The organism is Paramesorhizobium leguminum, assembly GCF_003217235.1.
In the GTDB taxonomy this organism is placed as follows: Bacteria; Pseudomonadota; Alphaproteobacteria; order Rhizobiales; family Rhizobiaceae; genus Paramesorhizobium; species Paramesorhizobium leguminum.
Genome location: NZ_QJTF01000001.1, coordinates 1 through 57,671, shown reverse-complemented (window position 1 = coordinate 57,671; position 57,671 = coordinate 1). Strand labels below are relative to the sequence as shown.

45 protein-coding genes, 2 tRNA genes, 2 pseudogenes and 1 riboswitch (1 of these 50 running past the window's edge) are annotated in these 57,671 nt (G+C 60.6%); of the genes and pseudogenes, 20 read left to right on the top strand and 29 right to left on the bottom strand.

Annotation, left to right across the window (positions count from 1 at the left end; genetic code table 11):
• Window positions 1-820 carry the 5' portion of a DMT family transporter gene (locus C7477_RS00260; protein WP_245411673.1) on the bottom strand. 95 nt of this gene lie to the left of the window's left edge, so only the first 820 of its 915 coding nucleotides appear in the window; its start codon is at window positions 818-820; its stop codon lies beyond the left edge, outside the window.
• A 151-nt stretch (window positions 821-971) separates the two neighbouring features.
• Between C7477_RS00260 and xseA the strand changes: the two genes are divergently transcribed.
• Entirely contained in the window at window positions 972-2,540 is a 1,569-nt protein-coding gene (gene xseA, locus C7477_RS00255; protein WP_110747400.1) for an exodeoxyribonuclease VII large subunit, read from the top strand.
• Between the two features lie 243 nt (window positions 2,541-2,783).
• On the opposite strand, the gene C7477_RS00250 is transcribed toward xseA, so the two are convergent.
• From C7477_RS00250 to C7477_RS00225, 6 genes are all read right to left on the bottom strand, one after another.
• Window positions 2,784-3,611: a DUF1460 domain-containing protein gene (locus C7477_RS00250; protein ID WP_110747397.1), complete on the bottom strand. Its 828-nt coding sequence runs from the start codon at window positions 3,609-3,611 to the stop codon at window positions 2,784-2,786.
• A gap of 106 nt (window positions 3,612-3,717) precedes the next feature.
• Window positions 3,718-4,551: an SMP-30/gluconolactonase/LRE family protein gene (locus C7477_RS00245; protein WP_110747394.1), complete on the bottom strand. Its 834-nt coding sequence runs from the start codon at window positions 4,549-4,551 to the stop codon at window positions 3,718-3,720.
• Between the two features lie 228 nt (window positions 4,552-4,779).
• A complete protein-coding gene (locus C7477_RS00240; protein WP_110747391.1) occupies window positions 4,780-5,850 on the bottom strand; it encodes an ABC transporter ATP-binding protein in 1,071 nt (356 codons plus the stop codon).
• A 12-nt stretch (window positions 5,851-5,862) separates the two neighbouring features.
• On the bottom strand, window positions 5,863-6,711 hold the full coding sequence (locus tag C7477_RS00235) for a carbohydrate ABC transporter permease (protein WP_110747388.1): 849 nt from the start codon (window positions 6,709-6,711) through the stop codon (window positions 5,863-5,865).
• The gene (locus C7477_RS00230) at window positions 6,704-7,639 is read right to left on the bottom strand and encodes a carbohydrate ABC transporter permease (protein ID WP_110747385.1); all 936 of its coding nucleotides are present in this window, start codon (window positions 7,637-7,639) and stop codon (window positions 6,704-6,706) included. Before C7477_RS00230 ends, C7477_RS00235 begins: the two co-directional genes overlap by 8 nt.
• A gap of 214 nt (window positions 7,640-7,853) precedes the next feature.
• Window positions 7,854-9,176 (bottom strand): ABC transporter substrate-binding protein, encoded by a 1,323-nt coding sequence (locus C7477_RS00225; protein ID WP_110747382.1) that lies wholly within the window; start codon window positions 9,174-9,176, stop codon window positions 7,854-7,856.
• 206 nt (window positions 9,177-9,382) lie between these two features.
• Between C7477_RS00225 and C7477_RS00220 the strand changes: the two genes are divergently transcribed.
• From C7477_RS00220 to ggt, 4 genes are all read left to right on the top strand, one after another.
• Window positions 9,383-10,591 carry an ROK family transcriptional regulator gene (locus C7477_RS00220; protein WP_110747379.1) on the top strand — a complete coding sequence of 403 codons (1,209 nt, stop codon included), beginning with the start codon at window positions 9,383-9,385 and terminating at the stop codon, window positions 10,589-10,591.
• Between the two features lie 37 nt (window positions 10,592-10,628).
• A complete protein-coding gene (locus tag C7477_RS00215; RefSeq protein WP_110747376.1) occupies window positions 10,629-11,729 on the top strand; it encodes a Gfo/Idh/MocA family protein in 1,101 nt (366 codons plus the stop codon).
• Window positions 11,730-11,941: 212 nt separating this feature from the next.
• Entirely contained in the window at window positions 11,942-12,583 is a 642-nt protein-coding gene (locus tag C7477_RS00210; protein ID WP_110747373.1) for a ThuA domain-containing protein, read from the top strand.
• Window positions 12,584-12,665: 82 nt separating this feature from the next.
• The gene (ggt, locus tag C7477_RS00205) at window positions 12,666-14,417 is read left to right on the top strand and encodes a gamma-glutamyltransferase (RefSeq protein WP_110747370.1); all 1,752 of its coding nucleotides are present in this window, start codon (window positions 12,666-12,668) and stop codon (window positions 14,415-14,417) included.
• A 202-nt stretch (window positions 14,418-14,619) separates the two neighbouring features.
• Here ggt and C7477_RS00200 read toward each other — a convergent pair whose 3' ends face one another.
• From C7477_RS00200 to C7477_RS00170, 7 genes are all read right to left on the bottom strand, one after another.
• On the bottom strand, window positions 14,620-16,266 hold the full coding sequence (locus tag C7477_RS00200; RefSeq protein WP_110747367.1) for an ABC transporter ATP-binding protein: 1,647 nt from the start codon (window positions 16,264-16,266) through the stop codon (window positions 14,620-14,622).
• A complete protein-coding gene (locus C7477_RS00195; protein WP_110747363.1) occupies window positions 16,263-17,186 on the bottom strand; it encodes an ABC transporter permease in 924 nt (307 codons plus the stop codon). Before C7477_RS00195 ends, C7477_RS00200 begins: the two co-directional genes overlap by 4 nt.
• 4 nt (window positions 17,187-17,190) lie before the next feature.
• Complete coding sequence (locus C7477_RS00190) at window positions 17,191-18,105, bottom strand: ABC transporter permease (RefSeq protein WP_110747360.1); 915 nt, start codon at window positions 18,103-18,105, stop codon at window positions 17,191-17,193.
• Window positions 18,106-18,335: 230 nt separating this feature from the next.
• A complete protein-coding gene (locus C7477_RS00185; RefSeq protein WP_110747357.1) occupies window positions 18,336-19,847 on the bottom strand; it encodes an ABC transporter substrate-binding protein in 1,512 nt (503 codons plus the stop codon).
• A 66-nt stretch (window positions 19,848-19,913) separates the two neighbouring features.
• Window positions 19,914-20,837 carry a 5-dehydro-4-deoxyglucarate dehydratase gene (gene kdgD / locus C7477_RS00180; RefSeq protein WP_110747354.1) on the bottom strand — a complete coding sequence of 308 codons (924 nt, stop codon included), beginning with the start codon at window positions 20,835-20,837 and terminating at the stop codon, window positions 19,914-19,916.
• Between the two features lie 75 nt (window positions 20,838-20,912).
• Window positions 20,913-21,638, bottom strand: coding sequence for a FadR/GntR family transcriptional regulator (locus C7477_RS00175; RefSeq protein ID WP_110747351.1), 726 nt, complete (start codon window positions 21,636-21,638; stop codon window positions 20,913-20,915).
• A 134-nt stretch (window positions 21,639-21,772) separates the two neighbouring features.
• Window positions 21,773-21,849: transfer RNA gene (locus C7477_RS00170), tRNA-His, on the bottom strand.
• A 334-nt stretch (window positions 21,850-22,183) separates the two neighbouring features.
• Between C7477_RS00170 and C7477_RS00165 the strand changes: the two genes are divergently transcribed.
• Window positions 22,184-25,678, top strand: coding sequence for a histidine kinase dimerization/phospho-acceptor domain-containing protein (locus C7477_RS00165; RefSeq protein WP_110747348.1), 3,495 nt, complete (start codon window positions 22,184-22,186; stop codon window positions 25,676-25,678).
• 415 nt (window positions 25,679-26,093) lie between these two features.
• The gene (locus C7477_RS00160; RefSeq protein WP_110747345.1) at window positions 26,094-27,989 is read left to right on the top strand and encodes an AsmA family protein; all 1,896 of its coding nucleotides are present in this window, start codon (window positions 26,094-26,096) and stop codon (window positions 27,987-27,989) included.
• A gap of 107 nt (window positions 27,990-28,096) precedes the next feature.
• Here the strand turns inward: C7477_RS00160 and C7477_RS00155 are convergent, their stop codons facing one another.
• The 4 genes from C7477_RS00155 to C7477_RS00140 form a co-directional block, all read right to left on the bottom strand.
• On the bottom strand, window positions 28,097-28,918 hold the full coding sequence (locus C7477_RS00155) for an ABC transporter permease (RefSeq protein ID WP_110747342.1): 822 nt from the start codon (window positions 28,916-28,918) through the stop codon (window positions 28,097-28,099).
• A 183-nt stretch (window positions 28,919-29,101) separates the two neighbouring features.
• Window positions 29,102-30,013: an ABC transporter permease subunit gene (locus C7477_RS00150; protein ID WP_110747339.1), complete on the bottom strand. Its 912-nt coding sequence runs from the start codon at window positions 30,011-30,013 to the stop codon at window positions 29,102-29,104.
• A 14-nt stretch (window positions 30,014-30,027) separates the two neighbouring features.
• Window positions 30,028-31,173, bottom strand: a complete 1,146-nt coding sequence (locus tag C7477_RS00145; protein WP_110747336.1) for an ABC transporter ATP-binding protein — start codon at window positions 31,171-31,173, stop codon at window positions 30,028-30,030.
• Between the two features lie 224 nt (window positions 31,174-31,397).
• Window positions 31,398-32,492 carry a polyamine ABC transporter substrate-binding protein gene (locus C7477_RS00140; RefSeq protein WP_110747333.1) on the bottom strand — a complete coding sequence of 365 codons (1,095 nt, stop codon included), beginning with the start codon at window positions 32,490-32,492 and terminating at the stop codon, window positions 31,398-31,400.
• Window positions 32,493-32,956: 464 nt separating this feature from the next.
• Here C7477_RS00140 and C7477_RS00135 point away from each other — a divergent pair, with 464 nt between their 5' ends.
• Window positions 32,957-33,826 carry a LysR family transcriptional regulator gene (locus C7477_RS00135; RefSeq protein ID WP_110747330.1) on the top strand — a complete coding sequence of 290 codons (870 nt, stop codon included), beginning with the start codon at window positions 32,957-32,959 and terminating at the stop codon, window positions 33,824-33,826.
• Between the two features lie 234 nt (window positions 33,827-34,060).
• Here the strand turns inward: C7477_RS00135 and C7477_RS00125 are convergent, their stop codons facing one another.
• On the bottom strand, window positions 34,061-35,476 hold the full coding sequence (locus C7477_RS00125; RefSeq protein WP_110747325.1) for a helix-turn-helix domain-containing protein: 1,416 nt from the start codon (window positions 35,474-35,476) through the stop codon (window positions 34,061-34,063).
• A 403-nt stretch (window positions 35,477-35,879) separates the two neighbouring features.
• On the opposite strand from C7477_RS00125, the gene aceA reads away from it, so the two are divergent.
• The 9 genes from aceA (at window position 35,880) to edd (ending at window position 45,553) form a co-directional block, all read left to right on the top strand.
• Window positions 35,880-37,169 carry an isocitrate lyase gene (aceA, locus tag C7477_RS00120; protein WP_110747322.1) on the top strand — a complete coding sequence of 430 codons (1,290 nt, stop codon included), beginning with the start codon at window positions 35,880-35,882 and terminating at the stop codon, window positions 37,167-37,169.
• A gap of 12 nt (window positions 37,170-37,181) precedes the next feature.
• Window positions 37,182-37,424: an SMc00767 family acetate metabolism repressor gene (locus C7477_RS00115; RefSeq protein WP_110747319.1), complete on the top strand. Its 243-nt coding sequence runs from the start codon at window positions 37,182-37,184 to the stop codon at window positions 37,422-37,424.
• Between the two features lie 112 nt (window positions 37,425-37,536).
• On the top strand, window positions 37,537-37,959 hold the full coding sequence (locus C7477_RS00110; RefSeq protein ID WP_110747316.1) for a DUF2267 domain-containing protein: 423 nt from the start codon (window positions 37,537-37,539) through the stop codon (window positions 37,957-37,959).
• 123 nt (window positions 37,960-38,082) lie between these two features.
• Window positions 38,083-39,507, top strand: a complete 1,425-nt coding sequence (locus tag C7477_RS00105) for a glutamine synthetase family protein (RefSeq protein ID WP_110747313.1) — start codon at window positions 38,083-38,085, stop codon at window positions 39,505-39,507.
• Between the two features lie 64 nt (window positions 39,508-39,571).
• Complete coding sequence (locus tag C7477_RS00100) at window positions 39,572-39,934, top strand: four helix bundle protein (protein ID WP_110747310.1); 363 nt, start codon at window positions 39,572-39,574, stop codon at window positions 39,932-39,934.
• Window positions 39,935-39,985: 51 nt separating this feature from the next.
• Entirely contained in the window at window positions 39,986-41,272 is a 1,287-nt protein-coding gene (locus C7477_RS00095; protein ID WP_110747306.1) for an NAD(P)/FAD-dependent oxidoreductase, read from the top strand.
• A gap of 120 nt (window positions 41,273-41,392) precedes the next feature.
• The gene (gene zwf, locus C7477_RS00090) at window positions 41,393-42,868 is read left to right on the top strand and encodes a glucose-6-phosphate dehydrogenase (RefSeq protein WP_110747302.1); all 1,476 of its coding nucleotides are present in this window, start codon (window positions 41,393-41,395) and stop codon (window positions 42,866-42,868) included.
• An 11-nt stretch (window positions 42,869-42,879) separates the two neighbouring features.
• Window positions 42,880-43,575, top strand: coding sequence for a 6-phosphogluconolactonase (gene pgl / locus C7477_RS00085; RefSeq protein ID WP_110748075.1), 696 nt, complete (start codon window positions 42,880-42,882; stop codon window positions 43,573-43,575).
• Between the two features lie 163 nt (window positions 43,576-43,738).
• A complete protein-coding gene (gene edd / locus C7477_RS00080; protein WP_110747299.1) occupies window positions 43,739-45,553 on the top strand; it encodes a phosphogluconate dehydratase in 1,815 nt (604 codons plus the stop codon).
• Window positions 45,554-45,773: 220 nt separating this feature from the next.
• Here edd and folD read toward each other — a convergent pair whose 3' ends face one another.
• Both folD and C7477_RS00065 read right to left on the bottom strand, forming a co-directional pair.
• Window positions 45,774-46,673, bottom strand: coding sequence for a bifunctional methylenetetrahydrofolate dehydrogenase/methenyltetrahydrofolate cyclohydrolase FolD (folD, locus tag C7477_RS00070; protein WP_110747295.1), 900 nt, complete (start codon window positions 46,671-46,673; stop codon window positions 45,774-45,776).
• Between the two features lie 341 nt (window positions 46,674-47,014).
• Window positions 47,015-48,829, bottom strand: a pseudogene (locus C7477_RS00065) (GumC family protein); the annotation flags it as partial.
• A gap of 227 nt (window positions 48,830-49,056) precedes the next feature.
• Between C7477_RS00065 and C7477_RS00055 the strand changes: the two are divergent.
• Window positions 49,057-50,307 carry a lipopolysaccharide biosynthesis protein gene (locus tag C7477_RS00055; RefSeq protein ID WP_110747289.1) on the top strand — a complete coding sequence of 417 codons (1,251 nt, stop codon included), beginning with the start codon at window positions 49,057-49,059 and terminating at the stop codon, window positions 50,305-50,307.
• On the opposite strand, the gene C7477_RS00050 is transcribed toward C7477_RS00055, so the two are convergent.
• From C7477_RS00050 to C7477_RS00030, 5 genes are all read right to left on the bottom strand, one after another.
• On the bottom strand, window positions 50,308-51,171 hold the full coding sequence (locus C7477_RS00050; protein WP_110747286.1) for a DUF6492 family protein: 864 nt from the start codon (window positions 51,169-51,171) through the stop codon (window positions 50,308-50,310).
• Window positions 51,168-51,995 carry a WecB/TagA/CpsF family glycosyltransferase gene (locus C7477_RS00045; RefSeq protein WP_110747284.1) on the bottom strand — a complete coding sequence of 276 codons (828 nt, stop codon included), beginning with the start codon at window positions 51,993-51,995 and terminating at the stop codon, window positions 51,168-51,170. Before C7477_RS00045 ends, C7477_RS00050 begins: the two co-directional genes overlap by 4 nt.
• Window positions 51,992-53,173: a glycosyltransferase family 4 protein gene (locus tag C7477_RS00040; RefSeq protein WP_110747281.1), complete on the bottom strand. Its 1,182-nt coding sequence runs from the start codon at window positions 53,171-53,173 to the stop codon at window positions 51,992-51,994. Before C7477_RS00040 ends, C7477_RS00045 begins: the two co-directional genes overlap by 4 nt.
• A gap of 282 nt (window positions 53,174-53,455) precedes the next feature.
• Window positions 53,456-53,848, bottom strand: coding sequence for a Co2+/Mg2+ efflux protein ApaG (gene apaG / locus C7477_RS00035; RefSeq protein ID WP_110747277.1), 393 nt, complete (start codon window positions 53,846-53,848; stop codon window positions 53,456-53,458).
• Between the two features lie 79 nt (window positions 53,849-53,927).
• Window positions 53,928-55,121 (bottom strand): O-succinylhomoserine sulfhydrylase, encoded by a 1,194-nt coding sequence (locus tag C7477_RS00030; RefSeq protein ID WP_110747273.1) that lies wholly within the window; start codon window positions 55,119-55,121, stop codon window positions 53,928-53,930.
• A 76-nt stretch (window positions 55,122-55,197) separates the two neighbouring features.
• A riboswitch (SAM riboswitch) is annotated at window positions 55,198-55,277 on the bottom strand.
• 242 nt (window positions 55,278-55,519) lie between these two features.
• On the opposite strand from C7477_RS00030, the gene C7477_RS00025 reads away from it, so the two are divergent.
• Window positions 55,520-56,611 carry a 2'-deoxycytidine 5'-triphosphate deaminase gene (locus C7477_RS00025; protein ID WP_110747270.1) on the top strand — a complete coding sequence of 364 codons (1,092 nt, stop codon included), beginning with the start codon at window positions 55,520-55,522 and terminating at the stop codon, window positions 56,609-56,611.
• A gap of 59 nt (window positions 56,612-56,670) precedes the next feature.
• Window positions 56,671-56,744, top strand: a tRNA-Gly gene (locus tag C7477_RS00020).
• A gap of 16 nt (window positions 56,745-56,760) precedes the next feature.
• Here C7477_RS00020 and C7477_RS00015 read toward each other — a convergent pair.
• The 3 genes and pseudogenes from C7477_RS00015 to C7477_RS19105 all read right to left on the bottom strand — a co-directional run.
• Window positions 56,761-57,141 (bottom strand): helix-turn-helix domain-containing protein, encoded by a 381-nt coding sequence (locus tag C7477_RS00015; RefSeq protein ID WP_110747267.1) that lies wholly within the window; start codon window positions 57,139-57,141, stop codon window positions 56,761-56,763.
• Window positions 57,141-57,437, bottom strand: a complete 297-nt coding sequence (locus C7477_RS00010; RefSeq protein ID WP_110747264.1) for a type II toxin-antitoxin system HigB family toxin — start codon at window positions 57,435-57,437, stop codon at window positions 57,141-57,143. The genes C7477_RS00015 and C7477_RS00010 overlap by 1 nt, the downstream gene beginning before the upstream one ends.
• A gap of 134 nt (window positions 57,438-57,571) precedes the next feature.
• Window positions 57,572-57,671, bottom strand: a pseudogene (locus C7477_RS19105) (IS481 family transposase); the annotation flags it as partial.

The window sequence follows — 57,671 nt, the reverse complement described above, 5'->3', positions numbered from 1 at the left end:
TCGAGACTACAAGCGCAAAGACGGGAAACATCACCGTTGCATAGCCGGCTCGGGCGGAGCCGATGCGGCCGAGAAGCGTGAGGTAGGCGAAGAAGGCCAGCACCGTCGAGACGACCGCGAGGAAGACCAGCGAGACGAGATATTCGCCGGTCCATGCGATGGTGAAATGCTTGCCGAAAACGAGCGCGAGGAAGCCGGCCCAGAGCGTGCCGTAGACCATTCCCCAGCCATTCATCGAGATCAGCGGCAGGCCGCGCTTCTGGAGCCGCGCGGAAACCAGATTGCCCGTGCAGAACGAGAGCGTTCCGGCGACGCAGAGACCGAGGCCTATCAGCGTCTTGCCGGTGAAGCCATGCGCCTGCATTTCCGGCAGGAACATCAGCGCGATGCCGCCGAAGCCCATCAACCCGCCGATCAGCGTTCGCGACGATGGCGGCTCGCGCATGACCACGGTGGAAAGCACGAGATTGACGATGGAGGCGAGCGAGAAGACGACGGAGAGAAGGCCGCTCACCAGATATTGCGCGCCATAATAGAAGAGCAGGAAATTCGACGAAAAGAGCAGGATTCCGAGCGCGGCGAAGCCAAGATGATCGTGCAGGGGAAATTTCAAGCGCTGTTTCGATACCGCCGCCCAGGCGAACATGATGATTGTCGCAATGAGGAAGCGCCAGACGATGTTGACCTCGTTGGCGACCCCGCTTCCGGCCTGCAGAGCCAGCGCATACCAGGAAAGGCTCCAGGCAAAGACCGTCATCGCATAGAGCCCATAATCGAAAGGCTCGAATGCGCGGTCCTGAGGGCGGGTGGCTTGTTTCAAAACGGATGAATCTGCTGTGGTATCTGTAGGCATATGCCCATATCGCGCGGCCAATCCATCAGGTCCATTGAATTCACGTGAAGTTTACATCAAGTTTCGTGATATTGGTTCCCCTATTGACCTTCAGGGTCGCGAAAGTCCCTATAAAGACATGAATACCACTCCTGATTCCCCCTCGAATGTCGCCGAATACACCGTTTCCGAGATTTCCGGCGCCCTGAAGCGCACCGTCGAGGATGCGTTCGGCCATGTGCGTGTGCGCGGCGAAATCTCCGGCTATCGCGGGCCGCATTCGTCGGGACACGCCTATTTCTCGCTCAAGGACGACAAGGCGCGGATCGAGGCGGTGATCTGGCGCGGCAGCATGAGCCGGCTGCGCTTCCAGCCCGAGGAAGGCATGGAGGTGATCGCCACCGGCAAGCTCACCACCTATCCGGGCTCGTCGAAATACCAGATCGTCATCGAGCAGATGGAGCCGGCGGGCGCCGGCGCGCTGATGGCGCTGCTGGAAGAACGCAAGCGCCGGCTTGCCGCTGAAGGACTGTTCGACACGGCGGCTAAAAAGCCGCTGCCATTCATGCCGCGCATCATCGGCGTCGTCACCTCGCCCACCGGCGCTGTCATCCGCGACATCATCCATCGAATCACGGACCGTTTTCCGGTGCATGTCATCGTCTGGCCCGTGCGGGTGCAGGGTGAGACCTCAGGGCCGGAAGTGGCGGCTGCCGTCAGTGGCTTCAATGCGCTTGGCGAGGGCAGCCCCTTCCCTCGCCCGCATGTATTGATCGTCGCGCGCGGCGGCGGGAGCCTTGAGGATTTGTGGGGCTTCAATGATGAAATCGTCGTGCGGGCGGTGGCCGCTTCCGGCATTCCCATCATCTCGGCGGTGGGGCATGAAACCGACTGGACGCTGATCGACCATGCCGCCGACAGGCGCGCGCCGACGCCGACGGGCGCCGCCGAAATGGCGGTTCCGGTGAAAGCCGATCTGCTGGCGGCGGTGGCGTCGCTTAGCGCCCGGCACATGGGCGGCATGTCACGCCATCTCGCGCAGCGGCGGCAGACGCATCGCGCGCTTTCCCGCGCCCTGCCCTCCGCCGACCAGCTTCTCGCATTGCCGCGCCGCCGGTTCGATGAGGCAGCCGCCCGTCTGGGACGAGCGTTGCAGGCGAACACGCAGAAGAAGCGGGCAGGCTTTGACGGCCATGCGCGGCAATTGTCGCCACGCCTCCTGCAACGGCGCATCGCTGAACAGCGCCGCCATACACAGAAGACCGCTGCCCGCCTGCCTGGTTGCCTGAAAGCCTATTTGCGCGAACAGCGCAGCCATTTTGCCCGCGCCGCCGGGCGGTTGTCACCGGAGCCGATCCGGCGTCATGGCGAACGGGCGCAGCATATGCTTGTCCAGTTCGACCGCAGGCGCGAACGGGCGGTTGGCCTCATATTCGAGAGGCATAAGCGGAGAAGCAGCGAGCTTGAACGCCTGATGCGGACGCTCTCCTACGAGAGCATATTGGAACGCGGCTTCGCCATCGTGTTCGATGCGGCGGGAAATCCGGTGAAACTGGCGGCCTCGGTCCATTCCGGCGAAGCGCTGACGCTGCGCTTTCGTGATGGCGACGCGCAGGCGGTGGCAACGGGGGGCGGCAAGCCGACAGGTGGCAGTTCGTCGAAATCAAAGAGCACCAAGACAGGCGGCGGTCAGGGATCGTTATTTTAGAGCTTTCACGCAGTAATGGAAACGCCGGCGGGACAGCGCCCCCCTCTGGCTTGCCAGCCATCTCCCCCGCAAGGGGGGAGATTACGCTTTCATAATGTTCGGCACCAATCGCAGACGCCGCAGGATAAGTGTCGAAAATCGCGTCAGCCAATCTCCCCCCTTGCGGGGGAGATGTCCGGCAGGACAGAGGGGGGCGCCTCGCGATTCACTAAACAGAATCGCTTTAGATGTTTAGTCCTGCCCTCACCGGGGACGATAAACAACAATACCCGGCGTATGCGCCACATATGCCAGAAAATGCGAGTCCACCACTTTCATATTTGCCTTGCGAGACGAGGCGTTGCGGAACATGGGGCCGTCTTTCGTCCGGATAAAAATCCCTACATGCGTCACATCCAGCCCGGACTCTTTCGCATAAATGCCGATGTAATCGCCGGTGCGAAGATGTCGTAGCAGCGCGTGATTAACATATTTCCGAGGGATGTAGGTGACGGTGCGCTTCACGTCGGGAAGGCCGTAGAGATAGCTGCCGGAAGATGATTTCCGGTTCAAAACCTTGGCCACAGACAGGGCGTGGGGGCTGATTTTGGCCGTTATGTCCCGCGCCAGCGCCGGGGCTCTGTAAGCCCAGTCGCTGAAGAAGTGCTTTCTTTTGAGGAAGGCGACCTGCCCGCCGATATAGCGGGTATGGCTCAGGTTTTTTATGAAGCCTTCCTCGCTCGTCGCGCGCCGCAGCGCTTCGACATAATCAAGATATGTAAAACAATCCAAGGCTCCGAAATCGGCCACCAGCCGCTCCGGCGTCGTTGCCGAACCGATCAACCGATGGGCCACATAGGGCGCGCCAAGAAACTGGCGAGAGATAAGCCCGATCTTCGCTCCCCTCGATAGGCTAGGATGGGCTTTCGTGAGAGCAAGAATAGTTTTGAGCTTGTCGATGGTATAGGCGTCTATATCCGCAGATTTTCTCTGTCCGGCGGATATATAGCTCATCGGCTGGCTGTCACGGTGCTCAGTGCAGCCTATCGGGATGAACAACAACAAACAAACCAAGGCTATATTCTTAAGCATCTGCTTCGTTATTCCCGTGAACAATCGGGAATATACAATCCTAAAATGTCAAGAATTGGTTATGCAACCTTTCTGTGGAGGCGTTATTGCGACTGGATGCGATAGATCAGGAGAAGGTGCCACGCAGGAGATATCCGGACGGATCAGTTTCGTCGTCAGGCGCCATTCGGCGTGTCGTCACATAGAGCGTGGGCGGATTTTTCCGATCCATGACGATCTTGGTCGGATGGCTCACGGGAACGGGAAGCGGCTCCAGTGCCTCCCCGGTCGGCGCGAACCGCAGGAGTTGCGACCCTTCAACGGCGGCTATCCAGTAGACGCCGTCATCGTCAACGAATGCCCCGTCCGGTCGCCCTTCCAGCGCATGGGTTGTCGCAAAGGTTCGACGGTTGACGGGAGTGCCGGTGAGGACATCGTAATCGCAAACCCAGATTGTCTGAACGGAGGGATGGGAATCGGAAAAATACATCCGGTTTCGTGACTGATCAAAGGCAAGCCCGTTCGGTATCCAGAGGTCTTCGAAAATCCGGCGATAGGTAAAGTCCGGCTCGATGCAGAAGATCGCGCCCGCGGGCCGTGCTGCGGCAAGATGCATGGTGCCGGTCCAGAAGCGACCCGCGGCATCCGAAGCGCCATCGTTGAAGCGCACATCGTCACGGCTTTCCGGCGAACAGGCATGTTCGAACCGGCCAGAAACAGGATCGAAGAGGAAGATGCCGGAGACAAGGCCGACCACCAGCATCCCATCCGCCCGCACGGCAATACATCCTGGTGTCTCCGGCGTGTTCCAGGCATCGGTGCGTCCGGTTACAGCATCGGTGCGCAACAGCCGGCATCCGGGGATATCGACCCACCAGATACAATTGCCGCTTTCCGACCACACCGGGCCCTCGCCGTATTGAACCCAGAGGTCGGAGAAGATTTCGAAAGAGACCGTCATTTCTTATCAGCCTTCGGCGCCGCCGTATCTTATGGCGGTTCACTGTTTGATTGAACCGGTACTGATCGTCGGCGCAGCCTTCACCCTCGCCCTTCGAGGCTCGCTTCGCTCACACCTCAGGATGAGGGTGAAGGACGCCGGCGCTTCAATAGCCCTCATCCTGAGGTGTGAAATGGAGCGAAGCGAAATGTAGCCTCGAAGGACGAGGGCGCGTGGCGCCGATTCCCTCTACAACGCCACCCCAGTCGAGCCATCGAACACATAAACCTTCTCCCCATCGGCGACGGCTTCGAAATGTGCGCCGTGGCGGGCCGGATGGTCGCCGTCTACAACGGCGGTAACATGGCTGCCTGCGAATTCGAAGAGGACATGCGTCTGAGCGCCGGTCGGCTCCACCAGCAGCGTCCGGCCGGAGACGATGCTGCCGGCGCCGGTTGGGGCGAAATGCTCCGGGCGCAGGCCGATTTTTACCGGCTGGCCGGGCCGGACCTTGCGCTGTGGCGCGATGCGGATGGCGGAGCCGTCGCCGAGGCGGACGGCGGGCTGGCCGTTATCGGCATCGACGATGCCGTCCAGAATGTTCATCGCGGGCGAGCCGATGAAGCCCGCCACGAACAGATTGGCCGGCTGGCGGTAGAGTTCCAGCGGCGTTCCCACCTGCTCGATATTGCCCTGGTTGAGCACCACGATGCGGTCGGCGAGCGTCATCGCCTCGATCTGGTCGTGGGTGACATAGATCGAGGTCGTGCCCACCTTCTGGTGCAGGGACTTGATCTCGGTGCGCATCTGCACCCGCAGCTTGGCGTCGAGGTTGGAGAGCGGCTCATCGAACAGGAAAACCGCCGGATCGCGGACGATGGCGCGGCCCATGGCGACACGCTGGCGCTGGCCGCCGGAGAGCTGGCTCGGCTTGCGGTCGAGCAGGTCGGTCAGCGCCAGCATCCGCGCGGCCTCGCTCACCCGCCTTTCGATCTCCGGCTTGGCGATGCCTGAGAGTTTCAGGTTGAAGCCCATGTTCTCCGCGACCGTCATATGCGGATAGAGCGCGTAGGACTGGAACACCATGGCGATGTTGCGCTCGCGCGGGGTGAGCGGATTGACCACTTTGCCCGCGATCATCACCTCGCCATCGGTGATTTCCTCAAGGCCCGCGATCATGCGCAGGAGTGTGGATTTTCCGCAGCCTGAGGGGCCGACCAGCGCGATGAATTCGCCGTCCTCGATCGTCAGCGAAACGCCGTGGATCACCTCCAGCGTGCCGTAGTTCTTGCGGATGTCGTTCAGTTCGACGGATGCCATGGTGTTAACTCCTCACCCCTTCACCGCGCCGGCCGTCAGGCCCGCGATGATGTGCTTCTGGGCTAGAAAAAAGACGATGATGGTCGGCAGGATCGTCAGCGTGATGAAGGCAAGCACGAGCTGCCATTGCGTGCCGAATTCGCCGCGATAGACCATGATGCCGAGCGGCCAGGGATATTTGGTCTCGCTGTTCAGCATGATCAGCGGCACGATGTAGCTGTTCCAGCTGTTGACGAAGGAAATGATGCTGACAGTGGCGATGATTGGTCGCGAAAGCGGCAGCGAGATGTGCCAGAAAAAGCGGATATAGCCGCAACCGTCGACGAACGCCGCCTGGAACAACTCCTCCGGCAAATTGCGGAAATAATTGCGGAAGAGCAAGATGCTCATGCCGAGGCCGAAGGCGACCTGCGGCAGGATCACGCCCCAATAGGTATCGAGGAGGCCCAGATCGCGGATGCGGATGAAGAGCGGCAGGATGGCGGTCGCCGCCGGAAACATCAGCCCGATCAGGAAATAATTGAGCAGCTGGTTGGCGCCGAAGAATTTCACATGCGCCAGCGTGAAGGCGGCCATCGCCGATGCCACCACGGTCAGGAACACCGTCATGACTGCGATGAACAGAGAATTGACCATCTGCCGCCAGTAGCGGTCGCCGAACAGGATATCGAGATAGTTCGACCAGTGCCACTCACGCGGCAGGCCGAAGGGATTGACACGCAGTTCGCCCAGCGACTTGAAGCCGCCGAGCGCCGTGGCGACGAGCGGGACCAGCACCAGCGCGGCAACCAGCGACAGCGAGACATAAAGATAGATGCGGGTGCCCGCGCTCATGCGGATGGATGTACTGGTATCAGTCATGGCGCATGAAAATCCGTTTGTAGCCGAAGGCGAGCGTGACGCAGATGACGAAGAGCACCACGCCGACGGCGCTGCCCAAGCCCACCTGCATGCGCATCACGCCATAGGTGTAGAGGAAGGTGACCATGGTCTGCGTCGCATTCAGCGGGCCGCCGCCGGTGAGCGGCATGATGAGGTCGAAGAGTTGCAGCGAGCCGATGATGGCGAAGAAGACGGAAATGCGCACGGTGGAGCCCAAGAGCGGCAGCGTCACATAGCGGAATTTCTGCCAGCCCCTGGCGCCGTCGATTTCGGCGGCTTCCAGCACATTTTTGTCCACCGCCTGCAGCCCGGCGATGAAGAGCATCATGTGGAAGCCGAAATATTTCCAGATGATCACGGCGAGAACGGCGTAGATCGCGAGGTTCTTGTCCGCCAGCACATAGGGCGTGGCGACGCCGAAGAAGCCGGCGATTGCGGCGAAAAGCCCGTAATCGCCGTCATAGACGAAGCGCCAGATGAGACCCGCCGCGACATCGGCCAGCACATAGGGCAGGAAGAAGATCAGCCGGAAGGTGACCGCACCCTTGATCTTGTGCGCCAGCATCGTGGCAAGCCAGATCGCCAGCGGGATCTGCAACAGCAGCGATGCAAGGATGATGAGGCCGTTGTTGATCAGCGCGGTGGAGAAGGCCGCGTTGTTGAACAGCACCTGGAAATTGCGCAAGCCGATGAAATGTTCGGGGCTTCCATAGCCGTTCCACCGGTAAAGACTATACCATGCCGCCTCGCCCATCGGCAGGATGACGAAGAGGGTGAAGAGCAGGAGCGCCGGGGGAAGGAAGAGGATGAGGACGGGTAGACGGCCGCGCACGGTGGGGCTTTTGTAGCGGGTTTTGGCTGTGGGTACGGCTGATGGCGCCGTCATGGTCGCGGTTGCGTGGGTCATGCTGGTGGTCTCCGTTGCGGGAGCTGGAGGGACCCCCCTCTGGCCTGCCGGCCATCTCCCCCTCAAGGGGGGAGATTGGCTGACATCACTCTCCGCCTTCATTCTGCAAGGTTTGCGATTGGTGCCACGCATCGATGAAGGCTAATCTCCCCCCTTGAGGGGGAGATGGCTGGCAAGCCAGAGGGGGGTATCGGCCCGCCTACGTCTCCGGCTATTACTCCAGCCCCAGCGCGTCCTGGATCATGCGCGACCCCTCCTCCGGCGACATCTGCCCGGTGAGGATTTCGACCGAGACATCATTGACCACGCGGCCAACCGCCGGCCCCAGATCCTGGTCGAAATAATTCTGGTGCCATGTGGAGGCGGCGAGTTGGTCGGCGGCGGCGCGCATCAGCGGGTCGGTGATGGCCTCCTCGGCGCCCGTGGCGACCGGAATGAGCATCCCGGCCTTCGCCTGTATCCGCTCGTTTTCCCGGTTGGTCAGGTAGCGCAGGAAATCGACCGCTTGCGGCGGTGCTTTCTTGGTCACGGCCCAGCCATTGAGACCCCCCAGCGTATCGGTGGGCTTGCCCTTGCCACCCTCGACCATGGGAAAGGCGAAGCGGCCGAGATTCTCCCTCGCAAGACCCTTGCCATCGGCGGCATGGGTGCGCTGGTCGTCCTCGGTGTTCTCGAAGGAGAGGATCATCGCCGCCCCCCCATCGCCGAAGATGCCCAATGTCTGCGACCAGTTGGCGCCGAGATAGCCGCCCTGGAAGGGCTCCAGCTTCCCAAGATCCGCAAGCTGGCTGCCCGCCTTGATGATCGCAGGGTCCATAAAACCCTCGCCTTCCTTGTTCTTGGCGGCTTCGAACACCTCCTGCCCGCCATTGCGCATGACGAGATAGCTCCAGTAGAAATGCAGCGGCCATTTATCGCCGCCACCGCCGGCAATCGGCGTCACGCCCGCTGCTTTCAGTTTCTTGACGGCATCGAGGAAATTGTCCCAGCTCTTGATGTCCTCGGCCTTCACGCCGGCTTTTTCGAAAAGCGCCTTGTTATAGAAGAAGCTGACCGTTCCCAGCTTGTAGGGAACCGCAAAAATCTTGTCGCCGAAGGTAAAACCCTTCACGGCGGCCGGATTGTAGCTCTTCACCCAGGCGCCATTGTCGGCGCTCATCGCGCCGGTCAGATCCATCAGCGCCCCGGTTTCGGATTGCTGTTTCAGCACGCCGCCGCCCCAGGAATAGAAGAAGTCCGGCGCGTCGTCGGATTGCAGAAGCGTCGGCAGCTTGGCCTTGAACGCCTCGTTTTCCAGAAATTGCAGCTGGATATCCACGCCCGGATGCTCGGCTTCGTATTTTCTGGCGATGTCTTCCCAGACCTGGACATAAGCCGGCACGGTTTCCAGATGCAGCCATTTGACTACGGTCTGGGCGGCACTGGCGCCAGTGCTCAAGAGAAATGCCATGCCGGTCGCGGCGGCAAGGGCGGACAGATGTTTGACGGTGAACGAATGTCTGGCGCGAAGGGGCGCCTCCCCATAGGTATGGTTCATTGCAGTCTCCTCCCGGGGAAGGTCCTCACCAATTTTTCCCCAATGCGGATTAATTCATCCGACGTTTGCGCAGATGTCAACGGAGATTCGGAATTTTCGGCTGATCTGCTTGACAGGCGGCTGATATTGCCGGTTATTTAATTCGCGATCCGGCGTAATTCTGAGTCGGCTGCATTGGATAATTTACGAGTACTGCCTGCCAGATCATGAAGACAGCCGACCCCGAACTCATGCGAGCGATCAATCGCTTCAACGTGCTGGATACGATCCGCCGGCATGGGCCGATCTCGCGGGTGGAAATCAGCGAGCGCTCCGAGCTTTCCACCACTACCGTCTCGGCAATCACGGGCGCGCTGCTCGATGACGGGCTGATCCTGACGCGGCATGAAGGTGACCTTCGCAATGCCGCGTCGCGCGGTCGCCCCCGCGTCATGCTGGAGCTGAACCCCAATGCCGCGCGTGTCGTGGGCGCCAAGATCGCGGCGCATTGCATGGTCTTCGCCGTCACCGATTTTCGCGGCGAGGTGCTGTCGCAATTGACGCTGCCGATCCGGGTCAACCGCCAGTCGATATCAGTCATCGCCGATTTGATTGAGGATGGCGTGCGCCGCTGCGTGGTCGATGCGGGGCTTGTCCTTGGCGATGTCGATTCCATCTGCATCGGCCTGCCCGGCGTCATAGAGCACCGCACCGGCCTTGTCCGCTCCAGCCCGATCTTCCGCGAGACGGACGTGGATTTCGCCAACGAGATGACGAGCCGGCTCAATGTGCCGACCATTGTGGAAAGCGACGCGCATGCGATTGCGCTTGCTCACCACTGGTTCGGCAAGGCGCGGGATCTCGATGACATGGTGCTCGTCTCGTTGGAGCAGACGCTGGGCCTCGGCGTGCTGCACCACGGCCAGCTCTTTCGCGGCGCCGGCGGCCTCAGCCACAATCTCGGTGACCTGGTGCTCGGCATCGGGCCGCAGGATATCGTGCGGCTTTCGGCGCTTGCCGGGGAAAACGCCATCCTTGGCAACCAGCCGGATGGCGGCGGGCGGTTTGCCGAGGCGATGCGGCTTGGGCGCGGCATGGCGATGGCCCAGACACTTATTGCCGCCGACGACAATACGCTACTCGCCGCCGCTACACGCGCGGGAGAAGCGGTCGGGCTTGCGGTCGCCAATATCGTCACGCTGTTCGGGCCGCCGCGCGTCATCATCGTCGGGTCCAGCCTGTCGCTGGGACCGGTCTTTCTCGACAGCCTGCGCGATGCCTACCGGCGCGCCATCCCGTCCTCGATACAGGCCGTTGCGGAACTCGTCTTCGACGAATCCGCCGACGAGACATGGGCGCAAGGGGCGGCCGTGGTGGCACTCTGCGAACTCTACGAATCTCCATGGGGGACGACCGGGCCGGCGCCGGCCCTGTAACGAGCGCTAAACAATTATTCTCAGGAGGAGGAAACTGATGGAAAGACTTGGCATTGGCATCATCGGCTGCGGCAATATTTCGTCGGCCTATCTGAAGGCGATGGCCTCCTTCCCCATTCTCGATATCAGAGGCATCGCCGATTTGAACCGCGGCCTCGCCGATCAGCGCGCGGCGGAATTCAACGTTCCCGCCCGCGAGATAAGCGAGCTTCTGGCCGACCCGGCAATCGAGATTATCGTCAACCTGACTGTTCCGAAAGCGCATGTGGCGGTGGCGATGCAGGCGCTGGAGGCCGGCAAGCACACCTATTCGGAAAAGCCGCTCGGCATCGATTTCGCGGAAGGCAAGAAACTCGCCGACTTCGCCGCCGCCCGCAATTTGCGCATCGGCGCGGCGCCCGATACGTTCCTCGGCGGCTCGCACCAGACGGCGCGGGAGATCATCGATTCCGGGGCGCTCGGGCAGCCGGTGGGGGGTACCGCAACCTTCATGTGCCCCGGCCACGAACGCTGGCACCCCAACCCGGATTTCTACTATGAAATCGGCGGGGGGCCTATGTTGGACATGGGGCCTTATTACATCACCGATCTGGTCAATCTGCTGGGGCCGGTCGCACAGGTCGCGGGCTTTGCCGTCGCCCCCCGCAAGGAGCGCGTGATCACCAGCGAGCCCCGCAATGGCGAGCGCATACCGGTGCATGTGCCGACCCATGTCGCCGGTGTGATGGCGTTTAGGAACGGCGCGGTGGTGCAGATCGGCATGAGCTTCGATGTCGCCGGGCATAAGCATGTGCCGCTGGAAATCTACGGTACCGAAGGTACGCTAATCGTGCCGGACCCGAACCATTTTGGCGGGCAGGTCGAATTCCTTAGGAAGGGCGGCGCTTTCGAGCCGCGCGAGACGACGGAGCCCTATGCCGACGGCAATTACCGCTCGCTAGGCGTCGCCGACATGGCCCATGCCATCCGCTCGAACAGACCGCACCGGGCAAATGGCAGCCTCGCTTTGCATGTGCTGGAGGTGATGGAAGCGTTTCATAAAGCTGCCGAAACCGGCACGACGGTTCATATCACGACGGAGACGGAACGGCCCGCGCCGCTGTCCGAGTCGCTCATCGATGACCGTATTGGACGATGATGTATCGATTTGCTAGAGCCCTTCACCTCGTGGTTCGAGGCTCATTCCGCTTCGCTCCAATCGCACCTCACCATGAGGTGAAGGGGCGCAGGCGTTCCCGTAGCCCTCATCCTGAGGTGCTCGTGAAGCGAAGCGGAACGAGCCTCGAAGGACGAGGGCGCTTGGCGCTTCCAACAAAGACAGAACGCTCGTAATTTCAGGAGGAGAATACCATGCGTGAAGCACTTATCGTCTGGGGCGGGTGGAGCGGGCACGAGCCGCAGGAATGCGCCCATATCATCCGCGACATGCTGCAGGAGGATGGATTCAAGGTCTATCTGGAGCATTCGACCGAGGCCTTCGCCGACCCGTCGATCCATGATCTCTCGCTGATCGTGCCGATCATGACCATGTCGAAGATCGAGAAGGAGGAGGTGAAAAACCTCTCTGCGGCGGTCGAGAACGGCGTCGGCATCGCCGGCTATCATGGCGGCGCGGGGGATGCTTTTCGCGACAGCGTGGAATACCAGTTCATCATCGGGGGGCAATGGGTGGCGCACCCCGGCAACATCATCGATTACACCGTCAACATTACGCGGCCCGACGATCCGCTGATGGAGGGGATCAGCGATTTTCCCTACAAGTCGGAGCAGTATTACATGCATGTCGACCCCTCGAACGAGGTGCTGGCGACGACGCGATTCAAGGGCGACCATGCCTCATGGATCGACGGCGTGGTGATGCCGGTCGTCTGGAAGCGGAAGCACGGCAAGGGGCGCGTGTTCTATTCCGCGCTCGGCCATGTGGCGAGCGAGTTCGACGTTCCGCAAATGCGGACGATTTTCCAGCGCGGCGCCAACTGGGCGGCGCGATAAAAGGCAACTTTGGGAATTGACGGAACCTGTCATTTGAGTTTGGCTGGTGCGCTTGGAGTCGGTCAATAACGGAGGGTGCGGCATGCGAGTTTTTACGGGCATTGGTCTGGCATTGGCGTTTTCGGCAGGCTCATCGATGGCGCAGCAGGCATCGGATACGGTCGCGCCGGAACGGGCAACCGGGTTCGTGGCGGCCAAACGTGTCGAGGCGAAGAATTTCATGGTCGCCGCCGCCAATCCGCTGGCAACCGAAGCGGGACGTGATGTGCTCGCCAAGGGCGGCAATGCGATCGACGCGATGGTTGCGGTGCAGACGGTGCTCGGCCTTGTCGAGCCGCAGAGTTCCGGCCTCGGCGGCGGCTCCTTCCTCGTCTATTACGATGCCGCTTCGAAAAAGCTCACGACGTTCGACGGCCGCGAAACGGCGCCTATGGAGGCTACGCCGAAACTCTTCCTCGATGCCCAGGGTCAGCCGCTGAAATTCATGGATGCGGTGGTGGGCGGTCGTTCGGTGGGTACGCCCGGCACGGTGCGGCTGCTGGACGACGTCCACAAACGATATGGCAAGGCAGACTGGCAAACCCTTTTCGAGCGCGCGGAGCAACTTGCCTCCGACGGCTTTCAGGTTTCTCCGCGTCTCGCCTCGCTGATATCAGCCGAAGGCGACAAGCTGAAAAAATACGAAGGCCCGCGCGGCTATTTCTTCGATGCGTCCGGCGCGCCGCTGAAGGCGGGCGCTGTCCTGAAGAATCCGGACTACGCCGCAACCTTGAAGGCGATCGCCACAGGCGGCGCCAATGTATTCTATCGCGGCCCGATCGCCGAGACGATCGTCAAGACGGTGCGCGAGGCTGCCGGTAATCCGGGCGCGCTCTCGCTGTCAGACCTGGCCAACTACCGCGTCACGGAGCGAGAGCCCGTTTGCGCCGCGTATCGCGCCCTCGATATCTGCGGCATGGGGCCGCCATCCTCCGGGGCGGTGGCGGTCGGCCAGATCCTCGGCATGGTCGAGAACTTCGATATCAAGGCGCTCGGACCTCAAAACGCCGAAAGCTGGCGGATCATCGGCGATGCGCAGCGCCTCGCCTTCGCGGATCGCGAGCGTTATCTCGCCGATCCGGCTTATTTGCCCGTGCCCGTCAAGGGCCTTCTCAGCAAGGATTATCTCGGAACGCGCGCCGCCCTCCTCGACGGGACGAAAGCGCTTGCGAGTAATGCCGTGAAGGCCGGGACGCCGGAATGGGACCATGCGCAGCTCCTTGGCCGAGACGCGGCCATCGAGCTTCCCTCCACCAGTCATTTCGTCATCGTCGACGGGCAAGGCAATGTCGTCTCGATGACGACGACGATCGAGAACGGCTTCGGCTCCCGTCTGATGACGGCCGGGTTCCTGCTCAACAACGAGCTCACCGATTTCTCCTTCAAGACACATGATGGCGATCTGCCGATCGCCAACCGCGTCGAGCCGGGCAAACGGCCCCGGTCCTCCATGGCCCCGACGATCGTCATGAAAGACGGCAAACCGCTGCTCGCGATCGGCTCACCGGGGGGAAGCCAGATCATCGGCTACGTCGCCCAGGCATTGATCGCCTATATCGATTGGGGGATGCCGGTCGAGCGGATCGTCGCGCAGCCGCACCTCATCAATCGCTTCGGGCCATACGATATCGAAGCCGGAACCGACGCGGAAAAGCTTGCGTATCCCCTGAAGGCGCTCGGCTACGAGGTGAAGATGGCGGAAATGAACTCAGGCTTGCACGCGATCGAGATCACGCCCAACGGTCTGGCCGGCAGCGCCGATCCCCGACGAGAGGGCACGGCGCTTGGGGAATAAGCCGGCGGTCACGCCCAATGGGGGAGGGCAATCGCATATGGCGTGGCTTGCCCCTCACCCTTACCCTCTCCCCGTAAAGACGGGGAGAGGGAGACGCCAGCGTTGCCACTTCTTCCTTCTCCCCGCGTGCGGGGAGAAGGTGCCGGTAGGCGGATGAGGGGCTTTTCAGTGCCATATGCGATTGCCCTGCGCCAATGGGGGATCAGGCCCCGGCAGCCACCCATTTCGGAACCGGCGTCGCTTCGAGCAGGCTGCGCGTATAGGGATGTGACGGGTTTCCGAATATGGCCGATGTCGTGCCATCCTCGACAATTTCGCCCTGCTTCATCACGATAATTCGATCAGCGAAGTGCCGGACAATCGGCAGATCATGGGTGATGAAGATATAGGAAAGCCCAAGGCGGGTTCTGAGGTCGGCCAGCAAATCGATGACTTGCGCCTGAATCGATACGTCGAGCGCCGAAACGGCTTCGTCGCAGACGATCAGTTCCGGTTCGCTGGCGAGTGCGCGGGCGATGGCGATTCTTTGCCGTTGGCCGCCGGAAAACTGGTGCGGATAGCGGTCCGCGTGTTCAGGCTTGAGGCCGACAAGTTCCAGAAGCTCGACCACCCGATCCTTCCATTTGGCTTTGGGGAGGATGTCGCCGTGGATGGCCCACGGCTCCGATATGATCGTATGCACGCTCATGCGCGGGTTCATCGAGCCGTACGGGTCCTGAAACACCATCTGGACCTTGCGGCGGAAGGCAAGCAGGCGGGCTTGATTCATGGAGAAAATGTCTTCTCCTGCGAATATCGCCTTGCCGCTCGTCGGTTCGGCCAGCCGCAGCAGCATCCGCGCCACGCTCGACTTGCCCGAACCGGACTCGCCGACGATGCCGAGCGTCTCGCCCTTTTTAACCTCGAAATTCACGTCGTTTACGGCGAGGAATGACTGCCTTTTTCCAAACATCCCGGAGGAAAAGAAATATTCCTTGGTGAGGCCCTCAACTTTCAGCACGGTTTCTTCCGATGATGTCGTCGACCGTTTGTTGCTGTTCTCCGCCGCGTCGCCATGCGGCAAGGCGGAGATCAGCTTTTTGGTATAGGCGTGGCTTGGCGCGGTGAAGACGTCTTTTGCGGCACCAGCCTCGACGATTTCGCCGCGGTTCATAACGATGACACGATCAGCCATCGAGGCGGCGACTTCCAGATCGTGGGTGATCAGGATGAGCGCCATGCCGGTTTCGTTCTGGAGATCGCGCAGCAGATCGAGGATTTGCGCCTGGACGCTCACGTCGAGCGCCGTCGTCGGTTCATCCGCGATCAGGAGATCCGGTTTCAGCGCGATCGCCATGGCGATCATCACGCGCTGCCGCTGGCCGCCGGAGAATTGGTGCGGATACTGGTCGATCCGCGTCTCTGGGTTCGGAATGCCTACCCGCCGCAGGAGGGAGATAGCCTGTTCACGCGCGGCCTTGCCGCTGGCGACGCCATGGCATTCGAAAATTTCGATGATCTGGCGCCCGACCGTATAGACCGGGTTGAGATAGGCCAGCGGGTCCTGGAAGATCATCGCGATCTTCCGCCCATTGATCAGCCGGCGCGGCTCACCGCGCAGGTTACCGATGGCAACGCCGTCGAAGGTGATACGTCCGCTGACGATGTCGCCCGGCGGCTGGTCGATCAAATCCATGACGGTGCTGGTGCTGACGCTCTTTCCAGAGCCGCTTTCGCCCAGGATGACAAGCGTTTCACCGCGGCTCACCTCAAAGGACACCGCATTGACCGCCCGCACGGGGGCATCATCCGAAAGAAATTCGACCGTCAGATTTTCGACCGTCAGGAGGGGGGAGGTGAACCGGCTCATCGGGGCGTCTTTCTCAGGCTCTGCAGGCGCCAGCGTTGTTGCGGGTCGGCAAAAGTTCTCGCCCAGCTGGACAGGAGGTTGAGGGATAGCGTCGTGAGCAAAATGACAAGGCCCGGCCAGAAGGAGATCCACCACGCATTGGCAAGATAGCCGCGACCGTTGGCGACCATGGCGCCCCAGGTGAAATCCGGCGGCTGGATGCCGAGTCCGAGGAAGCTCAATGACGATTCGGCGAGAATCACCGTGGCGAAATCGAGCGCCGCTATCGTCAGCAATGTTGGCAAAACGAGAGGGGCGATGTGGCGCAACACGATGCGGAAGGACCCGGCGCCCATGGATTTGGCGGCGCTCACGAACATGCGCTCGCGCAACTCCAGCACTTCCGCGCGGGTGGTGCGCAGGTAAATTGGCATGCGGGTGCAGGCCAGCACGATCACCAGATTGGTGATGCTGGGGCCGAGGGTATAGAGCACGATCAGGGCGAGAAGCAGCGACGGAAAGCTCATGACGATATCAGCCAGACGCTGGATGACCTGGCTGTACCAGCGCTCGCTATAGCCGGCGATCAAGCCCAGGATGCCACCGGTCAGCATCGAGCACAGGACCGCGACAAAGGCGATGCCCAGCGTATTCTGGGCGCCGACAACGAGCCGCGCGATGATCGGACGTCCGAGCGTGTCCGCGCCGAGGAAATAGACCCAGCCATGCTGGAACGAGAAAGGCGCGAGGTTGCGCTGCCTCAGCCCCAGCTTGGCTGCGAGATCGCCGATCAGAGGCGGCCCGGCAATCGTCGCGATGGCGAGAGCCAGGAGAAAGATCGCGGCGAACAAGGCGAGCTTGTCGCGCTTGAGGCATCTCCACATTATCAGGAGTTTTCCGGCGGGGGGAGGAGCGGCGATGTCGCTGGTGATGACGGTCATGGGCTTAATACCGGATTCTTGGATCGAGCACCGCGTAGAGAAGATCGATGCAGATATTCAGGATGAAGATCGCGGTGGCGGTGACCAGGATGGTTGATTGGACGACGGCGAAATCGCGCTGGATGATGGCGTCGATCATCAGCTTGCCGATACCCGGCCAGCCGAAGACGGATTCCACGATAACCGCGCCGTTGACGAGACCCGCCGTCAGGTCGCCGGCGACGGTGATGACGGGCAGAAGCGAATTGCGGAGCGCGTGGCCGAAGACAATCTCCTTGCGATGAAGCCCCTTGGCCCGCGCCGTCTTGATATAAGGTGCCGACAGGGCGCCCAGCATGGTGCCGCGCACGACCTGCACCAGAAGCCCGAACGGCCGAAGCGCCAGCACGAAAATCGGCATGATCCAATAGGAGATGCCGCCGGTGCCGGATGTCGGCAGCAGATCGAAGCTGACGGCGAAGACGAGGATGCCGACAATGGCGATCCAGAAATCCGGAGCGCTTGCCCCGGTCAGGGACACGAGACTGACTGTGCGGTCGAAGAGCCCGCCCGGCCTCGTTGCCGCAATCGAGCCTGCCACCAGAGCCAACGTGAAGGCGAGAGCCATGGCGACGAAGGCGAGCTTCAACGTCTGCGGAAAGGCTTCGAGCGCTATCTCCATCGCCGACCTGTTCTGGCGGACGGACTGGCCGAAATCGAGATTGATGAGATCGCGCAGATAATCAAGGAACTGCCAGTGAATGGGCTGGTCGAAACCATGCAGCTTGGCAAAGGCCTGCCTTGCCTCAAGGGTGGAGTCGAGCGGCAGGAACAGGGACGACGGATCGCCGGTCAACCGCGTCAGGAAAAAGACGAGCGCAAGCAAGCCGATGACGGAGATGACGCTGTGCGACGCGCGCTTGCCGATATAGCTGAGCATGGGATGCCTTGTGGACTGCTAATAGGAATACTCTTTGTAACGCTGGCGGAAGGGCACTCCCTTGTCTCGCCGTCATTCTCGGGCTTGTCCCGAGAATCTGCCGACGAGGAAAAGAAAAGCAATTCCGCCCCAGACTGATCAGAGCGCAGTAGATTCTCGGGACAAGCCCGAGAATGACGACCGGGGGGAGCGCGGGCATGTTGCCCGCGCCCGATACCAATCAGCCAACGTCAGTTCTTCAACTGAATATTAGCCAGTGGGATTTCACTGTTGGTGGTGATGTCGGGGCGCCAGTCCAGACGCTTGCCGACCCTCGTATAGCCGATCATGTGATACATCGGGATATCGGACACCACATCGTTTCTCGCCTTGGCGAAAATCGTCTGGAAGGCTTTGGTCCGGTCCTCGCCGCTTGCGGCAAGGGCGGTGTCGACTTCCGTATCGAGCGCCGGGTCGGATACGGTCGAATATTGCCCCGTGGAGCGGTAGAAGATCGGGATGGTGAAGGCAGCGTCGCCCTTGTTGTTGTCGTGCTGCATTTGCAGCAAGGTGGCGCCCCGCTCTTCCGGATAGGGCTTCTGGAGATAGCGTATCCAGTCGGCCACATCGAGCATGGTCAGCTTGACGTTGAGGCCGGCCTCCTGCCACATGGCGGTCATGGCTTCCATGGCCTCGCCGCCATTGGGGTAAATTCCATTGCGGCCGATCAGAGTGATCTCGGTCTCGACCGGAACGCCCGCGGCTTTCGCCTCGGCGACCAGCGCCGCGGCCTTGGCCGGATCGGATTCCCAGGGCTTCAGGGTTTCATCGTGGCCGTTGATGCCCGGCACTACCATCTGCGAGGCGCGCTTCACATCATTGCCGAATAATTGGGTCAGCCCTTCCCAATCGATAGCCAGATTGAGTGCCTTGCGGATACGCGGATCGTTGAGCGGCGGCTTGGCCGTATCGATGCGGATGGCGGTCGTTTCCGAGTTCAGATAGGCGAAATCGGTTTCCGGATTGGCTGCATCCTGAATGGCGATCGAGGGGGTCAGGTCGGCTTCGCCGGTTTCGACCATCGCGGCGCGGATGGAGGATTCCGAGCGCCAGACATAGCTCGCCTTCTCGATTGCCGGCTTGGCGCCCCAGTAGCCATCGAAGCGCTCAAGCGCCACCGATTGCGTGTCGAAGGATGCCAGCTTGAACGGGCCGGTTCCGACAGGGTTATTGACCGGCTTATCGACAGGCGTATCGGGAGAAACGACCATGACCACGCTGAGCAGCGTCGGCATGATCGGCTCCGGGCGGTCAGACTTGACGTCGAGGGTCAGGGCATCGACGGGCGTCGCCTCGATCTTCCTGTCGCCGAATTTCGCCATGTTGTTGCAGGTCATCGTCCCGCCGGCCATGCGCTTGATGGAGAAAGCAACGGCTTCCGCCGTCAGGTCCTTGCCATCCTGGAACTTGACGCCTGGCCTGATCTTGATCCGCCATGTGTTGTCATCGACCCGGTTCCATTCCGTTGCCAGTTTCGGCTGCGGCAAGCCGGTCTTGGCGTCGATGACCGTCAATGCTTCCGTGACGTTCTGGCTCAGGATCTGCCCGACATTGGTGATGATCGTGCCGCAGGGCTCCAGATTCGCCGGCTGCTCCGGCAGAACGATCTTGATGGCTTTCGAGGCGTCCTGTGCATATGCCGCGCCCGACACCGAGGCCATCAGCGCCGCGGCGAAGATGGTAATTTTGCTCGTCTTTCCCATGTTCTCTCCTCCCATTGATAGATGATCGAGTGGCAGTCAAGCCGCCACTCGCAATGCTATAAATCTTTAAGCCGCAGCCTTTTCGCTGACCTCGACTCTCTCGATCAGCCGGGCCAGCATGGCCTTCTCCTCCGGCTTCAAATTGGTCAGCGGCGGGCGCACCGGTCCCGGCGTCCGTCCGATCAGTTCCACACCGGCCTTGATGATGGAGACCGGATAACCGACCTCACGATCGCGGATGGCCGCGAAATCGTAGAAGAAGGTTTCAAGAATGCTCGCCATCGTCTGGCGGTCATCCGCGCGCATGGCCCTGTAGAAACGCTGCGCCAGCTCAGGCACGAAGTTGAAGACCGCCGACGAATAGGTGGTGACGCCGACCGCGTTGAACGCCTCGGCATAAAGCTCATGCGTCGGCATTCCGCCGATATAGCAAAGGCGGTCGCCAAGCTTGGAGGTGACATGGCGCACCAGCTCGACCTTGCCCGTTCCATCCTTGAAGCCGATGAGGTTGGGGCAGGCATCGGCAAGGCGGGCGACCGTATCGGCGTTGGCGACGGAATTGGCGCGGTTGTAGATGATGACGCCGAGGCCGGTGGAATCGCAAACCGCCTTCACATGCTGGTAGATGCCTTCCTGCGGCGCGCCGATCAGATAATGCGGCAGCAGAAGAAGCCCGTCCGCTCCGGCCTTTTCAGCGCGGCGAGCGACGTCCTTGGCGATCTCGATGCCGTAGCCGCAGCCCGAAATGATCGGCACGTCGCCGGATACGTCCTTGGCGGCTTTGGTGACTTCCGCCACTTCTTCCGGCGAAAGCGAGAAGAACTCTCCGGTGCCACCGGCAGCAAAAAGCGCAGCGGCGTCGAAGCCGGACAGCCAGCCGACATGCTCGCGATAGCTATCCAGATTGAGGCGCAGATCTTCGCCGAAATGCGTGACGGGGAAGGACAGCAGGCCAGAGGAAAGGCGCGATTTGATTTCTTCGGGGGACACTTCAGCTCCTGTAGTACGATGTCTTTGAGACAAGTCATATGATGACTAGAGCGAGGGTGTCAATGTCTGAATCGATCAACCCGGCTTGCGGATGGCGAGGCCCCGGTAACGCTTGATGCCACCCAGCAAATGCCGCCGCATGGCATCGCGGGCCTGTTCGGGGTCGCGGGCGAGAATGGCATCCACGACCTCGCTGTGTTCCGCCAGCAGGATGCTGTCCCTGTTAGGCAAGGGATCGACCCCGCCCATCACTTTGCGGAATTTCACGCGGGGGATGATGCGCCGGCCGATATGCTCCAGAAATGTCTTGAAACGGAGATTGTTGGTGGCTGTGGCTATCGCCATATGAAACTGAAAATCGGCCTCGTCCGTGGGCCTGCCATCAGCAACCAACCTTGCGAATGTATCGAGCTGGGCCTGTATCTCGGCCTCTTGCGCCGGAGAACTTCGCAGAGCCGCCAGCCCGGCAGCCTCCACTTCTATGCCGATGCGCAACTCCAATTCCTCGATGATATCGGAAATCTTGTCGGTCGCATTCGTGAACAGATGCAGCGTTTCCGGCGTTTGCCTGGGAGCAAGCACGAAGACGCCGACGCCGTGGCGCGATTCCAGGAGACCGTCGGCCCGAAGCGTTGCTATCGCCTCACGAATGACGGTGCGACTCACGCCGAACCGCTCCACCAGCACGGGTTCCGTCGGCAGCTTGTCCGCCGGTGCGTAATCGCCACCCTCGATCTGCTCGCGAAGCCGCTCGGCGACTTTCCAGGCCAATGTTCTTTTGGCGCGGATCCCATTGGTCATATGACATCTCCGTTTCAGGAGACGTATATATGAGATATGAAGACGAAAACAGAAGCAATCCAATCATCATATGATTTGATTGTTCATTCCGGCAGGAAAATAGGCCGATGGGAAAATAGGCAAAATATTGGAAATGGTACGGTCGGTGGGGATCGAACCTACGACCTCAGGAGCCACAATCCTGCGCTCTAACCAACTGAGCTACGACCGCGCACCAAATCACAGGGCGGAGCGGATGGCTCCGGCGCCCGATAGGGGTCACATACGGAGAATCGGAACGATTTGCAAGCCTTTACCTTTGCTTTCGCCGCATGATCTTACCTGGAAGTCGCAACTTTTCAGGATCATGCTCCGGCCATTTCCATGCTCAATAATTTTCAATTATTTTTGGGCGCCTGGGGACATTAACTAATGTGCCAGAAAAACCATTGCGGACGAGCGGCTTTTATGGACGAATGCAACGGTTCCGCCGTATTAACGGGATATTAAGTAAAAAAAGCGCGGGTTTCAGAGCGCTGGCGTAAAGGGTTATCGAGAGTCGGATAATGGCGGGAACCTATCCCTTTATCGATATAGCCGTCCTGGACGGCATTCGCGAGCGCTTCCTTCGTGGCGACGCTCTTCTCGTGGTTTCTCCTGACCTCTCGACCGTCATCTGGGCGAACGGGCCTGGCGCGGTGATGTTCGGGTTCGACCGGATCGACGATATATTAAACGGCGATCCGGACTTTCCGGCGCATGTCAAACGCCAGATCATGGCGCTCGACGGCTCGCAAGCGCGGACCACGCGAACCGTCTCCGTGCGTTTCGCCTCGCATCTTATAACCTTGCAAATTCTCGATATCGCACTGCCGGACGGCACGCCGGCGCGCGTTCTTGCCGCTGCCGGGCCATCCGCCGATATCGAAAGCACGATCCAGGGCCTCGGTGACGAGGATACCCATGTTGCGCTGCTTGACGAGGCTGGAGCGATTCTTGCCCGGTCCGCCCATTTCGCAGCGCTCGGCATCTTGGCCACAACGCTGAGCGATCTCACCATAGAGGTGCGCGACGAGGAAAGCCGCATGGTGAAGCGGCGTGTGCGCGCCGGAATGCGCAGCGTACCGGCCGGCATCGCCCGGCTTGCAGACGATCCGTCTCGCCATCTGTTGTTCGTTATCGCCGAAGGACAAGCGGAGCAGCCGGTAGCCGCAGTCGCGGAAACGGTGAGCGCCGACGCGGAAATTCCTTCGCCTGAAATTGTTGGCGGTCCTTTCGCCGAAGAGAAAAAGGAAGGGGCAGAAGCGCCTGCGTCCGCTCCGACCAATGCCTTGCGGGACGCTCTCATTCGGGAGGGCTTGCTTCGACAGGATCAGGGTGCTGAGAAAGAAGCGCCTCTCGCCGAAGAGACGGCGGTGGTGGAAACGCCTGATCTACCCGCTTCCGAGCCCCTTCCAACGCTTCATTCCGAACCTGCCGAAGAGGAACAGGAAGAAGGCGAATACGAGGCGCAACCAGAAGCCGGCCCAGAAGCCGGCAATGAGGAGCAAACCGTGATTGCCCCGGTCGGTGAGACGACTGAGGACCACGCGCAGGCCGCCGGCTTCGTCCAGGCCCCCGAGGCTGCCCCTGCCCGTTTCGTCTGGAAGGTGGACGCGGATACGGTGTTCAACGAGATATCGCCGGAATTCGCCGCCGCCGTCGGTCCGCAGGCCGCCGATATCATCGGACGTCGCTTCTGCGATGTCGCGCGCGTTTTCGGTTTCGACGAGGATGGAACGATAGCGGCGCTGCTGGAAGGCCGCGACACGTGGTCCGGGCGCACGGTGCTTTGGCCGATCGAGGGTACGTCGCTTCGCGCGCCCATCGATCTCGCCGCCCTCCCCGTTTATTCACGCGAGCGGACATTCCAGGGCTTTCGCGGCTTCGGCGTGGTGCACATCGGCGAGACCGTGGCCGATCCGGAGGCGATCGGCCTGGCGCTTGTCGCAGGCGCAGCCGCGCCTACGGAAACGGTGGAAGAACCTGAGCCTCAAGACGAACCAGACGCCCAAGAAATCGCCCCGCCCGTTAGCCCACCCGTTAGCATTGTCGATCTCGGCGAGAAGCTTGCGCAGAAGCAGGATGTTTCCGCATCGGAACCGGCAAAGCCCGATCCCTTCCAGGGAGAAGCGCCGGCGTTGCAATTGACGCCCACCACCGGGCGGCGCGTTCATGACAAGATCATCCGGCTGGAAGAACATCGCGCCCCCCGCCCCGAAAGCACCGGCCTGACGCAGACAGAACGCAATGCCTTTCGCGAAATTGCCGACCGGCTGCGGAAAGGCGGCATTCTTCCTGCCCGGAACGAGGCGCCGGTCCAGCCACAGGCAGCCGACACGCCCGCGCCTGCCGCAGAGCAACCCTCGGAGGCGAGCCACCTTGCCCAACGTGACGAAGTAGCGGAGCCGCCCACAGGTTTGCCCCTTGAGAGGGAAGAGGCGGAAACGCTTGCCCCTCCCCCTTCCGATCCCGAGATTGCCGAAGAGCAAGCTGCGACAGACATCGAGGAAGATGATGCCTCGATCATCGCGCGGCTGCCTTTGCCTGTGCTCGTCCATTCCGGCGATACCGTGCATTATGCCAATCAGGCGCTGCTCGATTTGACGGGCCATGAAACGACCGGGGCGCTTATCGACGCGGGCGGCCTTGCTGCGCTTTTCGCGGAACGCGAGGTAGGCGAGGACGGCAGGCCCGGCGCCATGATGCTCCGTCGCGCCGATGGCAATGAGCGGGCGGTGGAAGCGCATCTGCAGGCGATTTCATGGAAGGGCGGCCGGGCTCTGATGTTGAGCCTGATGCCGCAGCCCGACGCACCCAAGCCTGCCGAGACGACGCCGGTCGATGAGATACCCCTCACGACGGAAGAACGGCGCGCGCTCGAAACCCGCATCGGAGAACTGACAAGCATTCTCGACACGGCGACGGATGGCGTGGTCATCATCGGACCCGATGGCCTGATCCGCTCGATGAACCATTCGGCGGAGGCCCTCTTTGGCTATGAGCCGGGGCAGATCAAGGGAAAATCCTTTTCCGTGCTCTTCGCCATCGAGAGCCAGCGCGCGGCGCTGGATTATCTCGACGGGCTGGCGGAAAACGGCGTGGCGAGCGTGCTCAACGATGGGCGCGAGGTTATAGGCCGCGAGGCGCAAGGCCGCTTCATCCCGATGTTCATGACAATCGGCAAGCTGGCGGCTTCCAACAGCTATTGCGCGGTGCTGCGCGACATCACGCAGTGGAAGCGGGCCGAGGAAGAACTGACCAACGCGCGGCGCGAGGCGGAGCGGGCTTCCAGCCAGAAAACGGACTTCCTGGCGCGCATCAGCCATGAGATCCGTACGCCGCTCAACGCCATCATCGGCTTTTCGGAATTGATGGCGGATGAAAAATTCGGCCCTGTCGGCAATGAGCGCTACCGCGATTACCTACGCGACATCAACCGCTCGGGCAATCATGTGCTGGCGCTGGTCAACGATCTGCTCGACATCTCCAAGATCGAGGCGGGCGGCCTGGATATGGACTTCGAAGCGGTTTCGCTCAACGACGCCATCGCCGAAGCTGTGGCGATCATGCAGCCGCAGGCGAACCGCGAGCGTGTGATCATCCGTTCCAGCTTTCCGGCGAACCTGCCGGAAATCGTCGCCGATGTGCGCTCGATCAAGCAGATCGCGCTCAATCTTCTGTCGAATGCCGTGCGCTTCACGGCGCCGGGCGGACAGGTGATTGTCTCGACCAGCTACGAGGCGAATGGCGGCGTGGTCATAAGGGTGCGCGATACCGGCATAGGCATGAGCGACGCGGAAATCGAGCAGGCTCTCAAGCCCTTCAAACAGGTGAACGCGCAGAAGCACAATCCATCGGACGGCCATGCGGACTGGCGCCAGAACGGAACCGGCCTTGGACTTCCGCTGACCAAGGCGATGGTCGAAGCCAACAGGGCAGTCTTCTCCATCGAATCTACGCCGGGCAACGGCACCATGGTGGAAGTCTCCTTCCCCTCGACGCGGGTGCTGGCGGATTAGTGAGCAGTGAGCAGTGAGCGAAAAATATAGGTTTTCTCTTGTTCACTATCTCACTGTTCCCCATCTCACTAAAAAAAAGCGCCGGACAAGCCGGCGCAATTAGGAGCTGTACAACAGAGAAAGAGGCACAAAAGCATGAGGCGCAAACCCGCGCTGGGCAATCACCCTTACCAGTGTGTTAATGCCTTTATCGCGCGCTGTTCCTTAATAATATCCTAACAGAATGCAGAAATTTTTTATTACCGGCACAGGGATCGACGGACGGTTTATTGATAAAAGCCAGATGAAACCCTGAATTGCCATATGGCTCGGTTAAACGTATAATGAGTGGCTTATTTAATTTCGTCGGATGATCCTGTGCGAAAAATCTGAAACTCTTGGGACAAGGGTCATGCTCAGACGTAAACGACGCACAATGTCCTGGCCTCGATTGATACGCATCATACTGGCGATTATCGTCCTTGGCTTCGCCGCCGTCGTGGCGGGTATTCTAGCGCTTCCCTCCATCGTCTCGACCGATGCAATCCGCGTCCGGCTGGCACAAGATCTCAGCGCCTGGACCGGTTATAGCGTGGAACTGCGCCAGCCGCCGCATCTGACGGTCTTCCCGGTCTTTCAGGCATCGCTGAGCGGCGTCACCTTGAGCAAGGTCGGGCAAAGCGGCCAACCGCCATTCATGAGCGCCGACCGCATCGATGTGGAACTTTCACCCATCGATGCTCTTCTCGGGCATATATCATTCTCGGAAACGCGCCTCATCCACCCCCGCTTCCGGCTGAATGAGCCGGTGACGGACCTGCCGCAGCTTTTCTCGGCGGCGACCAATTCCCAAGGCCGGCTCGGCATGGTGATCCGCGAGGCCAAGAAGCTCGTGGCCAGCAATCCGAGCGATCCGAAGGTTGACCAGCTCGTATCGCAACCCTTCGGCCGCATCGTTATCGAAAACGGGTCGCTCGCCTATCGCCGCTTCGGATCGCCGCTGGAAGAACAGGTCACCGACATCAACGGCACGCTCGATTGGCCGCAGACGTCGAGCCCGGCAAGCTTCCACGGCCAAGCCAATTGGCGCGGAGAGGCGACGGAAATCAATTTCACCGCCAATCAGCCGCTGATTCTGCTTGCAGGAGGCTTGAGCGATCTCACGGCGGAGATAACCTCCAAGCCGCTGACGCTTACCTTCGACGGCAAGGCGAACATCTCGCAGAGCATGTTCTTCGAAGGCGCGTTGACGGCCAAATCTCCCTCATTGAGCGAGACGATGCGCTGGGCTGGCCTGCCATCGTCGGGGGAAAGCTCGTTGATCGGAGCGGTGGAACTGGCGGCAAACATGACGCTCACGCCGGTGCGGGCGAAATTCAGCGATGTCTCGCTCACGACCGACAAGCAATCCGCCACGGGCGCGATCGAGATCGGGCTTGATCAGCCGACGCCCGCCGTTACCGGAACGCTCGCCTTCCAGTCGCTTGACCTGCGCTCGCTGGTCTCCGCTTTCATTCCGCTGCAGGCAACCGGCAGCGACGACAAAATCAACACGAGCTTCATCAACCAGCTCAACCTTGACCTGCGCCTTTCCGCCCAGAACGCCACCGTGGGCGCGCTCAACCTCGCCAATCTCGCCGCAGCGATACAAGTGAGCGACGGGCGGGCGATTTTCGACATCGGCGATGCCAAGGCCTTCAACGGGTCGCTGCAGGCCAATGTCCAGATCACCCAAGGAGCGAACGGCGCCAATGGCGAGTTGCGCTTCAATGGAACCGATGTGGACAGCGCCGCGCTCGTTTCCGCGTTCGGCATGCAGCCGTTCCTGACCGGCAAAGGGATGGTGTCGCTTAACCTGAAGAGCCCGCTCGACCGGTGGTCTTCGCTCCTTGACAACGCCAGCGGCACCGTATCACTCGATCTTGGCCAAGGGCAGATGCAAGGTTTCGATTTCGGCGATTTCACGAACAAGGCGCGCACCCAGCGCTTCTTCGCTCTAGAGCGCAAGCAGGACGCATCGCTCGGCTTCAATCGCTTGAGCGTGAAGGCAGCAATTGCCGAAGGGGTGGCAACGCTGGAAAATGCGCAGGTTCAGACGGGCAATGGCGTCCTGACGCTTGCCGGCATCGTGCCCTTCCTCGACAAGAGTCTGGCGCTTTCGGGCGAAATCGCATTCCCTGCGGCACAGGCGCAGCCGCAGACCCCGCCCGAGGGGCAGAACCAAACGCAGCCCCCAGCGGCGCCCCCTCAAGCCCCGCCAGCGCAGCCGCCGATCAACTTCTTCGTCGGCGGCTCATGGGACAGGCCGTTTATTTCGCCGATGGGGAAATAGGGCAGTAGGGCAGTAGGGCAGTAGGCAATAGGGCAGTAAAAAAGAAAGCTCTTTGTCTGCGTGAATACAATAGCGACAAAAACATATTGCCCTACTGCCTTACTGCCCTACTGCCCCCGAAAAGCCGCCTGCTCATCCCGCATCCTCTGCACCTCGCGCCGCTTGTTGACGAGCGACACGATGATGACACCCGTTGCGACGATGGCGATGAGGATTGTGCAGATGGCGTTGATCTCAGGCGTTACGCCAAGGCGCACCTGGCTGTAGATTTTCATCGGCAAGGTGGTCGCGCCGGGGCCGGAGGTGAAGCTTGCGATGACAAGATCGTCCAGTGAAAGCGTGAAGGCGAGCATCCAGCCGGAGATGATGGCGGGCAGGATGACGGGCAGCGTGACATGCAGGAACGTGGTGACGGGCGGCGCGCCCAAGTCCATCGCCGCTTCCTCGAGCGAGCGGTCGAAGGTGACGAGCCTCGATTGCACCACCACCGCGACGAAGCACATGGAGAAGGTGATGTGGGCCAATGTCACCGTCCAGAAGCCTCGGTCGAAGCCGATCGCTACGAAAAGCAGAAGCAGGGAGAGACCGGTGATGACTTCCGGCATGACCAGCGGCGCATAGATCATGCCGGAGAAAAGCAGGCGCCCGCGAAAGCGGGTGTAGCGCGTGAGAGCGATGGCCGCGAGCGTTCCCAGCACCGTCGCCACCGTTGCCGAAAGCAGGGCAACGCGGGCGGTAACCCATGCGGCATCCATCAGCGCGCGATTATGGAAAAGCTCGACATACCATTTCGTCGAGAACCCGGCCCAGACGGTGACGAGGCGGGATTCGTTGAAGGAATAGATCACCAGCAGCACGATGGGCAGATAGAGAAACGCAAAGCCCAGCACGACCGAGGCGATGTTGAAACGCGACCAGGTGTGGTTCATTGCTCGCTCCTAGCGCCCTCGCCCTTCGAGGCTCGCTTTGCTCGCACCTCAGGATGAGGGCTACTCAAGCGCCGCTCCCCTTCACCCTCATGGTGAGGTGCGAGCGAAGCGAGCCTCGAACCACGAGGGTGAAGGGTGACATTGAAGGAATTATCCATCCCAGTTTTTCTCATCAAATCCACACTACCTCCCCTCTTCCTGCGCGCGCGCCTGCGCCCGCTGAAACAGCACGATCGGCACGATCAGAATCACGAGCAGCACCACGGCGACGGCCGAGGAGACCGGCCAGTCGCGGTTGGAGAAGAACTCGCTCCACAGCGTCTTGCCGATCATCAGCGTCTGCGATCCGCCCAGAAGGTCGGGAATGACGAATTCACCCATCGCCGGGATGAAAACGAGGAAGCAGCCCGCGATCACGCCGGGGATCGAAAGCGGGAAGGTGATCTTCCAGAAAGCGGCGAATGGCGGCGAACCCAGATCCTGCGCGGCCTCGATCAGCGAATGATCCATCTTTTCCAGGGCCGAATAGATCGGCAGCACCATGAAGGGCAGGTAGGAATAGACGATGCCGATGAAGACGGCGGTGTTGGTGTTCAAAATATTGAGCGGCGTGTCGATGACATGCGCCCACATCAGGAACTGGTTGAGCAGTCCTTCCGGCTTGAGGATGGCGATCCAGGCATAGACGCGGATGAGGAAGCTCGTCCAGAATGGCAGGATCACCAGCATCAGCAATGTCGGGCGCAAGGTTAGGGGCGCGCGCGCCATGCCAAGGCTAAGCGGATAGGCGATCAGGAGCGTCAGCACCGTCGAGACGGCGGCGATGAAGAAGCTCGACAGATAGGCCTTGTAATAGAGCGGATCATCCAGCAGCCAAAGATAATTGGCGAAGGAAAGTTCCTTCAGCTTGTCCCAATTCGCCGCGATCCCGTCAGCCAGATTGAAGACCGGCGTATAGGGCGGAATCGCGATCGCCGTTTGCGACAGCGAAATCTTGAAAACGATGAAGAACGGGATGAGAAAGAGGATCAAAAGCCAGAGATAGGGCACGATGATGACGAGCCGCCCGGCAATGGCTGCGATGAGCTTCTGCATGGCCGCATTCCCCCTCATGCCGTCAGCACCAGTCCGGCGTCGGTATCGAAGGAGACCCAGACGCGCTCATCATAGGTCAGCGGGTTTTCCGTCTTGCGCACGGCGTTGAGGCTCGCCGCCTTGATCAAGGTTCCGTTGTCGAGCCGGACGTGGAACACCGTCATGTCGCCGAAATAGGCGATGTCCCACAACTCGCCCTCGACCGCGTTGAACGACGCATCCTGCGGCTTTTCCCTGTTGATGCGGATCTTCTCCGGCCGCACCGCGAACCACACCTTTTGGCCGGGAGCAAGCGCCTTGCCCGTCTCGGCGCGGATGGTAAGGCCTTGTGCGGCGGCGGTGATCTCCGCCTCGCCATTGGCGACCTTCTCGACCGTGCCGTCCAGAATATTCACATTGCCGATGAAATCCGCGACGAATTTGGAAGCGGGCGCCTCATAGACTTCCGCCGGCGTCGCCACCTGCATGATGCGGCCATGGTCCATCACCGCAATGCGGTCGGCCATGGTCATTGCCTCCTCCTGATCGTGGGTGACGACCATGAAGGTGAGGCCGAGCTTGACTTGCAAATCCATCAGCTCGAACTGCGTTTCCTCGCGCAGCTTCTTGTCGAGCGCGCCGAGCGGCTCATCCAGCAGCAGCACTTTCGGGCGCTTGGCCACGGCGCGGGCGAGCGCCACGCGCTGGCGCTGACCGCCGGACAATTGATGCGGCTTGCGCTTGGCGAATTTTTCCAGCTTGACGAGCTTCAGCATCTCGCCGACGCGCGCGTCGATTTCCGATTTCGCCATGCCGTCCTGTTTGAGGCCGAAGGCGATGTTGCCCTCCACCGTCATATGCGGAAACAGCGCGTAGGATTGGAACATCATGTTGACCGGGCGGCGGTAAGGCGGAATGCCACGCAAATCCTGACCATCGAGCAGGATACGGCCCGATGTCGGCTCCTCGAAGCCTGCCAGCATGCGCATGAGCGTGGTCTTGCCGCAACCGGATGCGCCCAGCAGCGCGAAGAATTCGCGGTTGAAGACATCGAGCGATAGATCATCGACGGCAGTGAAATCGCCGAAGATCTTGGTGACTTTCTCGAACGTTATGTAGGGCTTCGCGGCCGGATCATTCCAAGGCGCGAACTTGCGGCGAAAACTTCCAAAGGATTCCATCCGGCTCCCCACTTAATTCAGTATGTGATAGCGCCCTTATAGGGTGTTTTTGAAGGGTGTGTGACGTTTGCGCCCTCCCCCTTGCGGGGAGGGTGGCCCGAAGGGCCGGGTGGGGGTGGTGACGTTTGTGCCTCTGCTGGAGACCGTTGGCTCAAACGTCACCACCCCCATCCGCCCGCTCCGCGGGCACCTTCCCCGCAAGGGGGAAGGAGGGCGCGAGTCCCTCACTGCCCCGTCACAATCTTCGTCCACGCCCGCGTCGCCAGACGCTGCGTCTTTGTATCATAGGGCAGCGGCACGAAGAGCTTTTCCATCGTCGCGGCGTCGGGATAAATCTCGGGATTGTCGATGATCCCCTTGTCGAGCAGCGGCTGCGAGGCCTTGTTGCCATTGGCGTAGAAGACGAAGTTGGACGCCTTGGCGATGACCTCCGGGCGCATGATGTAATTCAGGAACTCATGCGCCTCCGCCACATGCTTGGCATCGGCGGGAATCGCCATCTGGTCGAACCACATCTGCGCGCCTTCCTTGGGGATAGCATAACCGATGTCGACGCCCTGCCCCGCCTCCTTGGCGCGGTCGCGTGCCTGGAAGATATCGCCGGAGTAGCCGACCGCCATGCAGATATCGCCATTGGCGAGCGCGTTGATATATTCGGACGAGTGGAACTTGCGGATGTTGGGCCGGACTTTCGCCCACAGCTCTTCCGCCTTGGCGAAGTTTTCCGCGCTTGGCGAATTGGGATCGAAGCCAAGGTAGTTCAGCGCCGGGCGCAACATCTCGCTGGCGGAATCGAGCACATGGATGCCGCAATCCTTCAGCTTGGCCGATTTTTCGGGATCGAACAGCACATCCCAGGAATCGATCTTGTCGACCCCGAGCGCCGCCTTCACCTTGGCCTTGTTGTAGCCGATGCCGGTGGTGCCCCACATGTAATTGATGGAATATTCATTGCCCGGATCGTAGGCGGCGGTGCGCTTCTCGATCACATCCCACATATTCTTGATGTTCGGCAGCTTCGCCTTGTCGAGCTTCTGGAAAACGGCCGCCGGGATCTGCCGTCCAAGGAACTCGCCCGAGGGCACGACGACATCATAGCCGGAACCTCCGGCCAGCAGCTTGGTCTCAAGAATCTCGTTGGAATCGAAGACGTCATAGACGACCTTGATGCCGGTTTCCTTGGTGAAATCGGCCAGGATGGATTCGTCGATATAATCCGACCAGTTATAGACATTGACCACCCGCTCCTGCGCGGGCGCCGGCATCACAGCCGCCGCCACAGCAAGACAGGTCGTCACGAAAAGCGATTTCACCCTCATCCGAAAACTCCCACTATTTGTGTTTTGCGCATGATCTTACCTGGAAGTCTGCACCTTTTTGCTGACGCTGACCTTCGGTTCGGGATCATGCTTTCGCACCCGCGTTGCGGATTACTTTTTTAGATCGGGAGGGTTTCGTCAACCGGCTTGCGGGTCTTTATTTTCAGGATTTTCAGGCCGATGCGGCCAAAGGGCAAAAGCGCCCGCGCGGCCAAGACGGATTATAGGCCTCTCGGTATGGACCAGAACCATCTGAGAAACTGCCATTCCGGGCGATCCAGCGGATCATCGAGAGGATTGCTTTTCCTTTTCCTATGATGGCGGACGAGTTCATCATGCAGCATCACCCAACCCAAGAGAACATCCATTTTTTCCTCCATGAAAAACCTGTTATGAGATGAGACCGTATTTATCGAGGCCACCCTCGCGATTCTACGGACACGGCGGAAACAGGTTTTTCGAAAATGAAAAATGAAAGCTGGAGCGATTTGCATCTTTTTCTCCATGTCGCCCGGCAGGGCGGCCTTACCGGCGCGGCGGAGCGGACCGGCTTCAGCCCGGCGACCATCGGGCGGCGCGTATTGGCGCTGGAACGGGAAATGGGGCGCACGCTTTTCACGCGGCGGCAGACCGGCTATTCGCTGACCAAGGACGGCCAGGCGCTGCTCGAAAAGGTCCTCGCCATGGACGAGGCCGCGCGTTCCATCGCGGAGTGGAATGAGGGCGCGGCGGAGATTCCCATGGTGCGAATATCCGCCGGCAGCTGGATGTCGCATTTCATGGCGATCAATCTCGGCCATCTGTGGCAGCCGACGGATGCTTTCCGCATCTGTTTCAAGACCGCCGAGGCGCGGCTGGACCTCAGCCATCGCGAGGCGGAAATCGGCATCAGGAACAGGTTTCCCGAAGGCGGCAATCTCGCTGCCCGGCCGATCGGCGAGGTCGCCTATGCGCCCTTTTGCGCCAGCCATTTCAACATGGTGCGCGACTGCAACTGGGTGGGCATCGGCTCCGAGGACGCCATCACGCCTTCCGCCCGCTGGCTTCTGGCGCAAACCGACCTCTGGATCACCATCTGGGCGAACACGCCACGCACACTGCATGATCTATTGCGCGGCGGCGCTGGTCGCGGCGTATTGCCCTGCTTCGTCGGCGACGAAGATCCGGCGCTGGTGCGTGCTGGGCCACCGATCGAGGAACTTCGCCACAAGCAATGGCTGGTGATGCACAATGACGACCGGCATCGCCCGGAGATCAGAACGCTGATCGAGCGCCTCGCGCATCTGGTTGACAAGCATCAGCCGCTGTTCCGGGGGGAACGGGCGAGGAGTTAGGCAGGAGGGTAGATGGAAGTGTTGGTGGGACAATACCCCCCTCTGTCCTGCCGGACATCTCCCCCTCAAGGGGGGAGATTGGCTGACACGACGCTCCGCTCCTATTCTGCAACATCTGCGATTTGTGCCAGCCATCGATGAAGGTGTAATCTCCCCCCTTGAGGGGGAGATGCCCGGCAGGGCAGAGGGGGGTGTGCCTCGCGATTCCTTCAACAAGAGCCGCTCACAGCCCTCTTACTGAAAATCAAAAGCGCTCAATCCCGTTACCATTTCATCCAGACCCAATGGCCGCGTCAGGGGCGGCTCGGCGCGGGCGAGGCAGCCCTGCCTTTCGCAAAGACGGCAGGCGGGGCCGATGGGGGTGGGCGGCGAGGATGTCAACGCCGCGCCGTAGACGATGTCGTCCTTGAAACCGATATCGCAGCCAAGCAGGATGGCGGTGCGGCGCGGGCGTTCGCCAAAAGCGCCTTGCGGGCCTTCCAGTGTGCGGGCGATGGTGAGGAAGGTCGCGCCATCAGGCATTTCGACGGCTTCGACCAGAATCTGCGAGCTTTGCGCGAAGGCAGCGTAGATGGCGAGTTTCGGACATCCGCCACCAAAATGAGCCTGCGGAAACCCTTGCGCCCCTGCCCTGCGGAAGCGGTTTCCGGCGTGATCCACTTCGAGCATGAAGAAGGGCACGCCCGCCGCCCCTTGCCTTTGCAATGTAGTAAGCCGGTTCGCCGCCTGTTCGAACGAGACGCCGAAGCGCGAGCGCAGCACGTCGATATCGTAGCGCGCCTTGAACGCCGCCGATAGAAACGCCTGATAGGGCATCATCAGCGCATGGGCGGCATAGCGGCCCAGCTCGAAACGGGCGATGCGGCGGGCCTCGCCGGAGGAGAGCTTCAGCTTTTCGACCTCCGCGGCAATAGCCACCTGCATCCGGATCAGCACCGCCTCCATCGCCACTTCGCGCAACTGATCGAAGGGAGACAGTCTTTCGGACAAGAAGAGGCGCTGCGAGTGCCTGTCATAGCGCCGCCGCCAGTTGGGCATGGTGGAAACGGGCAGCACGCGCACGCTTACGCCATGCTCGGCGCGAAGCCAGCTCTTTAACGCGCCCATCAGATCGTCACCCGGCTTCAGCAGCCCGGTGAAACTTTCGGCTTCCTCCTCGATGAGCGGGAAATGATTTGGCCTGCGCTCCAGCACATCATGCACCTCATCGAGCGGCAGGCGCGCCGACGACAGCGAGGTTTCGCGCCCCTCCTGCGCCAGAAGCGTGGAAAGATCGGAGAGACGATCAAGCTGCTCGCGATAGGCGCGGTAGAGCTTGACGATGCCGGCGGCAGCATTGGGCGCCGCCTCGCCGATCTCAATCAGTTCCTGATCGCCCGGCAGTTCTCCGGCAATGAGCGGATCGGAAAAGACCTCCTTTAGCCCGGCGATGGTTACGCCGCTTGTCCCCTGGAGGCTGTCGAGATCGAGCTTGTAGACGGCGGCGAGCTTCAGGAGGAGTTGCACCGTCAGCGGGCGCTGGTTGCGTTCGATGAGGTTCAAATAGGACGGCGAAATACTGAGCGACTCGGCCATCGCCGTCTGGGTCAGGCCGCGCTCGTTGCGGATACGGCGGATGCGCGGACCCGCGAAGATTTTCTGCTCGGCCATTTTCCCTCGGATCCAGCTGGAATTGCCCCTCACCCTTACCCTCTCCCCGCAGGCGGGGAGAGGAAGACATCAGAGCCGCATTGCTTCCTTTTCCCCTGCGCCCGGCACAACGGAGAAGGCAGAAACGTTTATGTCCCCCTCTCCCCGTTCTTCACGGGGAGAGGGTAAGGGTGAGGGGCATTTCACGACATACGAATTTTACAAACTCGTACATGATGCAGCAACAGGAAAATCATTACAACATTTACAAATTAACAAGGCCACTCAGTCAAAGCTCTACAGCATGACCCGTTTTTCAGAGCGCATTTCCTGAATTTTCTCGCCCGTTTCGATGTGAAATGTAAATCTCGTCATAGACAAAAGCAATATCTCCAGCATTGGAACGCAACAAGAAAGACAGGCTATGACTGATTTTTACAATCTCGTTCCCACTGCCATCAAAGGCCGTTTCGACGGCATCGAGCGCCCCTATACGGCTGACGATGTGAAGCGGCTGCGCGGTTCGGTCGAGATCAGATATTCGCTGGCCGAAATGGGGGCGAACCGGCTGTGGAAGCTCATCCACAAGGAGGATTTCGTCAATGCGCTTGGCGCCATGACCGGCAATCAGGCGATGCAGATGGTGCGCGCTGGGCTGAAGGCGATTTATCTTTCGGGTTGGCAGGTGGCGGCGGATGCCAATACCGCCTCGGCGATGTATCCCGACCAGTCGCTCTATCCGGCCAATGCCGCGCCGGAACTTTGCCGGCGCATCAACCGCACCCTGCAGCGCGCCGACCAGATCGAGACATCAGAGGGAAAGGGCCTTTCGGTCGACACATGGTTTGCGCCCATCGTCGCCGATGCGGAAGCCGGGTTTGGCGGGCCGCTCAATGCCTTCGAGATCATGAAGGCTTTCATCGAGGCGGGCGCCGCGGGCGTTCATTATGAGGATCAGCTCGCTTCGGAAAAGAAGTGCGGCCATCTGGGCGGCAAGGTGTTGATCCCGACCGCCGCGCATATCCGCAATTTGAACGCCGCCCGTCTCGCCGCCGATGTGATGGGCGTGCCGACGCTCGTCATCGCGCGCACCGATGCGGAAGCGGCGAAGCTCATCACCTCTGATATAGACGAGCGCGACCGGCCTTTTGTCGATTACGATGCGGGCCGCACGGCGGAAGGTTTCTATCAGGTGAAGAACGGCATCGAACCGTGCATCGCGCGCGCCATCGCCTACGCGCCGTATGCCGATCTCATCTGGTGCGAGACCTCGAAGCCGGATCTGGAGCAGGCGCGGAAATTCGCCGAAGCTGTGCACAAGGCGTATCCGGGCAAGCTGCTCGCCTATAATTGCTCGCCCTCGTTCAACTGGAAGAAGCATCTGGACGATGCGACGATCGCCAGGTTCCAGCGGGAGCTTGGGGCGATGGGCTACAAGTTCCAGTTCATCACGCTCGCCGGTTTCCACCAGTTGAACCACGGCATGTTCGAACTGGCGCGGGCATACAAGGACCGCCAGATGGCCGCCTATTCCGAACTGCAGGAGGCGGAGTTCGCCTCCGAGGCCCATGGCTATACCGCGACCAAGCACCAGCGCGAAGTCGGCACCGGCTATTTCGACGCCGTGTCACTGGCGATATCAGGCGGCCAGTCTTCGACCACCGCCATGAAGGAATCCACCGAAGCCGCACAGTTTCGCCCTGCGGCTGAATGAAGGAGAGCGACCATGACATCGATTTCACGCGTCAAGGAAAGAGCGGAGGAACAATCCTCCGCCATGAGCACGGAGCAGCAGGCGCTGATCCGCATGCTCGCCAACGATCTGCACCGCCTCAACCAGTCGGTCATGAAGGCGGTGGAGGCCGGCGTCTCTGTCGAACTCGTCCGCTCCGCAAGGCATCATGGCGGCGACGGCAATTGGGGGGATTTGCTGGTTCCCGTGATCGTTACGAACGGAATCCATGAATAAAACTTGCTTTTATTCAAGTATTGCGATGTCATTTTGCTGTCATTACCTTTATGTCAAAAAGATTGGATCTTTATGCCAAAAAGATTGACGGCTTTTTTACCGCGAGGAAGACATGGCAATACAAGCACTCATCGATACTATCGCAACCAAGGCCAATATCAGCCCGCAAGTAGCTGAAAAGGTGGCGGGGATCGTGTTTTCGATCCTGCAACATGAATCGCCGCAAATCTCGGCGCAGATTTTCGCCAAGCTGCCTGGCGCGCAGCAATTGGCTACAGCCAATGATGTGATGGCGCAGGGGCAGGTGAACACGGGCCTGCTCGGCACCATTGCCAACATGCTCGGCGGCAATACGGGGCAAGAGGTGGGCGCGCTGGTCAATGGCGTGGCGGCATTGAAAGCTAGCGGGCTAACAGAGCAGCAGATCAGCGCCGCGGGGGCACAGGTCCTCGCCTATGCCCGTCAGGCCGACCCGCAACTGGTGGACGCGCTGGTGCAGGCGGTGCCGGAGTTGCAGGGGCAGTTTGGGGTTTGAAACAATTATTGTTTGACGGCAGCACGAGGGAATGCTTCGTGCTGCCGTTTCTAAAAATGAAATGCTTCGACCCACCGCCCTATGCTATCATCACCACGTGACGAAACAATTTTTCGGTGATTGATGCCTGCCAATATAAAAAAACCGGCGAAGCCTGAGAAACGCCGAACGCCTGAATTTGTCAAATCGCTTCGTGGCGTCAAGGATTGGCGCGAAGTCTCGGAATGGCTCGCCTGGCGCGATATCGAGGATATCGAGTGCATCACGCCGGATCAGGCCGGCGTGGCGCGCGGCAAGATGATGCCGTCGAAGAAATTCACCTCCAACACCTCGCTCGCCCTCCCCTCCGCCGTCTTCATGGCGACGATTTCCGGCGATTATCCGGAGGATAGCGGCGACTTTTCCTATCCCGAAGACGATGGTGACTTGAAGCTCCTGCCCGATCTTTCGACGCTTTGCGTCGTGCCGTGGGAAAGCGACCCGACGGCGCAGGTGATCTGCGATCTGGTGCATCAGGACGGGCGCGCCGTCGAGTTTACCCCGCGCAACGTGCTGCGCCGGGTGCTTGCCGCCTATGACAGGCTGGGCCTCAAGCCTGTCGTGGCGCCCGAGATCGAATTCTATCTTGTTCGCAAGAACCCCGATCCGGACTATCCGTTGACGCCGCCGGTCGGCCGTTCGGGCCGCGCCATCGGCGGCGGACAGGGCTATTCGATCGCTGGTGTCAACGAGTTCGACGAGCTGATCGACGACATCTACCATTTCTCCGAGGGTCAGGGGCTGGAGATCGACACGCTCATCCACGAAGAGGGAGCGGCGCAGCTTGAGATTAATCTCCGTCATGGCGACCCCGTGGAGCTGGCGGATCAGGTGTTCATGTTCAAGCGCACCATCCGCGAGGCCGCGCTGAAGCATGAGATGTACGCGACCTTCATGGCAAAGCCCATCCAGGGGCAGCCGGGGTCGGCGATGCATATCCACCAGTCCATCATCGACCAGAAGACGGGGCGCAATATCTTCTGCAAAGAGGACGGCAGCGAGAGCGAGGCGTTTTACCATTTCATCGGCGGCATGCAGAAGCATGTGCCGAATGCGCTGGTGATGTTCGCGCCATACGTGAATTCCTATCGCCGGCTGACCAAGGCGGCTTCCGCGCCGGTCAATGTGAAGTGGGGCTATGACAACCGGACCACGGCCTTCCGTGTGCCGCGCTCCGATCCCTCTTCGCGCCGCGTCGAAAACCGCATCCCCTCCTCCGACGCCAATCCTTATCTGGCGCTTGCAGCATCGCTCGCCTGCGGTTTGATCGGCATGACGAAGAAAATCAAGCCCGACCAGCCGGCATCAACCACTGTCAACGACGATGAAATCGAACTGCCGCGCGGGCTGATCGAAGCCGCCGCCTTGTTCGAGGATGACGAGGACTTGCGCGAAATCCTCGGCAGCGCGTTCGTCACCACCTACGCCGCGATCAAGCGGGCGGAATTCGAGACCTTCATGGAAGTGATCAGCCCGTGGGAGCGGGAGTTTTTGCTGCTTAATGTGTGAAGGGAGTAAGGGAGTAAGGGAGTAAGGGAGTAAGGGAGTAAGGGGAGAATATACGGGGGCACATATGGCAATCAATTCTTATCGCGATCTTCTGGCATGGCAGCAGGCAATGGAACTGGTGACTGCCATATATAAATCGACCGAATGCTGGCCGCGCGAGGAAATCTATGGGTTGACGAGCCAGATACGCCGGGCAGCTGTTTCTGTCCCGGCCAATATTGCGGAAGGCTATGGACGTGACACCCGTGGCTCCTATCAGCAATTTCTGCGTATTGCCCAAGGCTCACTAAAGGAAGTGGAAACGCACCTGCTCATTGCCGAGAGATTGGGTTTCAGCCAAAAACAGACGATTGCACCAATTATGGTGATGAGTGAAAGCGTCGGCAAATTGCTACGGCTCCTCATTCGGAAACTGTCGGAACCCTAACCTATTCCCTTACTCCCCTATTCCCTTACTCCCCTAAGGCGGAGCCCTTCCATGCCCTACCAATCCCCCATCTCCCCCGGCGTCTCGTGGTATGAGGCGAGCCTGCTTGAACGCCCGCAATATCCGGCGCTGGACGGCTCCAGGCAGACGGATGTCGTCATTATCGGTGGCGGCTATACCGGCCTTTCCGCCGCATATCATCTGGCCGCCAGCGGGGTGGATGTCGTGCTTCTCGATGCGGCGCGGTTTGGGGATGGGGCATCGGGGCGCAATGGCGGCCAGCTCGGCACCGGGCAGCGCGCTTGGGCGGAGGAGATGGAGGCGGAATATGGCTTCACCCGCGCCAAGGCGTTGTTCGACCTGGCGGAAGAAGCCAAGGCGCATCTCCTGCAATTTGCCGATACGCACCAGATCGATATCGACTATGTGCCGGGGCATATGTCGGTGGTGCACAAGCCGCGCTATGTGAAGCTTTATCAGGACCATGCGGAACTGATGGCTTCGCGCTTCGGCTATCCGCATATCCGCTTCATGCCTCCTGAAGAAACGGCGGAGCGGGTCGGCTCGCAACGCTTTTTCGGGGGCACCTATGATGCGGGAACGGGGCATATCAACCCGCTGAAACTGCTCGTGGGAACGGCCAAGGCGGCGGCGAAGGCCGGGGCGCGCCTCTTCGAGAACACGCAGGTGACCGGTATCCGCTCCGAGAATGGCCGCGTCACCGTGACGACGGACAAGGGCGACGTGACCGCCGCAAAGGCGCTGATTGCGGTCAATGCCTATGGCGGGACGCTCGAACCCGTCAGCGCCGCGCATGTCATGCCGATCCGCTCCTTCATCGGCGCGACCGTGCCGCTCGACAAGGACAGTTCCGTGCTGCCCGGCGGCGAGTCCGTGGACGATTCCCGCTTCGTCGTGCGCTATTTCCGCCGGATGGCGGATGATCGGCTGCTGTTCGGCGGGCGGGAGGCCTATACCGCCGACAATCCACGCGAGATAAGCACCCATATCCGCCGGCAGATCGCCGAGATCTATCCCGCGCTGGCGGATATCGAGATCACCCATGCCTGGGGCGGCTCGGTCGGCATCACCATGCCGCGCAAGCCCTTCGTGCGCGAGGTCATGCCCAACGTCATCTCCATCGGCGGCTATTCCGGCCATGGCGTGATGCTCGCCAATTTCATGGGCAAGCTCTATGCGGAGACGGTGGCGGGAAACCGGGAGCGGCTGAAGCTTTTCGAGGAACTGAATATTCCCCCCTTCCCCGGCGGGCGAAGCCTGCGCGCGCCACTGCTGTTTTTGGCGATGTCCTGGTATGCGCTGGTGGACAGGATTTAACCTCCTTCACCGAAATGATACTGGCGACCTTAAATCGATTAGATTATATCGCTTGTACAGGTCGATTTAGACCTCTATTTTCCGGCTCGTGCCCCAGCATTCCAATGGAAGAGACAAGCCATGACCAGCCAGATCATCCCGGTAGCGCCTTTTGACTGCATCGTTTTCGGCGGTACCGGCGACCTTGCGGAGCGCAAGCTGATCCCAGCGCTCTATCAGCGCCAGCGCGCCGGGCAGCTCTCCGAGCCGACCCGCATCATCGGCGTTTCGCGCTCGTCGATGAGCGATGAGGAATACCGGGCCTTTGCCCGCGCAGCCATTCAGGAGCACGTCAAGCCGGAAGAAATCGACGACAAGGAAGTGGAAACCTTCCTTGCCCGTCTCTTTTATGTCCCCGTCGATGTGAAAACGGACAATGGCTGGGATGCGCTGAAGACACTTATCGAGAAGAAGCCCGCGCGCATCCGCGCCTTCTATCTCGCCGTCAGCCCAGCGCTTTTCGGCGATATCGCCAGCCATCTGAAAACCCATGGCCTGATCACGCCGGACAGCCGCATCATCGTGGAAAAGCCGATCGGGCGCGATTTAAAGTCAGCGATGGATCTCAACGACACCATCGGCAAGGTCTTCCGCGAGGACCAGATTTTCCGCATCGACCATTATCTCGGCAAGGAGACGGTGCAGAATTTGATGGCGCTGCGCTTCGCCAACGTGCTTTACGAGCCCTTGTGGAATTCCGCCCATATCGACCATGTGCAGATCACGGTGGCGGAAACGGTGGGGCTGGAAGGCCGCGCGGACTATTATGACAAGGCGGGCGCGCTGCGCGACATGGTGCAGAACCATATCCTGCAGCTGGTCTGCCTGGTCGCCATGGAACCGCCCTCTTCGCTGGAGGCCAATGCCGTCCACGACGAAAAGGTGAAGGTGCTTCGCTCGCTCCAGCCGATCACCCCCGCCAATGTCGAGGAATATACCGTGCGCGGCCAATACCGTGCGGGCGCATCCTCGGGCGGCCCGGTGAAGGGCTATCTGGACGAGCTCGAAGGCCACACCAGCAACACCGAAACCTTCGTCGCCATCAAGGCGGAGATCGAAAACTGGCGCTGGGCGGGAGTGCCCTTCTACTTGCGCACCGGCAAGAGGCTCGCCGCGCGCGTTTCCGAGATCGTCGTCACCTTCAAGCCCATCCCGCATTCGATCTTCGACCAGGGAGCCGGCCGCATCCTTCCCAACCAGCTTGTCATTCGCCTGCAGCCGGACGAGGGCGTCAAGCAATGGCTGATGATCAAGGATCCGGGTCCGGGCGGAATGCGGCTGCGCCATGTGCCGCTGGACATGAGCTTTGCCGAATCCTTTCACGAGCGCAATCCGGATGCCTATGAGCGGCTCATCATGGACGTGGTGCGCGGCAACCAGACGCTGTTCATGCGCCGTGACGAAGTGGAGGCGGCGTGGCGCTGGATCGACCCCATTCTCGAAGGCTGGGAAGATAATAGCCAGCCGACGCAGGGCTATACCGCCGGCACCTGGGGGCCTTCCGGAGCGATTGCGCTTATCGAGCGCGACGGCCGCACCTGGCATGACAGCCTGTGAACCGGCTCGCCGTGACAGTCGAATGGCATGATTTCGCTGATGGAGCGGAGTTGGCGGCGGCGCTTGCTTCGCAAGTCGCCGTGCGCCTCGGCGATGCCGTCCGCGCCGGAGGTACAGCGGTGCTCGCCGTTTCCGGCGGCACGACGCCGGTCAAGCTGTTCGAGGCCCTGTCGCAGCAGGATATCGACTGGGCCCGCGTGACGGTCACGCTGGTGGATGAGCGTTTCGTTTCGCCGGAAAGCGGCCGTTCCAACGAGAGGCTGGTCCATGAGCATCTTCTGAAAGACAATGCGGGCAAGGCGAAATTCGTCGGCCTTTATTCCCCGGCATCCACGGCGGAAGCGGCGGCAATTGCGGCGAACGCCCGCATTGACGACCTTCCCCGGCCATTCGATGTTGTCATTCTCGGCATGGGAACGGATGGACATACAGCCTCGTTCTTCCCCGGCGGAGATCGGCTAGCAGAAGCGATAGACCCTGGGAGCAAGGCACTGGTTCTTCCAATGCAGGCGGAGGGTGCGGGAGAGCCGCGCCTGACTTTGACGTTGCCGGTGATCGCGGAAGCCCGGTTCATCGTCCTGCATATCGAAGGCGCTGCCAAGCGGGAAGTGCTTGAGCGGGCCTTGGAACCGGGACCGGAAACCGAAATGCCGATCCGCGCGGTGTTGAACCATGCGGTGACGCCAGTGCAGGTGTATTGGGCTTGAGAAATAGCTCCCTCCTTCCCCCTTGCGGGGAAGGTGCCCGCGTAGCGGGCAGATGGGGGTGAAGACGGTTGTGCTCAGTTCTGCACCACCCCCACCCGGCCCTTCGGGCCACCCTCCCCGCAAGGGGGAGGGAAAGAACTGAACCGCTTTCAGGAGAATAAAAATGTCCGCCGACAAGCGAATTCTCGATATCACCGACCGCATTCGCGAGCGCTCGAAGCCGACGCGTGACGTTTATCTGGACCGTGTTCGGCAGGCGGCGGCGAAGAAGCCGGCGCGTTCTTTCCTCGGCTGCGGCAACCTCGCCCATGGCTTTGCAGCTTGCGGGCCGACGGACAAGGCGGACCTTGCCGGCGACGTGGCGCCGAACCTCGGCATCATCACCTCCTATAACGACATGCTGTCGGCGCACCAGCCTTACGAGACCTTTCCGCGGCTCATCAAGCAGGCGGCGCGCGAGGCGGGCGGCGTGGCGCAGGTGGCGGGCGGCGTGCCCGCCATGTGCGATGGCGTCACGCAAGGCTTCGCGGGCATGGAGCTGTCGCTGTTCTCGCGCGACGTGATTGCGATGGCGACGGCTGTCGGCCTGTCGCACGATATGTTCGATGCCGCCGTCTATCTCGGCGTCTGCGACAAGATCGTGCCGGGGCTGATGATCGGGGCGCTGACTTTCGGGCATCTGCCCGCCGTCTTCGTACCGGCGGGGCCGATGACCACCGGTCTGCCGAACGACGAGAAGGCGCGTATCCGCCAGCTTTATGCCGAAGGCAAGGTGGGCCGCGCCGAACTGCTGGAGTCGGAATCGAAGTCCTATCACGGACCGGGCACCTGCACCTTCTACGGTACGGCCAATTCAAACCAGATGCTGATGGAGATCATGGGCCTGCATCTGCCCGGCGCCTCCTTCGTCAATCCGGGCACGCCGCTGCGCGATGCGCTGACCAAGGAAGCGGCGAAGCGCGCGCTCGCCATCACCGCGCTCGGCAATGAATATACGCCCATCGGCGAGATGATCGACGAGCGCTCCATCGTCAACGGCATCGTCGGCCTCAACGCCACCGGCGGCTCGACCAACCACACCATCCATTTGATCGCCATGGCGGCTGCGGCGGGCATCCGGATCACCTGGCGCGATATCGCGGAGATTTCCGACGTGGTGCCGCTGCTTGCCCGCGTCTATCCGAACGGGCTTGCCGATGTGAACCATTTCCACGCGGCGGGCGGGATGGGCTTCCTCATTCGCGAACTGCTCGATGTCGGCCTCCTGCATGAGGATGTGCGCACCGTCTGGGGCGAAGGGCTGCGGCCTTACGCCATCGAGCCGATGCTGGACGAGGTGGGCCAAGTCGCGCGGCAGCCCGCGCCGGCCAAAAGCGGCGACGAGAAGGTGCTTGCGCCCGCCACACAACCCTTCCAGCTTTCGGGCGGTATCCGGGTACTGACCGGCAATCTGGGCAATGCCATCATCAAGATTTCCGCCGTAAAGCCGGAGCGGCATGTGATCGAAGCCCCCGCCCTCATCTTCGAGAGCCAGGCCGCGCTGCAGGAGGCTTTCAAGGCAGGCAAGCTCGATCGCGATTTCGTCGCCGTCGTCCGGTTTCAGGGGCCGAAGGCAAATGGAATGCCGGAATTGCACAAGCTGACCACGGTTCTCGGCATCCTGCAGGACCGTGGCCGCCGCGTCGCGCTCGTCACCGACGGTCGCATGTCGGGCGCCTCGGGCAAGGTGCCATCGGCTATCCATGTGACGCCGGAAGCGCTCGATGGCGGCATGATCGGCAAGGTCAGGGATGGCGACATCGTGCGGCTCGATGCCGTGGCGGGGACGCTGGAAGTGCTGGTTGGTGCGGGTGAGCTTGCTGGGCGGGAGATGGACAAGGTTGATCTTTCGGCCAATGAATTCGGCACGGGCCGAGAGCTATTTGCGGCCTTCCGTCAGTTTGCGGGGCGGGCGGATCAGGGGGCTTCGGTGTTTTGAGGGTACTATTCTTTCGAGCGGGAGTGCGCTTCCTCTCACCCCCCTCTGCCTTGCCAGGCATCTCCCCCTCAAGGGGGGAGATTAGGCCTTCATAGAAGTTCGGCACCAATCGCAGGTGTTGCAAAATAGGCGACGCAGACCGTGTCAGCCAATCTCCCCCCTTGAGGGGGAGATGCCCGGCAGGGCAAAGGGGGGTGAGAGGAAGCGCACTGCGGTCAGATTAAAACCTCGGCGCTACCCTCCCCGCCGCGCGATAAGCCGATTTCAACGTATTCGCCATCAGCATCGCAATCGTCATCGGCCCGACGCCGCCCGGAACCGGGGTGATCGCGCCTGCCACCTTTGCGGCTTCCACATAATCCACATCGCCAACAAGGCGCGTCTTGCCCTCGCCCTTTTCGGGCGCGGGAATGCGGTTGATGCCGACATCGATGACGGTTGCGCCGGGCTTCACCCAATCGCCCTTCACCATTTGCGGACGCCCGACGGCGGCCACCAGAATATCGGCAGTGCGGCCGAGCGCCGGCAAATCCTTGGTGCGGCTATGGGCGATGGTAACCGTAGCGTTCGCCGCCAGAAGCAGGTTGGCCATCGGCTTGCCGACGATATTGGAACGGCCGACGACCACCGCGTTGAGCCCTGACAGATCGCGGCCATGAACGCGCTCGATCATGATCATCGCGCCTGCGGGCGTGCAGGGGACGAAAGCCGTCTCGACCTCGCCAGTACCCAGCTTGCCTACATTGATGAAATGGAAGCCATCGACATCCTTATCCGGCGAGATCGTCTGGATGATACGGGCGGCATCAACGTGTTTCGGTAGCGGCAGTTGGACGAGGATGCCATGGATCGCCGGATCGGCGTTGAGGCTTTCGACAAGCGCCACGAGTTCATCCTCAGAGGTCGCTGCATCGAGCGTGTGCTGCACGGAATGGAAGCCGCAATCCTCCGCCTTGCGCCCCTTGGAGGCGACATAGACCTGGCTTGCGGGATCTTCGCCGACGATGACCACGGCGAGGCCGGGTACGACGCCAGTTTCGGAAACAAGTTCGGCTGTCGCCAGCTTCACCTTGCCCACGACATCTTCGGCAATAAGCTTGCCGTCAATTACCTCAGCCATTCGCAACTCCTATGGAAAAGTAGGCCCTGCAATAATCGGCTGTTTATCGAATGACAACAGCGCAATTTGCCCCTCACCCTTACCCTCTCCCCGTAAGGACGGGGCGAGGGGGGCATAGGCGTCGCCACCTCTTCCTTCTCCCCGTCTCTTACGGGGAGAAGGTGCCGGCAGGCGGATGAGGGGCGGTGCCAAGGCCAAATAGATTGCTCGATTCAGGTTGCTCTTGCCCGTCGCTTGGCCGCGGCAAGGCGGGATTCTCCGCTTTCCGGCGAAAATGGATGAGCATCATCGCCGTCATCTGGTTCCCCCCGTCCACCGCCTGTAAGGCTCGCATAAATGCCGCGCAGGATGGCAAGCCCAAGCCCGGCGAGGAGGCCGAGAACCAGCCCCGCCAGCACGAGGGTCCGGCGTGACGGTCCCAGCGGGTCGAGCGCCGGGCGGGCGGCCGAGATCACGCGGACATTGGCGGTGCCGATGCCCTGCTGCTCACCGGTTTCGCGCGCGCGTAGAAGGAATGCTTCGTAGACTGAACGCTGGGCGCTCGCCTCGCGCTCCAGCTCGCGCAACTTGACCATATCCGCATTGTTTCCTGCGTATTTGACCTTCATTTGCGCCAGACGCGCCGACAAATCCTGCTCCTGCTGGGTAGACCGTTGCAGATCGATCTGGATGGAATTGCGAATGCGGGCCAGTTCCGCCTCAATCTGGCGGCGCAGCCCCGCGGCTTGGGACTGTGCCTGGATCAATTGGGGGTGGCGGGGACCGAGCTTGGTCGCCAACCCATCCGCCTGTTGCGTTGCCGCAGCATATTGCGAGCGCAAGGCGGTGATGACGCTGGAATTCAGCCCCTCAGGCAGGCCGGTAGTGAACAGGCTGTCCGCCGTGGTTCCCTGCAGCGATTGCGCGCGCGCCTTGAGGCGAATGGTTTCGGCGCGCGCGGCGCTGAGCTGGTTGTTGAGGTTGGCAATCGTATCGTCATCGATGAGCCTGCCCTGCACATCGACCAGATCATTCGCAGCCTTGAACTTCTGGACCGCGTTTTCCGCGTTCTCGACACCCGCCTTCAACCCCGCAAGACGCGCCGACAACTCACCGGTGGCCTGCTTGGCAAGCTGAGCATCGGCGGCGCCCAGCTGCTTCTGGAAGACATCGCTGATCATATTGGCGAGATGAGCCGACTTTTCAGCCTCCCGTGTCTTCACTGTAACCGAGACGAGAAAGCTCTTGGGATCGCGGGAAATCGTCAGGCTCTTGCGCAGATTATTGAGGACTTTCGTCTCAAGAGTCGTCGCGTCCTGCTCCCCGCCGACAGACAAGACGTTACGAATGGACGCGATGAAGCCCGCGACGCCGGCGCTCTTCAACGTGCCATTGAATTCGGGGTCCTTGAGGAGCCCGGCCTGTTCGATGACCGGGGTGAGCACACTCGCGGAATCGATGAGGCGAGCCTGGCTTTCAATCACCGCAAGCGAGGCATCGGACGGGAGCTGATCCGGAGTCAGATCGCGGCCAATCGTCTGAAGGCTTCGGGGGTCGATCAGGAGATCCGCCGTTGAGGCATACATTTTCGGAAGCGATAGAGCATAGGCGGCCGCCAGCAAAACACCCAGCAGCGTCGTCGCGATAATCAGGTTGCGCGAACGGCGGATAGCATCAAGCACCACACGCGGGTCTACCAACGGCTTCCACTCGTCATCCTGGTTTTCCTGTCGCGGCGTGCCCCTTGCATAGCGGGCAAGCTCCGCGCTTGGAGCGTCGGCCCGGGATGGCGCCGTGGCTGGCGGGGGAGATGAAGGGCGTACCTCGCCGGGTCCGAGTCGCGCGCGCAAATCCGCCTCGACGGCGGCCATTTCCTCGAGAATTCGCGTTTCCTCAGCCTTCCGGGCTTTAGTATCATCCGCAGGCCGGGACGCATCGGTTTGCGCTTCCGCCTCGCGGACCTGGGCTTCCAGTTCCGCCATTCGCCGTTCGTGGGCCACACGACGACGATCCATTTCGGCCTCGCGACGGGCTTCAGACGCGGTCGCACGGCGACCCTCCCCTTCTTCTTCCGGGGCTGGCTTTTCTATAAACGATAGAAGCGGCCTTGCCGCCCGCTTCTTCTGCTCGTCTTCCGGACCCGTCATCCGATATCGCCCATTCTGGTCCAATTTCATGTAGGCATTTCCGGACGCAAAACCGCTTCGCACTTTTGCTGGAAATGCTTTTAGTTCTCATCGCATTTCCGGACGCAAAACCGCTTCGCACTTTTGCTGGAAATGCTTTTAGTTCTCATCGCATTTCCGGACGCAAAACCGCTTCGCACTTTTGCTGGAAATGCTTTAGTTAAGCCAACCTAAATACGCATAGAAAAGAAACCGTTAAAATTGCGCGGAAGCCCCTCTTGCTCATACCCCAGTTGAAACAACATGCCGGTATCTTCCGCGATTACTTTTCCGCCATCAGCGGATCGGTCGGGCGGCTTGTCGTCTCGCTTGCCTATTTTATCGCGCTTGCCAATACGCTCTCCATCGGGGATTTCGGCGTTTTCGCAACGGCATCCGCCACCGGGGTGGTGCTGTCACGGCTCGTGTCATTCGGCTTCGTATCGCCGCTCTATCGCATTTCCACGGTCAAGCCGCAATTGATCGGAGCCTATACCGGGGGGTATCTCGCGGCAATCGCCCTGTCGCTGCCGTTCCTCGCCGCCGCGGCTCTGGCAATCCACGCTCTCTTCTTCGGAAACGACATCGATCTTGGCAGCTTCGCGCTTATCATTGCCGCCGAGGCGCTGTTCTGGCGCTCGACGGAAGCCATCATCATCGTCAACAACGGCCTCAACCGCTTTGGCCGGGCAGCTTTTCTCGTCATTTTCGGCACGGTGGCGCGTGCTATAGCCGCCGTTCTCTTCGCCTTTTCGGCAAAAACCGACCTCGCCCATTGGTCGTGGTGGTATTTCCTGGCCAATGGCATTTCGCTTCTTGTCGCGCTCCGGTTCTATCCGCGTGTGCGCTTACGCTTCGCGCCGGCGCTTTACATACGCCACATCGCCGATGCCCTGGCGGTGGCAGGCGCGGAAATGCTGTTTTACGTACAGACGGAAATGGACAAGCTGCTGGTGCTCTCGATCGGCGGCCCACGCATCGCCGGCATCTACGCCATCCTCATGCGCCTCATGGATCTCACCGCGCTTCCCATCCGCTCGTTCAACATGATGCTCGTGCAGCGAATGATGCGTACGCCGGACATGCTGCGTTCGCTTAAAATCAGGGCCGGACTGGAAGGCGGCGTATTCCTGATCTCGACGATAGCGCTCGCGGCGCTGGCGCTCTTTCTACACTTCTTTCCCAATGCCCTTGGCGACAAGATGGCGGCCATCGTCATACTTTTGCCACTCACAATCCTCGTCCCCGGCTTTCGCAATCTGACCGAATATCAGGCGGAACTGCTTTACGCTCGCGGGCAATCGACTTTACGCACCTTCAATCTTGCCGTGCTCACGGCTGCGAAGGGTCTCCTCATCTGGCTTCTATTCACGCATTTGGGCGCGGACGACGCCTGGGTGATCTGGCTGAACGGGGTCTATGCCGCGCTCTACCTCCTGTCATTGGCGCTTACTTCCCATGGCATGAGGCAACCGGCGACACGTGTGTGATCAGTGCATGATGAGCCTGCGGATATGGTCCGTATCGACGCCAATGAAGGACTGGACTGCCACCGCCACCTGCTCCGGCGCCATATCCGCAACGAAGGCGCGAAACTCCTCATCCGTCGGGGCGGGTGCGAACCAGTAGGTGCGGCAAAGCGGTACATCGTCGTGGAAATGGCCGCGCCCGCCAAGCGCTTCGTCGATATAGCGACCGTAGAGTAGGCATTCGGAAAAGTGGCGCCGCGCCGCGATAGCCTCCACCCAGTGGCGACCATGGCTTTGCTCGATATGCCCGATCATTGAGGTGACCGCGTCGCGGCGCCAATGGACCATGTTCGAGATATATTCATGCGGCGCGGACAATTGCGGCGGCAAGGCAAGCGCGAAGCCCGCATTGGCATGCCATTTTTCATGACCGAGCCCGCTGTCGAGGGGTAACGCGCCGTCGCGCCGATAGAGCCTGAGCGCTTCGCCCCGCCAAAGGGAGGAAAGAGCAAACGGCTTCAGGAAGGCGACGTCCGAATCGCAATAGAGGAAGGCCGTTTCCTGTACTTTCTCCGCTATGGCGATACGCCGGAGTTGCTGCACGTGCCAGCCATGCAGCGGCGGCGTGTGCGTACTCAGCCATACGCGCCGGCGGAAAAACGCCGTCGGGTCGGGGATATTGTGGAGCCAGGACGGCAGCAGGTCTCGTTCATCGATCACCTCCCTGGTGTGCCCAGCGAGCCGGCGAAAAAGCGCCACATCGTGTCCGGCCACGAGGAGATAATGCTTTTCAGCGCCAGTGACGAAGCGGTCGATGCTTTCACAAAGCAGGCGGCAGCGCTCGAAATCCCTGGCGTAGCTGGCAGTGACGATGGCGGTTTTCATGCTTCTCCATCAGCATTGGAGGAAATCTTGTTTCTCCCTGACAGCCGCTCCCGCATAAGGCGGGCGACAAACAGGAAATTGCCGACGATATAGCGGCGCCACAGGCGGCCCGGTTCCTGCCATAGGCGATAGAGCCACTCGGCGCGAAGCCTGCGGATCCAGGGCGGCGCGCGCCTGATCGTACCGGTCTGTAGATCGAACAAGGCGCCGACCGCAAAGGCGGCCGTACAGTGGCGCTCCGTCAGCTTGTCGAGGATGAAGAGTTCCTGACGCGGCACGCCCATGGCGACGAGCAGGATATCCGGATGGAAATCGGCGAGTTTTTTCAAAACGCCTTCTTCCTCCTCGGATGTAAAGAATCCATCCGATATCACCCTGATATCGTGCGGCGCGAGCCCCGCAAAATACAGGGCCGCCTTCTCCACAACCCCTGGCCTGGCACCGAGAAGCCCGATGCGCAGAGGCGTTTCGATGTGCCTGATCAGCGCCGGGGTGAAATCGGTGCCATTGAGATTGGCCGGAAATTTCCTGCCGTGCCTGATATAGGCAGCCAGATCGACACCCACGCCATCAGGGAGAACAAGAAATTCGTTGAGCGCGGCCCGATAGCGCGGCACCCTGTCGGCAATATTCGAGCAATGCGCGTTGAGCCAGGCAACACGGAGAAATTCGCGCCTTTCTATGTGACCGGCAATAAGGTCCAGCGCATCCTTCCAGGCGAGTGCGGCGACCGGGATGCCGAGCACGTCATAGGTAGGGGTCAAGAGAGACGTTGTCGTCTGGCCGGGTGCGCCGGCAATCCGGTTATCATCGCTCGGCGTCATCCAGCGGCCTTCCAATTTGCCGAATCCAGGCGATCCAGTCCGAGGCGAATGGCGGCGTCGAGCTTCTGTACCTGGCCGGCATGAAAGGCCTTGCCGTCGAGCCGCTGAGGATCGCCCCGCCTTGCCCGGGCGACCATCGCATTGACGGCGGCGGCGAAGGCGGCCGGCTCGTCGGCCACGATGCAATTGGCCGGCACTGCCGCGATGCCGCGCACGGAGCGAGACGTCGCCACGCTAGGCATGCCTAGCTCAAACGTCTCGATCGTCTTCAACTGAACGCCGGTTCCCGCCCGGCTGACCAGCGGCACAACGCCTGAGCCTTCGACAAAGGCAGCCGCATCCGGCACCTTGCCCACAAAATCGACGCCGGCCCACGCGGATTTAAGATCGGCAGGCGTGCCGCCCGCAACCGCGATGCGAAACGTCGGATCGATGAGCGGCCTTACCTCTCGGAGGAACCATTCGAGACCAATGCGGTTCGGCTGCCACGTCCAGGTGCCGATCAGGCCGAGATCGTGGGTCATCGACGGAACGGCGCGCGGGGTGATTTCCTTGCGCGTCACCAGCGGCAATGCGGCAAACCGTTCCGGTGGAAGACCGAACGTCCTGCCATCGTCCTCGGCCAGGGTGAAGACGAAATCCGCCTTGGCGCAGAGCCGGGTTTCCAGCCCGCGGAGGAGCTTTGCCTCACGTGCGAAAAGCGCTTTCTGCACAAAGCTCGTGGCCGCGTCCGAATTTTCGCGCGCCGACCGATACTCGACATTGTGTGCTACGAAGATTGCCGGCTTGTCGCTGAAAACATGTTCGAACGCTCCGGCCAGCGCCACGCCGTTGAGAACATAGGCATCGAACGCTCCGACCTGACGAATAGCGTCACACAAGCGCGCCTCGGAGATTACACGCAGCTTCACGGAAGAGACAGTCAGACCCGCCGCGACAGCCCGGCGCAGCCACAGGAGTTTCTGTGTCAGACCGGCGGTATCTGTGCGGACATCCACCTCGCCCAACACAATAGTGTTATCAGGATCGGAAGGCCGTTTGCCCGGCCAGGTGAAGCCCATCACTGTTACGCGCGCCCCGGCTTTGCGAAGACCCTCTATGATCGCGGCATTGGCGATCTCGTAACCGGTCATCGGCTCGCCGTCGGGAACGAGCGACGTAACAAACAAAAGATGCATGGGCCCACTAAAACAAAATGCGGCAAACCTTTATCTGTTTGCCATGAGATCATAAGCAGGCGAAATGAAGGCTTGATTAACCGGCACTTTGAACTGTATCCGAATGATACAGCTACTTGCGCCTTGCCATGCAAGTTTTAAGAACTTGAACGCGCAAAATCCAAGATGAACTGGCCGACACTAGAGCGGTATGCAATTAAGTTGAATCGGGCATCCCGCTCTAAATCTTTGTTTTTGCCGCATGATCTTACCTGGAAGTCTGCAACTTTTCGGGATCATGCTCTAATTCAGCGTCGGCCGCTGGTCCGGCAGGTCCAGCGAGAAGGCTGGAATTTCGATTTCGAACGCCCTTCCACCTTCGCCCTGCATTTCGTAGTGCCCGGCCATTACGCCCGAGGGCGTGCTCAAGGGGCAGCCTGAGGAGTATTGATAGGAATCGCCTGGGTCGAGCACCGGCTGCTCGCCGACCACGCCCGCGCCGCGCACTTCCTCTACATAACCGTTTTCATGGGTGATCTGCCAATAACGGGAGCATAATTGCACCGTTTCCGGCGAATTATTGGCGATTGTTACCCGATAACCCCACACATACCGATTTTCATGCGGCTCAGATTGCTCTTCCAGATAAAAGGGTTCGACGACCACTTCGATCTGACTTGTCGTTGCACGATACACTGATATCTCCCCCCGAATGTCTTCCGGGAGAAGATATTGCGAAGCTTAGCGCTTTCGTCAATGACTGAATTTCAAAGCTCTATTCTGCGGCCCGCAACGCTACGTCGATATCCTCGAGCAAATCGTCGATATCTTCGAGCCCGACGGAAAGCCGAAGCAGCCCGTCAGTGATGCCGCCTTCGGCGCGCGCCTCCTCCGAAAGGTTCTTGTGCGTGGTGGTGGCGGGGTGCGTGATGAGGCTTTTGGAGTCGCCCAGATTGTTGGAAAGCAGGATCACTTCCAGCGCGTTTTCGAAGGCGAAGGCCGCCTTCTTGCCGCCCTTCAGGTCGAAAGCGATCAGCGACGAGCCACCGCTCATCTGCCGGGCGATGATGTCCGCCTGCGGGTGATCGGCGCGTCCGGGATAGATGACGCGGGCGACTTGTCTATGCTCCGCCAGGAAATCGGCGAGCTTGCCCGCGGTGTCCGTCTGCTGCTTGACCCGCAAGGGCAGGGTTTCGAGGCCCTTGAGCAATATCCAGGAATTGAACGGACTCAGGCCCGGCCCGGTATGGCGGAAATATTCATGCAGGTTCTCATCGATCCATTCCTTGTTGGAGAGGATCACCCCACCAAGACAGCGGCCCTGTCCATCGATGTGCTTGGTCGCGGAATAGACGACAACATGGGCGCCAAGTTCCAGCGGCTTCTGGAACATCGGCGTCGCGAAGACATTATCGACGATGAGCTTTGCGCCCACCGAAGTGGCGATTTGCGCGACCTTGGCGATGTCAACCACTTCGAGCGTCGGGTTGGTCGGGCTTTCGAGGAACAGCGCCCGTGTATTGGGGCGGATGCCCCGTTCCCAATTCTCAACCTTCGAGCCGTCGATCAGCGTAAAATCCACGCCATATTTCGGCAAAAGCGTCTCGATGACATAGCGGCAGGAGCCGAACAGCGCGCGCGCGGCAAGCACGTGGTCTCCTGCCTTGACCTGGCACAGGATGGCGGCTGCCACCGCCGCCATGCCGGAGGCCGTGGCGCGCGCGTCCTCCGCGCCTTCCAGCGCACACATACGCTTTTCAAACATGTCGGTGGTGGGGTTGGCGTAGCGCGAATAGATGAAGCCCGGTTCCTCGCCCTTGAAGCGCGCTTCCGCCGCCTCCGCGCTGTCATAGACAAAGCCCTGCGTCAGGAAGATCGCCTCGGACGTTTCGCCGAAGGGCGAGCGCAGCGTGCCGCCATGGATGAGCTGCGTTGCGGGGCGCAAATTGCGTGCTGTCTTCTTCGTCATCTGTCCTACCTCCTGACCGCTTGATCCGTGATCGGGCGGCCAATAAAAAACCGGCCTCGCGAAAACGCAAAAGGCCGGTCCTGGGACCTCGGCCTTTTTTAGCGAATTCTTTAACGTGGCTGCAAGCCGGCCGGCCAAATCACCACGGGATAAGAATGCTTTAGTCCTCTTGATGCCTTGCGTCAATCGGACAGGGCGCTAAAGGTTGATGCAATTAATTGTGCTGCGAATGCATGGCTCTCCCTCGTCCTTCGAGGCTCGCTTACGCTCCGCACCTCAGGATGAGGAAGAGCCAGCGGCTGCGCGACGCCAGCCCTCATGGTGAGGTGCGGAGCGAAGCGGAGCCTCGAACCATGAGGGCTGGCGTCGCCTGCAGGCAAGAGTGTAGTGAGGTGCGTATGGTGAGACGGAACGCAGGGATTTTGGCCGATGCGGATATCGGCGCATTGTTTGAGAGCGGGGCGCTTGCCGCGTCCAAACCGCTTGACCCGGACCAGATCCAGCCGGCGAGCCTCGACCTGCGGCTGGGCCGGAAGGCTTACCGGGTCCGCGCATCCTTCATGCCCGGCCCCGGCACGCCCGTCATCGATAAGCTCGAGCGGCTGAAGCTGCATGAGATCGACCTGACGGCGGGCGCGGTGCTGGAGACGGGCTGCGTCTATATCGTCCCGCTTCTGGAAAGCCTCGCGCTGCCCGCGGATCTGTCTGCCTCCGCCAATCCAAAAAGCTCGACCGGGCGGCTGGATATCTTCACCCGCGTCATCGTCGATGGCGCGCAGGAATTCGACAAGGTGCCGGCGGGGTATCACGGCCCGCTCTATCTCGAAGTCAGCCCTCGAACGTTCCCTATCGTGGCCCGAGCGGGCTCGCGCCTGTCGCAGATACGCTTCCGCAAGGGCCGCGCCCAATTGGATGAGGTCGAGCTTCTCGCGCTCCATACGGCGGAAACGCTGGTGGCATCCGAAACGCCCAACATCTCCGGCGGCGGCATCGCGCTTTCCATAGACCTGACCGGTGGCAAGGACGGGCTCGTCGGCTATCGCGGCAAGCATCACACCGGTGTCGTCGACGTCGACAAGCGCGCCGCGCATGATCTGCTCGATTTCTGGGAGCCGATTTATGACCGTGGCAGCGGTGAACTCGTGCTCGACCCTGACGAGTTCTACATCCTCGTCTCGCGCGAGGCGGTGCACGTGCCGCCGCTCTATGCCGCTGAGATGACGCCGTTCGATCCGCTCGTCGGCGAGTTCCGCGTTCACTATGCCGGCTTCTTCGATCCGGGCTTCGGCAACACCGCCGCCGGCGGCACGGGCAGCCGGGCGGTGCTGGAAGTGCGCAGCCATGAAGTGCCGTTTATCCTGGAGCACGGCCAGATCGTCGGCCGCCTCATCTACGAACACATGCTGGAGCGCCCGAAAGCGCTCTACGGCGCCGATCTGGGCTCGCACTATCAGGCGCAGGGGCTGAAGCTTTCGAAACATTTTCGGTGAGAGCTTGGGTTCGCTGCTTGACAAGAGCAGCCCGCTGGCATGATTTAGAGAAGCGCCTTGCGGGTATGATGTAATGGTAGCCTGTCAGCTTCCCAAGCTGTACGTGCGGGTTCGATTCCCGCTACCCGCTCCAGCCCTTCAGGATGATGCTAGGCGGCAATCAGATGATACGGCTCAACGAGGTACTCGGCGGGAATGCCCCACTCCTTGGTTAGCTTGTAGATCATGTCGACCGTGAGGGCCCGCTTCTTGTTCAGAATTTCCGAAGCGCGCGACCGGGAACCGAAGAGATTTGCAAGGTCGGATTGGCTTTTCCCCGTCATTTCCATATGGGCCTTCAGAAGCTCGATCGGCTCTGGCGCCTCGATTGGGTAGTAGCGGTTTTCATAGGCTTCAATCAGGTCCGAAAGAATATCGAAGCGCTCAGCATCCTCGCTGCCGGGGACAGGAAGATTGTCGAAATACCGCGATACTTCTGCAACCGCCCATGCCAGGTCGTCATTGTTTCTGATGGCTCGAATGTCCTTCATTAGACTGTCTCCGGGTTTATTCTGTCATATTCTTTATGTGTGCCGATGAACTTGATCAAAACGCGCCTGAAAGGATAAGCCACATGCACGATCAAACGGTATTTGTTGCCGGCAATATCGAAAATCAGGCGATTATCGCCTATGAAATCGACATTCGTTCCGAACATCGCCTTGACGTCGGCGGGGCCGTGCCATTCCGCTTTGCTGACAATCGCATGCCACGTTTTTAACGGGGTTTCCGCATGCGGATATTTATCCCAAAACATCCGCAGCGTTGATTTCGCGATTATCTGCATGACTCGCATTGTATTCCCAAATCGGGAACAAGTCAAGCGCCGGTGCTACACTCCCGCCTTGCGCTGGCGCGCTTTAGCACATATCTCTGCCTCTGAATCAGGAGGCGCGTATGTCTGATAATGTAAACCGTTTTCTAGGTGTTTAGTCCCGGTATTTGCTGGAGCGGGTTTCTTTTGAATTTCTCTGGTTCTGTTTTCCAGATTTTGCAGATGAACTCGTAAGGCGTGAGGCCT

Coding starts and splice junctions, on each gene's coding strand:
- C7477_RS00220 (WP_110747379.1), top strand. CDS start 9,383: ATGAAGACAGCCGACCCCGAACTCATGCGAGCGATCAATCGCTTCAAC.
- C7477_RS00160 (WP_110747345.1), top strand. CDS start 26,094: ATGTCCTGGCCTCGATTGATACGCATCATACTGGCGATTATCGTCCTT.
- C7477_RS00030 (WP_110747273.1), bottom strand. CDS start 55,121: ATGACGAAGAAGACAGCACGCAATTTGCGCCCCGCAACGCAGCTCATC.
- aceA (WP_110747322.1), top strand. CDS start 35,880: ATGACTGATTTTTACAATCTCGTTCCCACTGCCATCAAAGGCCGTTTC.
- C7477_RS00050 (WP_110747286.1), bottom strand. CDS start 51,171: ATGAAAACCGCCATCGTCACTGCCAGCTACGCCAGGGATTTCGAGCGC.
- C7477_RS00040 (WP_110747281.1), bottom strand. CDS start 53,173: ATGCATCTTTTGTTTGTTACGTCGCTCGTTCCCGACGGCGAGCCGATG.
- C7477_RS00095 (WP_110747306.1), top strand. CDS start 39,986: ATGCCCTACCAATCCCCCATCTCCCCCGGCGTCTCGTGGTATGAGGCG.
- C7477_RS00240 (WP_110747391.1), bottom strand. CDS start 5,850: ATGGCATCCGTCGAACTGAACGACATCCGCAAGAACTACGGCACGCTG.
- C7477_RS00150 (WP_110747339.1), bottom strand. CDS start 30,013: ATGCAGAAGCTCATCGCAGCCATTGCCGGGCGGCTCGTCATCATCGTG.
- C7477_RS00105 (WP_110747313.1), top strand. CDS start 38,083: ATGCCTGCCAATATAAAAAAACCGGCGAAGCCTGAGAAACGCCGAACG.
- C7477_RS00195 (WP_110747363.1), bottom strand. CDS start 17,186: ATGACCGTCATCACCAGCGACATCGCCGCTCCTCCCCCCGCCGGAAAA.
- C7477_RS00015 (WP_110747267.1), bottom strand. CDS start 57,141: ATGAAGGACATTCGAGCCATCAGAAACAATGACGACCTGGCATGGGCG.
- C7477_RS00235 (WP_110747388.1), bottom strand. CDS start 6,711: ATGACTGATACCAGTACATCCATCCGCATGAGCGCGGGCACCCGCATC.
- C7477_RS00190 (WP_110747360.1), bottom strand. CDS start 18,105: ATGCTCAGCTATATCGGCAAGCGCGCGTCGCACAGCGTCATCTCCGTC.
- C7477_RS00100 (WP_110747310.1), top strand. CDS start 39,572: ATGGCAATCAATTCTTATCGCGATCTTCTGGCATGGCAGCAGGCAATG.
- C7477_RS00225 (WP_110747382.1), bottom strand. CDS start 9,176: ATGAACCATACCTATGGGGAGGCGCCCCTTCGCGCCAGACATTCGTTC.
- C7477_RS00230 (WP_110747385.1), bottom strand. CDS start 7,639: ATGACCCACGCAACCGCGACCATGACGGCGCCATCAGCCGTACCCACA.
- C7477_RS00135 (WP_110747330.1), top strand. CDS start 32,957: ATGAAAAATGAAAGCTGGAGCGATTTGCATCTTTTTCTCCATGTCGCC.
- C7477_RS00045 (WP_110747284.1), bottom strand. CDS start 51,995: ATGACGCCGAGCGATGATAACCGGATTGCCGGCGCACCCGGCCAGACG.
- C7477_RS00145 (WP_110747336.1), bottom strand. CDS start 31,173: ATGGAATCCTTTGGAAGTTTTCGCCGCAAGTTCGCGCCTTGGAATGAT.
- C7477_RS00175 (WP_110747351.1), bottom strand. CDS start 21,638: ATGACCAATGGGATCCGCGCCAAAAGAACATTGGCCTGGAAAGTCGCC.
- zwf (WP_110747302.1), top strand. CDS start 41,393: ATGACCAGCCAGATCATCCCGGTAGCGCCTTTTGACTGCATCGTTTTC.
- C7477_RS00245 (WP_110747394.1), bottom strand. CDS start 4,551: ATGACGGTCTCTTTCGAAATCTTCTCCGACCTCTGGGTTCAATACGGC.
- xseA (WP_110747400.1), top strand. CDS start 972: ATGAATACCACTCCTGATTCCCCCTCGAATGTCGCCGAATACACCGTT.
- folD (WP_110747295.1), bottom strand. CDS start 46,673: ATGGCTGAGGTAATTGACGGCAAGCTTATTGCCGAAGATGTCGTGGGC.
- C7477_RS00215 (WP_110747376.1), top strand. CDS start 10,629: ATGGAAAGACTTGGCATTGGCATCATCGGCTGCGGCAATATTTCGTCG.
- ggt (WP_110747370.1), top strand. CDS start 12,666: ATGCGAGTTTTTACGGGCATTGGTCTGGCATTGGCGTTTTCGGCAGGC.
- C7477_RS00115 (WP_110747319.1), top strand. CDS start 37,182: ATGACATCGATTTCACGCGTCAAGGAAAGAGCGGAGGAACAATCCTCC.
- C7477_RS00200 (WP_110747367.1), bottom strand. CDS start 16,266: ATGAGCCGGTTCACCTCCCCCCTCCTGACGGTCGAAAATCTGACGGTC.
- C7477_RS00155 (WP_110747342.1), bottom strand. CDS start 28,918: ATGAACCACACCTGGTCGCGTTTCAACATCGCCTCGGTCGTGCTGGGC.
- C7477_RS00210 (WP_110747373.1), top strand. CDS start 11,942: ATGCGTGAAGCACTTATCGTCTGGGGCGGGTGGAGCGGGCACGAGCCG.
- C7477_RS00140 (WP_110747333.1), bottom strand. CDS start 32,492: ATGAGGGTGAAATCGCTTTTCGTGACGACCTGTCTTGCTGTGGCGGCG.
- C7477_RS00025 (WP_110747270.1), top strand. CDS start 55,520: ATGGTGAGACGGAACGCAGGGATTTTGGCCGATGCGGATATCGGCGCA.
- C7477_RS00125 (WP_110747325.1), bottom strand. CDS start 35,476: ATGGCCGAGCAGAAAATCTTCGCGGGTCCGCGCATCCGCCGTATCCGC.
- C7477_RS00110 (WP_110747316.1), top strand. CDS start 37,537: ATGGCAATACAAGCACTCATCGATACTATCGCAACCAAGGCCAATATC.
- C7477_RS00165 (WP_110747348.1), top strand. CDS start 22,184: ATGGCGGGAACCTATCCCTTTATCGATATAGCCGTCCTGGACGGCATT.
- C7477_RS00250 (WP_110747397.1), bottom strand. CDS start 3,611: ATGCTTAAGAATATAGCCTTGGTTTGTTTGTTGTTGTTCATCCCGATA.
- edd (WP_110747299.1), top strand. CDS start 43,739: ATGTCCGCCGACAAGCGAATTCTCGATATCACCGACCGCATTCGCGAG.
- C7477_RS00010 (WP_110747264.1), bottom strand. CDS start 57,437: ATGCAGATAATCGCGAAATCAACGCTGCGGATGTTTTGGGATAAATAT.
- C7477_RS00185 (WP_110747357.1), bottom strand. CDS start 19,847: ATGGGAAAGACGAGCAAAATTACCATCTTCGCCGCGGCGCTGATGGCC.